The 42,618-nt window shown below is 38.3% G+C and carries 26 protein-coding genes; 18 read left to right on the top strand and 8 right to left on the bottom strand.

Going from position 1 to position 42,618, the window contains the following annotated elements:
* The first annotated feature begins 189 nt into the window (after positions 1-189).
* The 9 genes from CK510_RS01105 to CK510_RS01140 all read left to right on the top strand — a co-directional run bounded on the left by CK510_RS01105 (position 190) and on the right by CK510_RS01140 (position 10,631).
* On the top strand, positions 190-1,314 hold the full coding sequence (locus CK510_RS01105; RefSeq protein WP_095719925.1) for a phosphotransferase enzyme family protein: 1,125 nt from the start codon (positions 190-192) through the stop codon (positions 1,312-1,314).
* Between the two features lie 179 nt (positions 1,315-1,493).
* A complete protein-coding gene (locus tag CK510_RS01110) occupies positions 1,494-2,042 on the top strand; it encodes a DOMON-like domain-containing protein (protein ID WP_095719926.1) in 549 nt (182 codons plus the stop codon).
* A 303-nt stretch (positions 2,043-2,345) separates the two neighbouring features.
* A complete protein-coding gene (locus CK510_RS01115) occupies positions 2,346-4,121 on the top strand; it encodes a S8 family peptidase (protein ID WP_095719927.1) in 1,776 nt (591 codons plus the stop codon).
* 383 nt (positions 4,122-4,504) lie between these two features.
* Positions 4,505-5,947: an FAD-binding domain-containing protein gene (locus CK510_RS01120; protein WP_095719928.1), complete on the top strand. Its 1,443-nt coding sequence runs from the start codon at positions 4,505-4,507 to the stop codon at positions 5,945-5,947.
* Between the two features lie 432 nt (positions 5,948-6,379).
* Positions 6,380-8,353 carry an acetate--CoA ligase gene (acs, locus tag CK510_RS01125; protein WP_095719929.1) on the top strand — a complete coding sequence of 658 codons (1,974 nt, stop codon included), beginning with the start codon at positions 6,380-6,382 and terminating at the stop codon, positions 8,351-8,353.
* A gap of 420 nt (positions 8,354-8,773) precedes the next feature.
* Positions 8,774-9,205 (top strand): DUF2262 domain-containing protein, encoded by a 432-nt coding sequence (locus CK510_RS01130; protein WP_095719930.1) that lies wholly within the window; start codon positions 8,774-8,776, stop codon positions 9,203-9,205.
* Positions 9,206-9,256: 51 nt separating this feature from the next.
* Positions 9,257-9,385, top strand: a complete 129-nt coding sequence (locus CK510_RS33830; protein ID WP_281256971.1) for a hypothetical protein — start codon at positions 9,257-9,259, stop codon at positions 9,383-9,385.
* Positions 9,386-9,412: 27 nt separating this feature from the next.
* Positions 9,413-9,799 carry a hypothetical protein gene (locus CK510_RS01135; RefSeq protein ID WP_095719931.1) on the top strand — a complete coding sequence of 129 codons (387 nt, stop codon included), beginning with the start codon at positions 9,413-9,415 and terminating at the stop codon, positions 9,797-9,799.
* A gap of 166 nt (positions 9,800-9,965) precedes the next feature.
* A complete protein-coding gene (locus CK510_RS01140; protein WP_095719932.1) occupies positions 9,966-10,631 on the top strand; it encodes a tetratricopeptide repeat protein in 666 nt (221 codons plus the stop codon).
* 103 nt (positions 10,632-10,734) lie between these two features.
* On the opposite strand, the gene CK510_RS01145 is transcribed toward CK510_RS01140, so the two are convergent.
* Positions 10,735-11,328: a chromophore lyase CpcT/CpeT gene (locus CK510_RS01145; protein ID WP_095719933.1), complete on the bottom strand. Its 594-nt coding sequence runs from the start codon at positions 11,326-11,328 to the stop codon at positions 10,735-10,737.
* Between the two features lie 213 nt (positions 11,329-11,541).
* On the opposite strand from CK510_RS01145, the gene CK510_RS01150 reads away from it, so the two are divergent.
* On the top strand, positions 11,542-12,759 hold the full coding sequence (locus tag CK510_RS01150) for a tetratricopeptide repeat protein (RefSeq protein ID WP_373695776.1): 1,218 nt from the start codon (positions 11,542-11,544) through the stop codon (positions 12,757-12,759).
* A 92-nt stretch (positions 12,760-12,851) separates the two neighbouring features.
* On the opposite strand, the gene CK510_RS01155 is transcribed toward CK510_RS01150, so the two are convergent.
* The 6 genes from CK510_RS01155 to CK510_RS01180 form a co-directional block, all read right to left on the bottom strand.
* Complete coding sequence (locus tag CK510_RS01155) at positions 12,852-14,096, bottom strand: glycosyltransferase family 4 protein (protein WP_095719934.1); 1,245 nt, start codon at positions 14,094-14,096, stop codon at positions 12,852-12,854.
* A gap of 390 nt (positions 14,097-14,486) precedes the next feature.
* Entirely contained in the window at positions 14,487-14,957 is a 471-nt protein-coding gene (locus CK510_RS01160) for a DUF2141 domain-containing protein (RefSeq protein WP_095719935.1), read from the bottom strand.
* Between the two features lie 143 nt (positions 14,958-15,100).
* Positions 15,101-16,093 carry a glycosyltransferase family 2 protein gene (locus CK510_RS01165; RefSeq protein WP_095719936.1) on the bottom strand — a complete coding sequence of 331 codons (993 nt, stop codon included), beginning with the start codon at positions 16,091-16,093 and terminating at the stop codon, positions 15,101-15,103.
* Between the two features lie 176 nt (positions 16,094-16,269).
* Complete coding sequence (locus tag CK510_RS01170) at positions 16,270-17,283, bottom strand: NAD-dependent epimerase/dehydratase family protein (RefSeq protein ID WP_095719937.1); 1,014 nt, start codon at positions 17,281-17,283, stop codon at positions 16,270-16,272.
* A gap of 146 nt (positions 17,284-17,429) precedes the next feature.
* Positions 17,430-18,605: an ABC transporter permease DevC gene (devC, locus tag CK510_RS01175; protein ID WP_095719938.1), complete on the bottom strand. Its 1,176-nt coding sequence runs from the start codon at positions 18,603-18,605 to the stop codon at positions 17,430-17,432.
* 144 nt (positions 18,606-18,749) lie between these two features.
* Positions 18,750-19,949 (bottom strand): ABC exporter membrane fusion protein, encoded by a 1,200-nt coding sequence (locus CK510_RS01180; RefSeq protein ID WP_095719939.1) that lies wholly within the window; start codon positions 19,947-19,949, stop codon positions 18,750-18,752.
* Positions 19,950-21,274: 1,325 nt separating this feature from the next.
* On the opposite strand from CK510_RS01180, the gene CK510_RS01185 reads away from it, so the two are divergent.
* From CK510_RS01185 to CK510_RS01220, 8 genes are all read left to right on the top strand, one after another.
* Positions 21,275-22,657, top strand: coding sequence for a ParB N-terminal domain-containing protein (locus CK510_RS01185; RefSeq protein WP_095719940.1), 1,383 nt, complete (start codon positions 21,275-21,277; stop codon positions 22,655-22,657).
* A 685-nt stretch (positions 22,658-23,342) separates the two neighbouring features.
* A complete protein-coding gene (locus CK510_RS01190) occupies positions 23,343-23,621 on the top strand; it encodes a hypothetical protein (protein ID WP_095719941.1) in 279 nt (92 codons plus the stop codon).
* Between the two features lie 478 nt (positions 23,622-24,099).
* On the top strand, positions 24,100-29,808 hold the full coding sequence (locus CK510_RS01195) for a type I polyketide synthase (protein ID WP_095719942.1): 5,709 nt from the start codon (positions 24,100-24,102) through the stop codon (positions 29,806-29,808).
* A 101-nt stretch (positions 29,809-29,909) separates the two neighbouring features.
* Positions 29,910-30,413: a hypothetical protein gene (locus CK510_RS01200; RefSeq protein ID WP_095719943.1), complete on the top strand. Its 504-nt coding sequence runs from the start codon at positions 29,910-29,912 to the stop codon at positions 30,411-30,413.
* Positions 30,414-30,604: 191 nt separating this feature from the next.
* Positions 30,605-32,329 carry an SDR family NAD(P)-dependent oxidoreductase gene (locus CK510_RS01205; protein WP_095719944.1) on the top strand — a complete coding sequence of 575 codons (1,725 nt, stop codon included), beginning with the start codon at positions 30,605-30,607 and terminating at the stop codon, positions 32,327-32,329.
* 166 nt (positions 32,330-32,495) lie between these two features.
* On the top strand, positions 32,496-37,202 hold the full coding sequence (locus CK510_RS01210) for a PfaB family protein (protein ID WP_095719945.1): 4,707 nt from the start codon (positions 32,496-32,498) through the stop codon (positions 37,200-37,202).
* A 465-nt stretch (positions 37,203-37,667) separates the two neighbouring features.
* On the top strand, positions 37,668-39,332 hold the full coding sequence (locus CK510_RS01215; protein WP_095719946.1) for a PfaD family polyunsaturated fatty acid/polyketide biosynthesis protein: 1,665 nt from the start codon (positions 37,668-37,670) through the stop codon (positions 39,330-39,332).
* A gap of 129 nt (positions 39,333-39,461) precedes the next feature.
* Entirely contained in the window at positions 39,462-40,967 is a 1,506-nt protein-coding gene (locus tag CK510_RS01220) for a thioester reductase domain-containing protein (protein ID WP_373695777.1), read from the top strand.
* Between the two features lie 276 nt (positions 40,968-41,243).
* Here CK510_RS01220 and hetI read toward each other — a convergent pair whose 3' ends face one another.
* Positions 41,244-41,990, bottom strand: a complete 747-nt coding sequence (gene hetI / locus CK510_RS01225) for a 4'-phosphopantetheinyl transferase HetI (protein ID WP_095719947.1) — start codon at positions 41,988-41,990, stop codon at positions 41,244-41,246.
* Positions 41,991-42,618 lie beyond the last annotated feature (628 nt).

Raw genomic sequence — 42,618 nt, forward strand, 5'->3', positions numbered from 1 at the left:
TTCTGAATATAGCTTATTGCTCGCCAAAATGACCCCTCTGCATCAATACAAACATTTTAAGGCTTCAGTACTTTATTTATACAAACCATGTATAAAAATTAAGCTAATATATCCCCTATTATCCTCGTGAAATAACTACGAGAGTTGGGAAGCTCAAAATTAAGTCAAAATTAAGTCAAAATTACAAATATGACAAAAGAAGTTAAAACACAGCGCACAGAATATCCATTATTTATTGCCGAACAATTTGCCCTTCAAAGTAAAATTACTGAAGTGAGAGCATTTGGCAGTGGTAATATTAACGACACATTCTTGGTCGCGATAGATACCCCTAGCAAACCACATTTTGTCCTACAACGGATTAATACAAAGGTTTTTCGACAGCCTCAACTGGTGATGGAGAATATGCGTACCCTCACAGAACATGCTTGTCAAAAGCTACAAAATATGACTTTAAACCGTCGTTGGCAAGTACCTCGTGTATTATTAACCAAAGATGGCTTTGACCATTGTATTGATGCAGAGGGGTCATTTTGGCGAGCAATAAGCTATATTCAGAATTCCCAATCTTTTGATACCATCGAGAATATTCAACATGCTAGGGAAGTTGGCTATGCTTTAGGTATGTTCCACAATCTGATTGGTGACTTACCAGCCGCAAAGCTTGCCGATACACTGCCAGGATTCCATATTACACCAGCCTATCTACAACAATACCAACAAATTTTATCTTTACATACCGACACAAATATCTCTGCCGAAGTCAAGCATTGCCTACAATTTGTGAGCGATCGCACTCAATGGGCACATGTATTGGAAAATGCTCAAGCAGAGGGCAAGTTACCGTTACGTTTGATACATGGCGACCCCAAAGTAAATAATGTAATGTTCGATACTGATACCCAACAAGCAGTAAGTATCATAGACTTGGACACAGCAAAACCGGGATTAGTTCATTACGACATTGGTGATTGTTTGCGCTCTGGTTGCAATCCTGTGGGGGAAGAAATTGAAGATTGGGAGAGCGTCTATTTTGATACAGATTTGTCCCAGGGAATACTACAGGGTTATCTGGCGATCGCGAAAGATTTTTTGACTGGCAATGATTATTTATACATATATGATGCGATTCGTTTGATTACATTCGAGTTGGGATTGAGGTTTTTTAGTGATTATTTAGCAGGGAATGTTTACTTTAAAGTTAAGCATCCAGAACATAATCTTTTGAGAGCATTAGTTCAGTTTAAATTAACAGAGAGTATTGAATCTCAAGAAGGGAATATTCGTCAGGTTATTCAAGATTTGCAGAAATAAGTAAGTTGGTACAAATAAACCTAATGATGTAATAAAAAGGAAAATACTCATAAACTTTGAAATCCCATTGATTTTAACGTAAATTTGACAAAACAAAGCATTAAAAGCCTCTCCTCTTAATAAGGGAAGAGGTTGGAGAGGGGTAATATTTTATTTATTGAAACTCTGGTACAACCAAAATGGAACAGACATTTTCACTCAAACCTTTTCCTGCTACGGAAACCCAATCAGATATCAAAATTACTGGGAAAATTGCCCGAAATGAGAACCTATTACTTATCAGTTATGCACTCACAGGGAATATTTCCGAAGTCGAAATTCTAACCCCATCAGATAACCCAACGCGAAAAAATGAACTTTGGGAACATACATGTTTCGAGTTCTTTATTGGGATTAAAAACTCACCTCGCTATTGGGAATTTAATCTTTCCCCTACGAGTGATTGGAATATTTATCGTTTTGATGGATATCGTCAAGGAATGCAAGAAGAAACTGCATTTTCCACACTACCATTTAGTATTTCTCAAAGTTCAGATTGTTTAGCGATCGCATTAGATTTTGACTTGAGTAAAATTATCCCTAACGAAGAAATAGTAGATGTTGCGATCGCATCTGTGATTCAATCTAAAAATAGCCAAATAAGTTATTGGGCATTGACTCATTGCGCTGGAGAAGCTGATTTTCACCAACGTGGTAGCTTTGTTTTGGATTTTTCCCAGGATAGTTGATAAAATCCCTGCGTTTCTCTGGGTTTAAAATCCAATATTTGCCTCTTTTGGTGGATATTCTCAGATTAATCTCATCAATTATAATAATATTTGATTTATGTCACGCAGAGGCGCGGAGAAGAATATACAGGAATTACACCAACCAAAATTGTCATTGTCACCGAAACCGAGTGTAGGGAAGCAATCTCAGTATTTTGGGAGATTACGTAGCTATTACTCGTAATGACGTAATTATGTTACTTGTGCGTAAGTCCTAATCTAAAATCGTAAGATAAAATACACAAAAATATATCAAAAATACTTATGCAAACGAGCGAACAACCAAAAGAGTCTAATAATCCCCTAGCAAGATTTGAAGGATTTTTCATTCAAATGGTAATGCCAGGATTAGAGGGAAGATGTGGGGAAATAGTGACTCAATTCCTGGGTTCAGATTGGCAAATTAAACCGATTGGTGATAACTATACAGAATTTGAGATAACCCTAAACGATGATGCTTTATCCGCAAAACAGGCTTGGGATAAAAGTTATGAACTGCGATCACAACCTGGTATTATCGATGCAGAGCCATTATTTACTGTCCCCATAGCAGAAAATAATAACTGGGATGAAGAATTAAAACCTCAGTCTCTAGACTCAGAAAATCAAGCGAATCAAATATCTGAAGATGGTGAAAACCCAGATTGGAGTCTAAAGCAACTTCGAGTTTTTGAAACATGGCAACGTTTTTTCCCCGACCCCAATAAATTACCAGGTCATGGGATAATTATTGGACATCCCGACACTGGATATACACCACATCCAGAAATAGTTAATAATTTACTCACAGCACAAGGTTTCGATTTCCTCAAGAATGATAATAACCCAACCGATGAACTACAAAGGTCAGGGGGAGAAGTTATCAATAATCCAGGACATGGGACATCAACTGCTAGTGTTATCGTTAGTCCCCAATCTGCACAAGCAAATTATCCTAACGGCAAGTATGTCACAGGGGTTGCACCAGGAGCAAAAATAATTCCCCTACGAGTCACATATTCAGTCGTACTTTTGAGCATTCGCAATCTTGCCGAAGCAATCGAGTATGCAGCAAACAATGGAATACATATACTCACAATTAGCTTAGGTGCTGCTTTTCCTAACCAACGCTTGCGAACCGCGATAATTTATGCTCAAAAGCGAGGTGTAATCATTGTATCAGCATCGGGGACATCGGTTCCCTTTGTGGTTTATCCTGCGGCATATGATGAAGTAATTGCCGTTACAGGTAGCACAGTCGAGCGGGGAATTTGGATAGGGGCAACGACGGGGAAACAGGTAGATGTAGTAGCTCCAGGAGCTTCGATTTGGTATGCTAAAACTCGTAAGCAAGAGAATAGCGATGAATTTGAATACAGTATAGAAAGTGGTGCGGGGACTTCATTTTCTGCCCCATTTGTCGCAGGCGTAGCAGCTTTGTGGTTATCATATCATGGAAGAGATAATTTAATTGAACGCTACGGAGCCGAGAAAATTCCGTTTATTTTCAATCAATTATTACGGGATACTTGTGATACATTCCCGACATGGAAACCAAATAAACATGGTGCGGGGATTGTGAATGCTGAGAAGTTACTTGATGCACCTTTACCTGACAATGTCAATCAATCAATTATTGTACCAGGTATGGCATTGCAACAGTATTCACCTGTAGATAGCGGTAATATAGATACTTTTAGTCATCTATTTGAATCCCAATTACCAACAAGTGAATCGGCAAATAGTTTCCTATATCGAGACGATGAAAAATTGAATTCTAGTCTTGGTGAAATATTACAAGTCAGTGAAGCCGAATTACCCCAACGCTTGAAGGAAGTCGGTCAAGAATTAGCCTTTTACTTAACAACTAATCCAGAGCTTTATAAACAATTTGCAGCCAGTTTACAGAATCAAGAACCATCCCCAGAATTGTCATCAAAATCCTTATTAACCCAGTTCAAATCGAAAGAAGCCGAGAATCTGAATTCGATGCGTGGAATGTTATTAAAACAGGGAATTTCAGAAGTCTTGAAAAAGAAAATAGAGAACAAATTGCCTTAGGAATATGAGCAATATTATATAACCGCCAAGTCGCCAAGGGAAGAAGGAAAGAAGAAAAGAAGTTCATGAATCATTTAGGGTTACTATAGCAGTCCTAAATCATTTGTGTTGGCGTAGCCTGCGCTTAAATTATATATCAATATATTTCTTTATTCTCTCTGCGTCTACCCTGCGGGTAGGCACGAAGTGACTTCCAAAGGTAGTCACTCCGTGCCTATGGTGGTTTATCTCCTTATTTATATTTTCATGAATCAAATAGGATTGCTATATAGTATTTTGTCCAAATACTTAACTTGCTTCCAAATAAAAATAATTCACGAGAATGATGTTAAGGGGACGCGATCGCATTAAACTAGTACGGTTGCACTCTCACATTTGTTAGAATGTCCGATTTAATTTTGTTTTGGCATCGTCGCGATTTACGCACTTCCGATAATACAGGACTAATTGCAGCAAAAGAGCAAACCCGCAAAGTTGTGGGTATATTTTGCCTCGATCCAAATATTTTAGAAAGTGATGATATTGCCCCAGTGCGAGTGACGTATATGATTGGTTGCTTGCAAGCACTGCAAAAAAGCTATGTGGAAGCAGGAAGTCAGTTATTGATTTTGCATGGCAATCCCACACAAGTGATACCCCAAATGGCAGCAGCATTGACTGCAAAGGGGGTATTTTGGAATTGGGATGTGGAACCCTATTCCCAGAAACGGGATACTGTAATTGTTGATGCGTTGAAAGAAAAGGGGATTGAGTTTCTAGATCGAAATTGGGATCAAATTTTGAATGTACCCGATGAAATTCGCACAGGAACAGGCTCACAATACACCGTTTACAGTCCTTTCTGGAAAAATTGGAGTACCAAACCAAAAGCCAAACCTGTCCCTAAATTAGAGGATATATCCGGGTTAACAGCAGCAGAAATGCAAATTGCCCAGGCAAATGGTGCGATCGCATTACCCAGTGCGAAGGATTTAGGATTTATTTGGGATGGGGATTTAGTCATTGAACCGGGGGAAGTTGCAGCGTTGGAAAGGTTAGAGGAATTTGCAGCGACTGGGATTAATTCATACCAAGAAGATCGGAATTTCCCTGCTGTTGATGGCACATCAAGATTGAGTGCAGCATTGAAATTTGGGGTAATTGGCATTCGCACGGTATGGCAAGCAACCCTGGAAGCAATGGAAAATAGCCGCAGTGACGAAACAACAGCAGCAATTCGTACCTGGCAGCAAGAAATTGCATGGCGAGAATTTTACCAACATGCGATGTATAATTTTCCTGAACTTGCGGAAGGTGCATTTCGGGAAACCTTTAAAAATTTCCCTTGGGAAAGCAATGATGAATATTACCAAGCATGGTGTGAAGGTAGAACTGGATACCCCATAGTTGATGCAGCAATGCGACAAATGAACGAACTCGGTTGGATGCATAACCGTTGTCGGATGATTGTAGCGAGTTTCTTTACCAAAGACTTGCTACTCGATCCACGCTTGGGGGAAAAGTATTTTATGCAAAAATTAATTGATGGGGATTTATCAGCAAATAATGGTGGTTGGCAGTGGAGTGCATCGAGTGGAATGGATCCCAAACCAGTGCGTATTTTCAATCCTGCCAGTCAAGCGCAGAAATTCGACGCTGAGGGGGAATATATTCGGCAATGGGTTCCCGAATTACGTTCTGTGGATACAGGGGATTTATTAACGGGAAATATCACACCATTGGAGCGGGATGCTTTAGGTTATCCCCAACCGATAGTAGACCATAAAATCCAACAGAGAATATTTAAAGATAAATATCAGCAGAGGAAAGGGGTTATATCCTCGTAGAGCAATACAAAATTTTCAGATTGCGATCGCTTTCCTTGAGTTACTTGCTTCCACAACTTGAGAAATATTGCGAGATATATTGCGATCGCACTGGATATGGGGAAAACGAAAATTGGTAATAAAGTGTTGGGTTACGACGCAATCTAAATTTATCGTCTGGTTACAAATATAACTCGTGCCTCTTCATCCAACCTACGAATTTAACTACAAATTTAACTGATTTAAATCTCAATCTTTTCCTTGTTCAGTTATATAGTTTTGAATTTCCCGTGGTTGTACTTCCATACCTCGCTTGATGCACCAATTATCACGTAATTCCTAGCATTGTATTCCTCCTAACCTTGCAATTTTGACTACTCTTTACGAAAATCAAAACATTTGTTGGTAAATATCAGCTAAAAATAAAGTCAGTAACAACACGCAATTATCACTATGTCCCAACCCACGATAGAATCAATCCTCAAAGAAAAGCGTTTATTCCCCCCCAGCAGTGAATTCTCCCAAAATTCTCAAATCAAAAGCCTTGCAGATTACGAAAAGCTCTACGACAAAGCAAAGGCAAACCCCGAAGCATTTTGGGCTGAACTTGCGGAAACTGAATTACACTGGTTCCAAAAATGGGATACTATCCTCGATTGGACAAACCCTCCCTTTGCTAAGTGGTTTGTCAATGGCAAGATTAATATTTCTTACAACTGTATTGACAGACATCTGACTACATGGAGAAAAAATAAAGCGGCAATTATTTGGGAAGGGGAACCAGGAGACTCCCGTACCATCACTTACGCACAACTACACCGAGAAGTTTGTCAGTTTGCAAACGTACTCAAAAACCTGGGTGTAAAAAAAGGTGATACCGTCGGTGTCTACATGCCGATGATACCAGAAGCCGCCGTGGCGATGCTCGCCTGTGCCCGGATTGGTGCGGTACATAGTGTTGTTTTCGGTGGTTTCAGTGCCGAAGCATTACGCGATCGCTTGAATGATGGTAAGGCAAAACTAGTGATTACAGCCGATGGTGGTTGGCGAAAAGATGCGATCGTCCCCCTCAAACCCCAGGTTGATAAGGCTTTGGCTGATGGTGCTTGTCCCACGGTGGAAAATGTCTTAGTCGTTAAACGTACCGCCCAAGATGTAACAATGGAGACAGGGAGAGACCATTGGTGGCACGAATTGCAAAAAACTGCGATCGCAGATTGTCCCGCAGAACCAATGGACAGTGAAGATATGCTGTTTATTCTTTACACTTCGGGAAGCACGGGAAAACCAAAGGGTGTTGTCCATACCACTGGTGGTTATAATTTATACTCCCACATGACTACCAAGTGGATTTTTGACCTGAATGACCAAGATGTATATTGGTGTACTGCTGATGTCGGTTGGATTACGGGACATAGTTACATTGTTTATGGTCCCCTTTCTAATGGAGCAACGACGGTAATGTATGAGGGAGCGCCCCGTGCTTCCAATCCTGGTTGTTTTTGGGATGTAATTGAAAAGTATGGTGTAAATATTTTTTATACCGCACCAACTGCGATTCGTGCTTTCGTCAAAATGGGTGAACAGCATCCAAATGCCCGTAATCTTTCATCTCTACGGCTGTTGGGTACTGTTGGTGAACCCATCAACCCGGAAGCTTGGATGTGGTATCACAAGGTGATTGGTGGGGAAAAATGCCCCATTGTTGATACTTGGTGGCAGACGGAAACCGGGGGAATCATGATTACTCCCCTTCCTGGTGCTATCCCCACCAAACCCGGTTCCGCAACCCGTCCTTTCCCTGGTATCCTTGCAGATATCGTCGATTTGGATGGTAATTCTGTCCCCGATAACGAGGGGGGTTATTTAGCTGTAAGATACCCTTGGCCTGGGATGATGCGGACTGTGTACGGTGATGATGATAGATTCCGTCGTACTTATTGGGAACATATTGCCCCCAAGGATGGTAAATATACTTATTTTGCTGGGGATGGGGCAAGAAAGGATGAAGATGGCTATTTTTGGGTCATGGGTCGGGTTGATGATGTATTAAATGTATCTGGGCATCGACTGGGGACAATGGAGGTCGAATCGGCGTTAGTTTCCCATCCTGCGGTTGCTGAAGCTGCTGTAGTGGGTAAACCGGATGAGTTGAAAGGTGAGGAAATTGTTGCTTTTGTGACTTTGGAAGGTACATATACAGGTAGCGACGAACTCAGTAAGGAATTGAAGCAACATGTGGTCAAGGAAATCGGTGCGATCGCACGTCCCGGTGAGATTAAGTTTACCGATGCCCTACCGAAAACACGCTCTGGAAAGATTATGCGACGGTTGTTACGGAATCTTGCAGCCGGAGAGGAGGTATCTGGTGATACTTCAACATTGGAGGATAGAAGTGTTTTGGATAAATTGCGTGAGGGTACGTAATTTAGAAATATACTCCAGTAAACTAATTGACGCTTTCTAAATAAAGTACATTTTTCTGGGATGGGCAATATGTCCATCCTTATATATTGGGAAAATCAAATTATTTACGTTAAAGATTCTATAATTCTGCGTTCTAGATTCTATCTTCTTGTTTTGGTAAAAAGGGATTAGAGATTTTGCTTAAGATTAACGTGAGTACCCTGCGGTTCGCAAGCGATGACAGAATATTAATATTATCTATTTTCGGTAGTGAAATTGCGAGATAAATATTCCTCAAAATTTGATTGTATTCACCAAAAATATAAAAATACCAAAAATGTTTGCAAGTTAAATAAGATTGCTGTATTATCTTGGGTTAGCAATTCATGACTGGGAATTTTGCCCACGATTTTTTTGAATATACTTTACTTTTAATTTCTAATGAGCGAACAAACTATTTACGATGAAATTTTGGGTGAATTAGTCTGGAATCAGGACGATGAATGTTGGACAAGTCAAGTCCAATTTACTTTAGAGCATATAGTTAATATTACTATAGACCCAGAGGATGTAGAAACGGGTTCGATAATTTTGATGGCAAGAAAATCTTTTTCTCAGCTTCAGCAAAATGAAGATAATATACGTCATCTAATTTCTGAACAAATGCTGGGTGATTATAATGAGAATTGGAATGATGGCGAAAAAATTGATATTCAAGACTTTATCGACAGTATCAAACTTGAAGATATTGTGTTTAATGCAAATGGAAATATTCAGCTTTTTTATAATGATGGATATTTATTTGCAGGTCATGGAATAATGGTAACAATCGATGATACAGGTAGTTATCAAGAAGCTATTTTGTTTGGTTAAATTCTGATTTTCTACTGTTGATGTTAAACAGTCTCCTATATCGATCGAGGTATGAGTAGAAAATCAAATCATAAATTTTTATTTCTTCTTGGTGAGGAATTACCCTCAGTCAGAAAAGTAGTATTATTTGAAGTAGTGGTTATTGATGGTAAAAATTTCCCAAAAATACCCATCGATTGACCTAATAAATTTAACTAGATTGGCTGTATGTATAAGCTAAAATTATTACTTTTACCAGTTTCCCTGTCACTTTTTATAAGTACCCTATTTGTTAACTTTTCGTCACCAAGGGTACTAGCTGAAACTGTATCTTTTGTTGCTCGCGATGTTGAAAATTTACATCAGAAACAAACTAAGAACGGGAATTTTAACCCGCAAGGTTTTTCCCAAGACATTCAAAGATGGCAAGATTACGATCGCAAATTACAAGAACAACGCGATCGGCAATGGCAAAATAATAAACGTCAATGGCAAGATTACAACTGGAGATTACAACAACGCGATCGGCAATCGCTCGATTACAATCGTCAATGGCAACAACAGCAAAGACAATGGGATAATAATCCCCAATGGCAAGATTATTATCCCCAATAATTACCAGGCAAAATCTAGGGAAATAGATAAATTATTAACATCTACCTGAAGACAGATTGTGTGAATGGGAGCAAAATCACGACATTTTACGTCTTATATATTTTGGATTGTAAAAGCTAGTTACATTGAACTAGTTTGTAGAGACTAAATATAAACGGAAGCATTTATGAAGCTCAAAAGTCAATCGAAGTCAGTATTAGTCATGCCTTTTCGCTGCTTGACATTGGGCATTTTAGGTGTATATTTTGCCTCATCATCTGTAATAGCGAGTACAACATTATCGAAAAAATTCCCACCATCTTCGGGAATAGTTGTAGCGCAATTATCAGAACGGGAACAATCAGAAAGAGCGCAGCTAATCCAAACTGCAAATTCCCAATTAAATCAAGGAAATTTAGTTGGTGCGGAAGAAAATTTACAGAAATTTGTGAAAAAATTCCCAAAAGATGCATTCGGACACTATCAACTAGGTAATATTTTTCTACGTCAAGAAAAACCAGAAGATGCAATCAAATCATTTCAAGAAGCAACTCGTTTAAATCCCCGTTATGCACTTGCTTATAATGGAATAGGTGTTGGTTATGCAAGTCAGGAAAAATGGGATGATGCAATTATCCAATTTCGCAAAGCACTAGAGATTAATCCTGAATATGGGGATGCTTTAATGTTTTTAGGACAGGTACTTATGCAAGTCAACAAAAAGGATGAAGGTATTGCATCTTTAAACAAAGCCCTAAATATATTTAAACAGCAAAATCGTAATGAACGTGTTAAGCGTATCGAAGAAATGTTGCAGAAAATAAAACAATCTGATGACCCTAGTCTATCTTGATTCTGGATAATTTTGCCATTATTGCGGTTGTTTTGATAAATTCAAGTAGGGGCAAACGGTTGTTTGCCCTAATTTTATTTGATTTTTATTTTATAAACATCATCTAAGAAACTTTAACTTCATCAGCAAAATTATTCCATCTAACAAAATGAAAAGCACCAGCAATCGAACCCCAAGCATGTTCATTGGTTTCAAAATCTCTTCCTCGATCTAAACTGAGGAATTTTTCGCCATCAATTTCAAACTCATTATCCAAGTAAGTTCTTATACCATCACGGACAACAACACAACCTTTACCTGGTTCCACTTGACCTTTAAAGCTGTTACCGGTCCATTCAACAATCATATTACAACCCGGCATTTTTTCTAACTCCTCAGCAGTCAGAGTTTGCAAACGTTCAACATCACGGGATGCACCATAATATTTTTGCTCATCTTTGAGGGTGTAATGTTCGATAATAATATGGTTATCGCTCAAACTCAACTTCATGACACGCATTCGATAAGGTTGATTCAGGGCAAAATCATAAGCTTGTTCAAGAAATAAATTTACCCCAGATAACAATTCCTGTGGTAGTGGACGAATACATACACGGATGTGAGCAAAAAAAGGTGGATTCTCAAATGCTTGTTCTTGGTTACTAAAGTCTGCTGCCATCCAACGGGCTAAAGTGGTAATGTCTGTAGAGTGGGTCATTATATCAGGTTTCAGGATTAAAGTTTGGAATCAAAGTTTGGGAGAATTGCGATCGCTTGTCATTATGAATATTTTAAAACTTATGGGAACTTATTTCGCAGGAGAATTTTTGACTTGATGTCGTCTATCTAAAAAGTTGATGATTACCTGTCATTTGTCTTAACCTTCAGTAAAACTCTTGCCCTAAACCCCATACCCAAGATTAAATTAGATATGATTATTCGCCATTTCAGTATTATTACTACATTATCATTGTCGTTAATTTTTAGTTCTTCAGTGCTAGCACAGGGGAAAAAACAGCCGACTCCCGATAAATTTCCTCCTAATCCCTTAGAAATTAGAGTATCAGACCCTCTGTTACCGCGCAACCCCGATAAACAACCGTTGACGGAACAAGAAAAGCAACAGTTAGAAGTCGCGCTAGAGCAATTAAATACAGACGCGATCGCGAAACTTGAATCTGGTGACAAGCTAGCAGCATTTGATACTTGGAATAGGGAAATACGCCTGCGTCGATACTTAGGAACGATTGACGAAGTTCAGGCTCTAAGCAGAGTTGGGGAAATTGCTTGGCGAAACAACGAACGCCCCCAAGTGCAATTTATTACACAACGTCTCCAATCAATTCAAAAGCCGAAAAAATCCCTACCTGTGACAGATGTGGCGATATTACAAGCATTAGGGGAAGGATATCAGAAAGTGCGATCGCCTAAATTAGCAATTGAGGTTTACAATCAAATTTTAGCAACTGTAAGACAGCAGCGAAACCAAACAGAGGAAATCAATACTTTGCAAACAATTGGTACAATTCACATGAGTTGGTTCGATTATTCCCAAGCTGCTGCTACTTATGAAGAATTATTAGGTTTAGCATCAGCAAAAAACGTACGAATAGATGAGTTAGTATATCTGAAACAACTAGCTTACATCTATGACCAAAGTAAACAACATCAGCAAGCAATAAATACCCGCAGCAAAATTGCCGAAATTTACACAAAAGAAAATAATTTACTCGAATTACCTGAATTACAAATAGCTATAGGTTCCGATTACGAAATCTTGGCAAAACAAAATCCCAGCATCTTAGAAAACGCATTTCAAAACTACCAACAAGCCTATATTACCGCTTGGGAACAGCAGCAATATGCCCGTTCTGGGGAAGCACTACAAAAATTAATCGCACTTTATCGTTCCCAAGAACAAATCGACGAAGCGTTACAAACCAGCCAAATTTTACTGCAAAGTGAAGAACTAGCGGGTAATTTTTATGGTGTAATGAAAACCTACGAAAATATTGGACAAATGCATCTGCAACGCAAAGAGTATCCCCAAGCGCGATCGGCATTTGAACAAGGATTAAAGTTTGCTCAACAACTCCAATATGATGAAAGTTATTTTACCCAACAAATTCAACAAATTCCCACAAATTAATTATCCACAATTGTAAGGGTGGGGAGACCCCACCCTTACGAATGATATGATTGATAAGTCTATGGTTGGGATATTTTATTTTCTGGACTTTCCTAATTCCTAATTCCTAAAATTTCATAAAGTTTAGCTTCAAATTGTTGCATACAAGCTGACCAATCAAATTTAAGTACTAACTGACGTGCTTGTCGTGACATTTCTGCTTTCAACTCAGGGTTTTCGAGAATCGTAATAACTTTATTAGCAAAGTCAATCGGGTTATTTGCTTCTGCAATAAAACCATTAATTCCTGGATATACTTGTTCTGCTGCTGAGGGTGATTTTGCCAAAACAAGAGGTGTTCCCGATGCTAATGCTTCGTTATTTGAAGTACAAAGATTCTCAGTGACTGATGGATTTATAAAGACATCAGCACGAGCATACCATCCCAATAATTCAGTACCATAACATTCACCATAAATTGTGATATTGGACGCATATTTTTGGGTAAGTTTGCGAATTTCTTTATCGAAAGGTCCACTACCAATAATTACTAAATGAGCATCAGGAATTTTAGCTACAATATGTGGAAATGATTCAATTAGTTGATTGACATTTTTTTCTTTAGTAATCCTACCAACAAATAATAATATTTTTCGTCCGTCATCAGGAATAGGATTATAAGTTATATTTGTTGGTTGAAATTTTTGACAATCAACTCCTTGATAACGTAAATATTCACTGCGCTGAGAATTTAGTTCTTGGTAGCGAGTTAATTGTTCTTCTGATGGGAAAAAATTATAATCATATACCTTAGTAAACTCCTTAATTGTCAAAGGTAAAATCGGGCTAATTAGCTTAAATATTTGATTACCTAAATAGTATTTGATATAAGCAACTATGTCAGTATGAAATAATGAAATAGTCGGAGTACCCGTTAATTTTCTATATTCTACACCGATAGGACGACCATAACCTTGCATAAATAAAGAGTAGAATCCTCGCATTTGCGGAGCTTCTTCAACAACGACAATATCAGGCTTAAACTGTTTTAAAACCTGAGTATCGCTCCAATATTTATAACTTAAAGGTTGGGGAAGAGACTTATAAAATATTAATGGTTCTGTTGGATATGCAAAGGAAGTAAAATTAGTAAATGATTCAACCTCATTCAAACCCCGCATTGGGCGATCGCCAACTTTTTTGGGATATTTACTATTGAATTCTGGGTGAATTAAAAGAACATGATGTCCTTGTTGAAGTAGCCATAAAACCCGTTGATGAACTCCAGTTGAAACTCCTGACAAAAATGGTGCATACAAACTCGTAATAATGGCAATCCGAAGTGGCTGCTTACTCATAATTTTAATTCTATCCGTATTATTTAGAGAAGATTTACTTATTTACAACTAGGTCAAATAATTAATATTACGACTCATGAAATTAGGTGGCAAGTCTCAACTACATTATGATTAAAATATTTTATTTGTTTGGTAAAAGTATAAATGAATGATTTGTAACAAAAATACGAATAATTTACTCGAATATCTGTCATACTGACGAAGGAAGTATCTAATCAAAAATAAACATCTGTCAGACTAACAAAAGTAGGTAAAGACTTCCCGAAGGTTAGTATCTTAAAGTTTTTCACTTAATTTAAAAGTAGAGCCATAATCCGTTTTTAGCATAACAAGAGAAAAATCAGATTCTCAACTTATAAAATCGAGAATCTTTAATACAGACTATTGAATTTATGAATCGAGCGAATATTTCATATTAATGTTAATTGTGATATTTTTCCTCACTGGAAAACTCGCATCACCAAACTTTGGTGTACCAGTTGTCACAGATACTTTCGGGTTGCGAGACATACCAAAACCTTCTTTGGGAATACCCAACCAATCAGTATTAAGTTTCTCATCTCCATTCTTGTCATCAATTATACCAACAGCATAAGTGCCAGGTTTTAAACCACTGAACTGCTTCGTAACTGAATTTCCTGTAATAGGAACGCAAGCACTTTTTACCCCACTCTCATCACTATTGGGAAATCCCTTGTTACCTGAAAACACTCGCATACATATCTGTCCATTATGCGATCGCTGCACTCCATTTACCACTACTGTTAGTGTTGGATTAGACTCAGCATTCACTATTGTAGCCAAGCCAATACCCGCTATACTTGTTAAGCAAACTAGACTCCAGAAAAATTTGCGTTTCATGTTAATTAATCCTATTTTTTCAGCAGTAAACTATTTGAATTGAATATTTTGAAAAGGTTGATATATAACGTTTCCTAAGCAACTGAAATATACCTCGCCAGTTGAGAAATCGCTATATGTTAAACAAACCCACTATTTCAACATTATAAAACCGAAGGTTTACGCAACTCAACTTTAATTGATATTGACAACTTAGGTAACTTTTTCCAAAGAGATTGCGAAGCATTGAATATATCTGTAGCAAGTAAATACTCAGTACCTTTTAATCTATTGAAAATACTAACATGGCAGCAAAAACGCTCATACATGTTCATCTTTCCCATTGATGCAGAGCGTAAATATTCCCAGAATATTCTCCAATGTGGTAATAAAATTTTACCTTTATTATTGGAATCAAACCATACAGCATAACTATGAAAATCAGGTAAACTTTTTAATTCACGACGATTATTATTAGCCAATTTTAGATATTCCGGGAAGAACATGCTTAATGACTGCTGTGAATGATGACGTGCTAAGAAAAGATATTCGGGTATTTCGTAAAAACGACCAAGTAAGGAAAGCCTTAACAAGAAAATTGCATCTGCAGCTCCATAACCCCCCATTGGAGGGGCAACATTAAGTGCATTACGTCGAATGACTCCATAACATTGATAACACAAATGTTTTACCAATAATTCATCAAAACGCTGATGTATTTTGAATGAATCTGCATGGAAGTGAATATCATAATCGCCAATAACTTGATTTTTTTCATCAATGAATTTCACTAGGGAGTGACACAAAATAATACTAGGATTTTCATCAAGTATCTCAATACATTTTGTTAAAAAAGTGGGATGATGAAGGTCATCATATGATGCCCATTTAAAGTATTCACCAGAAGATAATTCAAAAACCCGATTGAAGTTACGAGCGCAACCAAGATTAGTGTCATTACGATAGTAGCTAATCCGACTATCTTTCGCTACATAACTTTTACAAATATCTGCTGTTCTATCAGTAGAAGTATTATCTGAGATAATTATCTCAAAGTCTTGAAATGTTTGTTCTAAGAGCGAATCTAGTGCAGCTTCTAGAAACTTTTCACCATTATATACAGGTAGTCCAATACTTAACTTAGGTTGGTTATTCATAGTAAGTAATGTTTTAGAGATTCCATGAATTTGAAAGTGGGATAACTAAGAAAAATGGTAGTTATGCACATAAAAAAGAAGATATTACGCTAGTAAAAAAATGTAGAATAAAGAATGAATAATTATTTATCTATAAGATTTTTAGATAAGATAAATAATTATTTTATTTGACTAAACTATTCGCAATTAGTTTGTAACCATTCCTTTGTAAGCTGCATACCTTTATCAAGGTTAATTTTAGGTTCGTAATTCAATATATTTCTAGCCTTAGCTATCGAATAAGCATAAGGACGAGACATAAAATCAACAGATTCTGGTAAGATATCTGCTTCTTTACGAAAAAGCTTTTGTCCTTGACAACGAACACGAAGAAATAGCTTCATTTCCTCTTTTGGTAATGAAGAAGGTTCTGGTAAATCTACCATTGCTGCGAGTTTAGTAAAATATTCCTTCCAAGTAGTTTCAGAACCATCTGTGATATTAAATATTTCACCATATGCTTGTTTTTCAATTGCTAAAAAGATAGCATCAACAAGATTATCGATATATACGTGGTTAATTACTCCCTTCCCATCATTAACGCAAGCGAATAAGTTTTGACGCATTAAAGAAAGAGGACGAATTATCCAAGGTATACTTTCAGGTCCATAAACATCTCCTGCACGGATGACAATTACACCAAATTCAGGTGGAGAATTAAATTTTAGGATTGCGGATTCAGCTTCAATTTTACTTTGACAGTAAGGATTATTTTCGCTTGTCAAACTTACATTTTCCGTAATGCCATTAGAATAATCAAATCCATATACAAGTACACTAGATAGATGAACAAAAGCCTTAACACCAGCCTTTTTAGCAGCAGTTGCTATATTTGTAGTTCCACCTACATTTATGTCTTGAAACTCTTTAAGTTTTCCACCTTCCTTAGCCATCTCTGCTGCATGTAAGACAATATCCATACCCTCACAAGCCTTTTTTACCACATCCGTATCTGTTACATTTCCAAATATTAATTCAACTCCTAATTTTTCAACTTGATTGTAATTTTTTATGTCCTTTTGTTTACCTTTTTCTGACGTATGTACTAAACCTTTAACCTTAATTCCTTGTGCGATCGCAAGTTCAGCAGTACGTAAGCCAACACATTCGTTAATACCAGTGATGAGAATTGTTTGATTTTGGATGTTCATGTATTTTAGTGCTTGGAAATAGTTAGTGGTAATTTTGATTAGGGCTGCAAGTAGTAGCTTTTTCAGATTTAAGCTAAATGAAGTACCCTGTAGAGACGAGACATATCACATCTCTTTATATTCAATAAAAATGCATCATACCCTAATTAGAAAATGTCAGCAGGGTCAGCAGAACGTAGTTTATTGATTGCTAAAGTTCCAGAAAGGATGCACATAACAATTGCTGAAACAAATACAAGTATTGCATTATGAGCAGTCATCATGATTGGTAATTTTGTTGTGTTCATCGCAAAGTCATATAATCCTAACGATAGTACAAAGCCTGGGAAATAACCTGAGATTGCTAAGATTAATGCTTGCTGAAATACGACAACTAGCAAGTAATTATTCTCGTAGCCAATAGCTTTTAAAGTTGCATAAGCAACAAACTGACTGGAGATATTACTGTAGAGAATTTGATAGACAATCACAATCCCTACTATTGAACCCATCGTCAGCATTATATTTAGAATAAAGCCAATTGGAGTTCTTGCAGCCCAATATTTTTTTTCATAATCACTAAACTCTTTAAAACTAAAAATAGTCACATCATTAGCAAGATTTTTGCGAATATTTTCAACTACTTTCTCTACATTTGCACCAGGTTTTAGAGAGATAACACCAATATCAACTCTATCAGGTGTTCTATTGGGAAAAATCCTTCTAAATGTTGTGTCACTGACAATTAAATTACCATCAACACCAAAGGATGGACCAATACTAAATAAACCACCAACCCGAACTCTATAACCTGTGGAATTATTGAAGGGAAAAATTTCAAGTACTTGCTCTGGTTTTCCTTGCTCAAAATTTTTGACTATATCACCGAAATAAGTGCGGGAATCTCGGTCAAATAGGATGACATCTGGTATTTTTAACTTATCGAGATTGTCCTCTACTTCGGGTAAGTTAATAACAGATTTTCCGGGTTCAAATCCAATTACATATATCGGATATTTTTCTCCTGTCTCAGGATTTTTGAATTTAGCAAATTCCAAATACATTGGACTCACAGATTCAACATCATTAAATCCTAATACTTGATATAAACTAGTGCGGGCAAAACTTTGATTTGATGTTAGAGCTTTGTACTGAGAACTAACAAGAAATAAATCGCCACGTAAACTTTGATGTACTGATGTAGCACTGGAATAAAGTGCATCTTGAAAGCCTAATTGTACAAACATTAATAGTACAATAAAAGCCATACCAGCGATAGCTACGACAAAACGTCCTTTTTGTTGAATTAGTTGCAACCATGCCAGGGGAGTCTTAAAAATCATGATTCTGTCTTCCAAAATTGGGTGTGAAGAATAATACCAATTTGGGATTTGGGATTTTAGATTGTTGATTATCTAAACCAAATTTTGTGAACCTAAAATCAAGTGGTATTGGTGATGTTTAAATATTGAAGATGGGATTTTGATTTAGATGTGAATCGCGACATCAACTTGTAGATTAGTTAAACCTGCAACTCTTTTACTATCACTGGGATTGTCTATACGAATTTTGACCTCAACTACTCTACGATCTGTATCAGCAGAAGGGTTGACGCTAAGAATACTCTGACGTTCAATTTGTAGTCCAATATCGTTGACAGTTCCGGGGATTTTGCCGCTAAATGCTGTACTAGTAATGAGCGCTTTCTGTCCAATCCGCACCTTTTCAACATCGGTTTGATACACTTCTGCGACTACGTACATCTGCGATGTAGTGCCAAGTTCAACTATTCCATTACTACCGATAACCTCTCCAGATTTAGCATGAATTTTGAGAATTTTGGAGTTAATTGGGGATTTAACATAGGTAAGTTCATGTTCTGCTTGGGATTGTGTGACTGCACTAATAGCACTTTTGACTTCCGCTTCAGCAAGTTGAACATCAACTGGACGTACTTCACTCAGACTTGCTAACTTTGCCTGTGCTTCCTGAATTTGGTCTTGTAAAGTGCTGACTGTGCGAGTTAATCCAGCTTGAGCTTCACGGATTTGTTGTTCGACTGTTTGCAACTGCAAGCGTTTAGTATCGGCAATTGATGCGGAAACAGCACCTTGTTTATATATTTGCTGGTAGCGATTATTTTCCGTGCGAGCATTATTCAACTGTGCTTGCAACCTGGCAATTGTGGCTTGTTGGGCTGCGACTTCACCTTTTACTTGAGCTTGTAATCTGGAAATAGTCGCCTTTTGAGCGCTAATATCTCCAGTTTTAGCTCCCGCTTTAATTTGAAGAAGTTTGGCTCGCGCTACACTCACTTTATCAATTGCTTGCTGAAGTGCAGCAGCAGTTCTAGCATATCCTTCTAACCAGGCAACGACTTGTCCTATACGAACAGATTCACCATCCTTGATGAGAACCTTTTCAACTCGTACACCACTCAAAGAACTCGGTGCTGATAAGCGTCGCACTTCACCTTGAGGTTCGATGCGTCCTAATGCTGTCACGGCAACTCTCGCTGGAACTGTTTTTGTTGCTTTTTCCGCTTCTTTCTGAACCGATGCTTGATATCTTGTCAGGCTGTAAATAGATAACAGTGCAGCGATTAATCCTACTGTTAAAGCAAAAATTATTCGCCAGCGATAATTAGGTTTTGGTGTATAAAACTGACTATCATTGTCTACGGTCATATTCTTATCCCAATAATGTACGCAAAGAATTAGCCCCATTGTCTGAATCTATTGCGAGAATGCGATCGCATTTATTCGACTCCCGGAGGGAGTATTCTGAAGATTCGCAGTAATTTAAGTAATTGAATACTTACTTTTGTAATGCTTCTGAAGTTTATAGGTTTGATATTGGAGCTTGAGAAGATTGCTGAGTGCAATGTCTTAAAAACATCATCTTTAAAAATATAGTCTTTAAAAATATAGTCTTTAAAACATATCCATCACCAAATTTCGTAATGACTGCAATTGTAGAGATTTGCTGCCATATTTAGTAATTTGCCTTATAAATATACACCCAATTCCCGCAATTTTATCTAATAATTTAGAGTCAATTTTTATGCAGTAAAATTTACTTAATCAGCATCAACATACTGAGGAATTTATTGTTAGAGATATAACAAAATACTATTAGATATTTATTGGATAAACTTGTCTTTAAATATGACAAACTAGTTTATTTTTGTCAAGCGGGTAGAATTAATTAAAATAATTGCTAAACCAAGACAAATAATGAGTGATTCGCAACTCTGATAGTTAACTTTATTCGCGATTACTTCAGAAAAAAGTCATATAAGCTACAGAATTTACACTGCATTTCCAAATATTTCTGATAAAAGGTAAATAGTTTAATAATGGTAGTTTAGCTGCATATACCCACCCCCTTCTCCCTACCTTGCGGGTAGAGGGAGTCAAATCATGTTCACTAGGGTGGAGTCGAAATAATATGCGGCTTCACATTAAATTGGTATTAGACAATTTTCTTTGATTTGAAACACAATTCTGATATGGGCTAACTCCCGCATCATACCTCGATGCGGTAGATTATGCTTTATCTAAGATATTTACAAATAAAAAGTGAGAAATAATATAGGGAACAAGAGACTACTAATATCAGTCTCACACCCTAATTGTTAGTCATGTACTTATTAGTGGGAAAGAAATGTAAATAGCGAACAAAAATTGTTTAGTGGTGCTTTTCTGGTTTTCCAAAATTTATTTATAGGGTGTATTGATTAAGTACATTCATAATTGCTAGCTACTTGCTGAATCACAACATCTAATTCTAGAATAAATCCACTTTCGATTTTACTATTGCTCTTCAGTTTTAGGTTAAATTTCAGTTGTAGTTTAATTTGTAGTTTATAAGTTAGCTGGAATTCTTAATAATTAAGACATGTCAATCAGAATTCTCACTTACCTGCTTAACCTTTGTCTGAATACTCATCAAATATATTGGGTATCTTGTTCTATTAGTAATTTAACTTGGCACTAGGAGGAACCCAATTATGCCTACTGTGCTAGCAGTACTTATCGATCAAATCAATATTGGTTCCAACCGTCGTCCAATTAAGGACAATAAGGTTGTCGAATTAATGCAGTCAATTCGTGCCAATGGTTTATTAAATCCAATTACAGTCGATCGCAAATTTACTTTAATTGCGGGATTGCATCGACTTACCGCTTATAGATTGTTGGGGTTCGAGCAAATCGAGTGTAAAATCGTTAATTTTGAGGATGCTGATCATGCGAGGTTAGCAGAAATCGACGAGAACTTTATTCGTAACGAACTCGAACCTCTAGAGCGATACGAACTTTGGTTAGAACGCGATCGCATTCTGGAACGGATGGGATTGCGCTTCAAGCCGGGTGACAATCAGCACACTCACAAGCTAAGTGCAATAGGTGGTGAAATTAATTCACTACCTCCAAAAACAACTTTGGACTTGGCAAAGGGTTTTGGTTACAGCGAGCGTTCTTTCCAGCAAGGGAAGCAAATAGCTAGGGATATTCATCCCGATATCAAGCAAAAAATTATTGATACCAGGCTAGGCAAAAGTCGTACTATCCAACTAAAAATAGCAAGAACTGCCAACCTTGAACGCACGCAAGCAGAAACAGCCGAGAAAGCCTTTGAAGCGGCAATGCAACAAGGTGATAAAGTAGAAGCCGAATATCAAGCTAATTTAGCAAAGGAAGCTAGGGAAAAGCAAAAAGAGCTACAGCTACTAGCTTTCCAGCGTGAAACATCACCAGACAAAGCTGCTAATGGCTATGCCAAAAAAATCACAAAACCAATACCTAAAAAAGAGCTACCCGAACCCATTAATAATGGCAAACCTGTAGCAGCAGCAAATCAAACTGGGGTTGAACATGGTGAAAAATGGATGTTAAACAAGCATCTAATTTACTGTGGGAATACGGCAGGCAAGCAATTTATTAACCTGTTACCCTCCGATGCCGCTCTTGCGATCGCAACCCTGTCATCCTTCTGGGAACACGATTATCTCGTTAATGAAGCTAGGGTTGTAGCAGTATTGCGATCGCAGGGAAATATCAATAATTTTTGCAGCAGTCATCAAATGCCATTTCAGCATGAGTTTATTTTAAATAACATCTACGTCGGTATTTTTTCCCATCACCTAATCCCTAAACCAGAAAATACCATTAATCTTGAAGGAGTCGAGGGGATTATCAGTTATTTGTTAAATATGTACAGTAACCCCAATAGCTTTGTGATAGCTCCATTTATGGGACATGGGGAAATTTTGGTTGGTTGCGATCGTTTATCACGTACATGTTTTATTGGTGACGAGAATCCAGAATTAATCAGTCGGGGTATTCAACGCTGGCAAAATTTAACTGGGAAACAGGCAAGAAAAATCATTTGATTTCCCTCATATCCCGGAAATTACCCCCCTTAATCCCCCCTTGGAAAGGGGGGAAACTAGAAATCAGAAATCCAGTTCCCTCCCCTTAATAAGGGGAGGGTTAGGGTGGGGTTCTTTTATTTTATTTGGGTTAATTTTTATAGACTTTCAAATTTAATTGGTATTAACTCTACACATTTTCTTAATTCAAAATTACAATATCAAACTACAAAACCCGGTTTCCTCAGGAAATCGGGCTTTTTAATTACTTTTCAATAAATTTTAAAAAAATATTTATAATATCAATTGCAGATACTATCTGAAAAACTACTAAAAAACGTACATGAATAACAAATTCAATTATTATCTAATACCGAGCGATCGTAACATTATATACTGTTTTATTCTACTTTACATTTACATTATTAATTATGCACCAAATTCATAAAAATCTTGAAGTTCTTATCCGAAATTTTATAGATATGTTAGTGTTTAAAGTAATTATGAAGCTCTCAATTGATAAAGCTCCTAGCGACTCAATCACGAGCGCATAATATCCAAAAGATGGGAATAATTGATGGATAATGTGGTGTTATTCGATTGATTAGTAGAAAAGACTTATGAATAGGGGTGTTTTTGTAACGAATTTGCCAGACTCAAGTTTGTCAAAACTTTAAATTATATTATCTCGGACGCTAAATTAGCTATGGCATTTATCAAGATACAAAACGTTGTTATTAACACGAGTTATGTTGCCGCAGTAAAATTGGATAGCAGGACTAGCTCTGGCGAAAAAAGCGTTTCTGTCTTAATAGCTACTCCCAAGTATCCATTATTTCAATTAGAATCAATTTCCCAAAATCTGTGCCACAACGAATGGATTGAGTTTACTGGTCAAGCAGCTAGCGCATTACAAGATTATTTTACGAGTTTCAACAATGTAATTGACCTATCACCACAGTATCAGGAATCCACCGTGGTATAGCAATATTTGCAATTATATCATTTTGTTTGGAGCTAGTTATAGATATAGTTTAGGGGAATCACAAGTAAGCGACTTCAGACACCTCAACTGATAAATCTGTAGCATTTTTTAGACTAAAATGGGATTAAAATTGCTGTTACATGGCTGAAATAATCAGAAGTGTCAGTTTTATTAGTTATTCGTTATTTGTTATTAGTTATTAGCTATTAGATATGTGTTATTAAGTATTAGTACTTATTAACCAAGGGTGGGTAATGCTCACCCTAGAAATATCTCACAACTAACTGTTAACCATTAACTATTAACACTTATTAATTGACGCAAAGGCTTCGATTACTGCAAATAAATAGCTGCTGTAAAGAACAGATAGCTCGTTTTTGGTTGGTAACAGAAATTACCGTAGCTTCATCAGAAGTTTGTGGGTCAGGGGTTTCCTTCCACAAAACTTCTCATCATCAACACTACCAAAGATTAGCCTATGTCTGCTTCTTGGATAGATACTGCTTTGTCGCAATTAGAAGACCAAATTAAGGATTGTGAACAGGCATTATTAAAGTTTATTGAGGAGAAAAAGAGGATGTCGGACAAACCTATGTCAACCAACAAGATGAACAGGAAACTGCAAGATAATCCGATTGCGATTATTGGGATGGCAAACCTCTTTCCCCAAGCAAGAAATCTGCGTGAATATTGGGAAAATATTATTAATAAAGTTGACTGTATTACTGAGATTCCAGACTCCCATTGGAATGTCGATGATTATTATGATCCTAATCCACGTACTAAAGAAGATAAAACATATTGTAAACACGGTGGGTTTATTCCTTATGTTGATTTTAACCCGATGGAATTTGGCTTACCACCAAATATTTTGGAAGTTACTGATGTGTCGCAATTGCTAAGTTTGGTGGTTGCGAAAGAAGCGATGGAAGATGCTGGGTATAGCACAACTAGCGAATTTAATCGCGAAAATGTAGGTGTAATTCTTGGTGTTGCTTCCGGAAAACAACTGGCAATGCCTTTGGCTGCAAGGTTGGAGTATCCAGTTTGGCAAAAGATTCTTAAAAGTAGTGGTTTATCCGATGAGGATACTGAGAAAATTATTGGCAAATTCAAAAGTGCCTATGTGAAGTGGGATGAAAATGCTTTCCCTGGAATGCTAGCGAATGTTGTTGCTGGACGAATTGCCAACCGTTTGAATTTTGGGGGTACTAACTGTGTAGTTGATGCTGCCTGTGCAAGTTCATTTGCGGCGTTAAAAATGGCGATTAGCGAATTAGTTGAACATCGTAGCGATATGATGCTTACGGGTGGGGTGGATACAGATAACTCCATCATGGCATATATTTCCTTTAGCAAAACTCCGGCTGTTTCTCCTGGTGATAAGGTTCAACCATTCGATGCTAAATCTGACGGGATGATGTTAGGTGAAGGCATTGGGATGGTTGTATTAAAACGTTTGCAAGATGCTGAACGGGATGGAGACAAAATCTATGCGGTGATTCGCGGGATTGGCACATCAAGCGATGGACGCTACAAGAGTATATATGCACCTCGTCAAGAAGGACAGGTGAAAGCGTTACAGCGTGCTTACGATGATGCGGGGATTAATCCGGCAACCGTTGGGTTGGTTGAAGCCCACGGAACGGGAACAATGGCTGGTGATCCAACTGAGTTTGCATCGTTGCGGGAGTTTTTTGGCGATGACAATGCCAGAAAGCAGTATATTGCTCTGGGTAGTGTAAAATCCCAAATTGGGCATACGAAGGCGGCTGCGGGTTCTGCTAGTTTGATAAAAATGGCGCTGGCATTGCATCATAAGGTTTTACCAGCGACGATTAATGTTACCGAACCAAATCCCAAACTCAACATTAAAAATTCGCCATTTTACCTGAATACGGAAACTCGTCCTTGGATTCGGGCAGAGAATGAAGCTCCACGACGCGCTGGTGTTAGTTCGTTTGGCTTTGGTGGTACTAATTTCCACGTTATTTTGGAGGAGCATGTAACCCCAACAGCTAATACTAATCCCTATCGTCTCCACAGTACACCAGCAGAAATACTTCTATTTGCTGATAATGTGACATCGTTACAAAGTCGATGCGAAGAAGTGTTAGCAAAGTTGCAATCCCACGCTGGGCAAAAAGATTATCTCGAACTAATTAAGGAATGCAAAGGTAATGAAATTCCTCTAAGTGCTGCGAGAGTGGGATTTGTGGCAGAATCTAGGGTTGAAGCTGCGAAATTGCTGCAAATGACCGTGGAGTTGTTGCGAACCAAATCTTCCTTACCAGCTTGGGAACATCCCCAAGGTATTTTCTACCGACAAAGCGGGATGGAATTGGGGGGTAAGGTTGTGGCTTTGTTCTCTGGACAAGGTTCCCAATATCTGGAAATGGGACGGGAATTGGTGATGAATTTCCCCAAAATGCAGCAAATGTTCGGTTACATGGACAGTTTGTTGCTGAAGGATAATTGCGCTCCACTTTCGGAAGTTGTTTTCCCCCATCCAGTGTTTGACGAGGTGGAGAGAAATGCTCAAATTGCGGCATTACAATGTACTGAATATGCTCAACCCGCAATTGGGATGTTGAGTGCGGGAATGTACAAAATCTTGCAGCAAGCTGGGTTCAAATCAGATTTTGTCGCTGGACATAGTTTTGGAGAATTGACAGCATTGTGGGCTGCGGGAGTCTTCAGTGATGAAGATTATAGCTTATTAGTGAAAGCACGGGGACAGGCAATGTCACCACCCCAAGACCCAGATTACGATGCCGGGGCAATGTTGGCAGTGAGAGAGGATTTGAGCAAAGTTGAAGCCGCGATCGCAAATTATCCTGGTGTTTCTGTTGCTAATTATAATTCTCAAAATCAGGTGGTTTTAGCTGGTCCTACGGCTGATATTCACCAAGCTCGCCAAGCTTTGCAGGATAAGGGTTATACTGCGATATTGCTACCTGTTTCGGCTGCATTTCACACATCCCTAATTGCCTTTGCCCAAAAGTCATTTACGATCGCACTACGTACTGTCAATTTCCAAACACCAAAAGTTCCCATTTACAGCAACGTCACAGGCAATGTTTATCCCCAGGAACCCCAAGGGATTCAACGAATCCTGGAAACCCACCTTGCCAGTTCCGTACTATTTAAGCAGGAAATCGAGAATATTTATGGTGCTGGTGGTTATTGCTTCGTAGAATTTGGTCCCCGTAAAGTTCTCACCAACCTAGTTAAAGACATTTTGGGAACCCGTCCCCATATTGCCGTAGCCTTGAATGGTAGCAGCCATAAAAATAGCGATCGCACGCTGCGGGAAGCTGTTGTACAATTGCGTGTGGCGGGATTGCCCCTCAAAAATCTCGATCCTTACCAAGTACCGCTTTCTTTACCTCCAACTGAGACAACTAAAAGCATAAATATTCGTCTCAACGGTGCTAATTACATTTCCGAAAAAACTCGAAAAGGATGGACAGAAGCACTGGAAGATGGATATAAAGTTTCCACCACAGAAGTAAATGCGATCGCCGAAGGCGGGGCTTTGCCCATCGCGGAAAATGTAGCTGAAGAAACACGACTCATTTGCAACGTTGAATCTGAAAAGCAATTAATTCAAACCTCTAGCATGTCAATCTCTGCGAATTCCTCACCCAACTCTAGTAATGGACATCACTCCAATGCACAAGTTGCAACCATTACTACCAATGGTGTTAAACCCGACTTAACATCAAATACCACATCAAATATCCCATCAACAGTGTCAGGTTCGCATCCAGAATCAAAACCAGCCACTTTTACGTCAAACCATACGAATGGCAGTAAAAATGGTAATTCTGAAGTGAAGTCTAATTTAATACCCAACACTCAGATTAACCTTCATAACTCAGAACCAGAAAAATCTGTCCCACCTGTTACTCAACCAGCAAGACAGTCACAAATGCAACCTACATCAAACAATCTGGCTTATTACCAACGGGTTTTAGAAAGCTTAGAGTACGTCCTGGCACAGTTTCAACAAAATCAAAGTGAAAATTTACAAGTTCACGGATTGTATCTAAATCATCAACAGGAATACGCACAAACCTTTTTCCAACTGATGCAGCAACAAAATAGCTTATTTGCTAACTTTGACGCTGCAAATCCCACCAAAGCAGTGGTGATGGAGAGTTTGGAACGCAGTATGATGCAATTCCATTCCCAGCAAGGTGAAACTCTGCGGGTTCACGAACAATACCTTCAGCATCAAGTTGAGTACACTAAGCAATTTTTCCAAGTCATCCAGCAAGAATATGCACAGATTATTTCTGGTGATTCTGGGAATGCTGAAGTTGAAGAATTATTAACAACTGCACCAAGTCGACAAACTTCAGATACTCAGTCAGTCGAAAAGCAGGTTGACTCTATACCTGTTATTCGCAAACCAGCTACAAATAAGGTTGTAGAAATCTTACCTATAATTCCTACACCTACGGCGATACAAGTACCGACAGAAGTTTTTAATCATAGTTCATCTTCCGTACAAGCTAAATCAATTGTTCAACCAGTAATTGAAAAAACAGTAATTGGAAAGCCTGTAATTGAACAAACTGTAATTAAAGAAACAGTAATTAAAGAACCAATAGTTACAGCAATTACAAACTCACCAACTCCAACAATCGACTTATCAGACTTAAGTGATAGACTACTAGCCATCACCAGCGAGAAAACAGGTTATCCAGTCGAAATGCTCGAACTCGACATGGACATGGAAGCTGACTTGGGAATCGACTCAATTAAACGAGTCGAAATCTTGGGAGGATTGCAAGAAATCTACCCAGAACTACCCCAACCAAACCTCGAAGAACTGGGTGAAAAGCGCACGATCGCACAAATAGTAGAATATCTGCAATCGAATAATTCAGCGACTCCCAACGGTAGTATCGCGTCAGTAGCAAATAACGCAGATATAATACCCGTAGTTACATTCGCTGCAACAACACCATTAATTGTTGAACCTTTAATTCCTGAAGTGACAGCAGCAGTTGCAACCCTAAATCAACCTTTAAACTTAGAAGTCGAAGTTCCCACAATTGCGTTAGCGAAGCTTACCGAAGGTATCGCAGACGCACAAACAACAACAGTTAATGTCGAAAACCTTGACCAAGCATTACTAGCCATCACCAGCGAAAAAACAGGTTATCCAGTCGAAATGCTCGAACTCGACATGGACATGGAAGCGGATTTGGGAATTGACTCCATCAAACGAGTCGAGATAATGGGAGCATTGCAAGAAGCATTCCCCGACTTACCCAAACCCGATAACATGGAGGAAATAGCCGAACTTCGTACCATCGGACAAATCGCTAATTACCTCCAGAACCTTGCTGGGGGTGAAAAAAAAAAGCTTGAATTTGATTCGATTGACAGACGAACCGATGTAAGCATTGTTGATGATATCGATTTGGATGTAGATTTAGATACGGGGATTCAGAGACTCCCCGCATCTCTCCAAATCCTCAACCAACCAGATTGGCTAGATTTTCAACCAGCAAGCGGTTACATAGCACTGATTACCGACGATGGTTCTGATACAACAGTAGAAGTTGCCAGTGGTTTAAGCGAACAAGGTTGGAAAGTCGTTATCTTGAACTTTCCTGCGATCGCACCAAACAAATCAACATTACCTGCGGGTATTGAAAGGGTAGTACTGACAGAACTGAGTGAAGCACATTTGCAAACACAACTGAATGCAATAACCACCAACTACGGTTCCATCGGTGCATTTATTCACGTCCATCCAACCTTCCCAGTACCCAACGACAACGGTATCTATTACAACCCAGCAGAAAAAGCCATCGTCAAACAGGTATTCTTAATCGCCAAACACCTGAAAAAATCCCTAAACGAAGCAGCATCACAAACACGTAGTTGTTTTTGTACAGTAGCTCGTCTTGATGGAGCTTTCGGACTAGCACATCAAATAGATGGACAGCAAACAAAATATAGTGCGATCGCAGCAGGTTTATTTGGGTTAAGCAAAACCATGATTTGGGAATGGTCAAACGTATTTTGCCGAGCGATCGATATTAGTCCAGCAATCGACGCAGAGACATCAGCAAAACACATCATCGCAGAATTGCATGATTCAAATCGTAACCTCACCGAAGTAGCTTATGGAACCCAAGGAAGAGTGACACTGATAGCGAAATAAAAGAACTAGCTAGCAAGAGGAACGCAGACAGAAAACAACGGAAAACATGGAGAAACAATATCTCCATGTTCCTCCATCCCAACTTCCAAAACTAATTAAATATGTCAAAAAAAAACACAATAAATTATATCGGTCGTATAATTGACTACGAAAAACAAGCACCGATTCGAGGAGCCAAAGTTTCATTAAAAACCGATGAAATTTCCCTGACTTCCCACACAGACTTAGAAGGAATTTATCTCTTTCAAATCAACCCAGACAAAGCTAAAAACGTCCAAGGTCAAATATACGTAGAAGCATCAGGATATAGACCTTATCAATATTCAATTTGGCTATCATCCGACAAAAAAGACTTAGGAGATGTTCGCTTAGGAAATTCAGGAGGAAGTAACACCAGCCTCGCAAGTAATAGTAGTAGTAGCAGTTCCAACAATAGTAGCAATAGTAATAGTAATAATAATTTAATTGCAATTATCACTATTATCATGATTGGGTTTTTCATTTTCATTTCCCAAACAATTAGAAACCCCAATGAAAGTGATGATAACAACGACAATAACAACCCCCGTAGAAACTCACCTAATTCACTATATTACGATAGATAAGAGATAAAAACCGCAGATAAACGCAGATAAACGCGGATAAATATAGATAGAAGGTATCGCTTATCCAAACACAAAATTTGATATTCTCTTCATTTATTCCTTGGCGTACTCCGCGTCTTGGCGGTTTCCTCCTCCATATTTCTAAAGCTTATCTCCTCCCAACATAAACACCATCTCCCCGAATAAAACCTATGCCAATCAAAACCCACATCAACAGCGACTCCGTATTTGTAGTTAGCGGAGGAGCCAAAGGAATCACCGCAAAATGTACAATCAAACTAGCCCAAAAATATCCCTGTAAATTCATTCTTTTAGGACGTTCCCAACTAATAGAAAGCGAACCCGAATTTGCCAAAAACTGCATTGACGAAGCAACATTAAAAAAACGCATCATGGAATACATTTTAGCAACTGGTGCAAAACCAACACCAATCAGCGTCCAAAAAATGTACAACCAAATCGCATCCAATCGCGAAATAAAACAAACATTAGCAGCAATAAACCAAGCTGGTGGAAACGCCGAATACTTAAGCATAGATATCACCAACCTAGAAACATTAAAAACAAAACTAGCAGAAACAACCAGCAAACTTGGGAAAATCACCGGAATCATACATGGAGCAGGTAATTTAGCAGATAAACTAATAGAAAAGAAAACCGAAGAAGACTTTGAAAAAGTATATACAGCCAAAGTACAAGGATTAGAAAACCTACTTCACTGCATACCCGTCAGTCAACTAAAACACCTAGTATTATTTTCCTCCGTCACCGGATTTTACGGAAACATCGGACAATCAGACTATGCGATCGCAAATGAAATTCTCAACAAATCAGCCCATTTAATCAAACAGCAGCATCCCGAATGTCACGTAGTAGCAATTAACTGGGGTGGTTGGGATAGCGGAATGGTGACACCTCAACTCAAACAGGAATTTGCCCGTCGGGGTATTGATATTATCCCAGTCGATGCGGGTACGCAGATGTTGGTCAACGAACTCAACCCAGCACACCAAAATACTACCCAAGTAGTTATCGGTAGTCCAATGTTTTTTCCACCTGCACCTTTGGGTACTGAGTTACGCACACATCGAGTACATCGTCGTCTCCAAGCTGAAGCAAACCCATTTTTAATCGACCACACCATTGCTGGTAACTTGGTATTACCTGCTACTTGTGCTGTATCTTGGATTGCAGATACTTGCGAACATTTATATCCAGGATATCGATTTTTCAGCGCTAACGATTTTAGAGTTTTGAAAGGTATCATTTTTAACGAAAATCTTGCCAGCGAACATATTCTAGAATTGCAAGAAATCTCAAAAATTGAAGGACAAGAAATTGAATTTCAAGCCAAAATTTTCAGCCATAATGCTGCCGGTAAACCAGTATTTCATTTCAGTGCAAATCCTAAATTAGTTCGAGAAATTCCCCCAGCACCCAAATACGAAAATCTCAACCTCGAAACAGATAACATAATTACATTACGAGGCAAAGAATTTTATCAACAAAATCCATCATCATTATTTCATGGTGCTGCATTCCAAGAAATAAAACGTGTAGTTAATATTAGTCCGGAAAAAATCACCACTGAATGCTTTTGGAAACCAATTAGTTCCAAACAACAAGGACAATTTCCAGTTGGTTGGATGAATCCCTATGCAACTGATATAAGTACCCATGCACTGTGGATTTGGCTGTATCATTTCCACAAACAAATTTGTCTTCCTGGACAAATGGTAAAAGAAGAAAAATTTGCCAGCATACCAGCAAATCAACTGTATTATGTTTCCTGCGAAATCCAGCAAAAAACAGCAACATCTGTTACAGCTAATCTCATAGTTCACGATATTGAAGGTAATATATTCTCACGTTTATTAGGAAATAAAGGTATTATTTTACCAAAACTATTAGAATAAATCATAATTCAGACAACTCTTAAATAGGCTGATTAATGTTGGGTTACGCAAAGCCTCCACCCAACCTACAAATTAACTACAAATTAACTCTCCTCTTCTTCGCGTCTCTGCGTCTCCGCGTGACATAAATCCATATTCATATCCCACACCTCACACAAAAAACACCGTGGAAAAAATAGCAATTATTGGATATTCATGTTTATTTCCTGATGCTAAAAACCCTGATGAATTTTGGCATAATCTCATCGCTCAAAAAGACTCTACCTCAACAATTACTGCTGAAGAAATGGGAATAGAGCCTAATATATTCTATGACCCCAAAAAAGGCAAAGCCGACAAAATTTACTCTTTAAAAGGGTCATTTATTCGCGATTTTAAATTTGATTCTAAAGGTTATAAACTGCCTGCTGAATTTCTCGATCGTCTCGATAATACTTTTAAATGGTCGTTATATGTCGCAAAGCAAGCTTTACGAGATTGTGGCTACTTAACCAATCCCGAAATTCTCGCTAAGTGTGGAGTAATTTTAGGCACTCTATCTTTCCCAACAAAATCATCAAACCAACTATTTGCGCCAATTTATCAGCAACTTCTCGCATCTACAATACGTGACTTGATCCAAAAAGAAGATTTTGATTTATCAACTCTGTCAGCAAATGGGAATATTTCTGCCCATAATGCAATGATATCAGGCTCCCCAGCCGCAATTATTGCTCAAGCACTGGCATTATCAGATATTCATTGCTCTATTGATGCAGCTTGTTCATCTCCTTTATATTCAATTCGATTAGCATCCCATTATTTGTGGACACATAAGGCAGATATAATGCTGGCAGGTGGAATTAGTGCATCTGACCCATTATTTGTACGAATGCTATTTTCTAGTATCCAAGGATACCCGGAAAACAACGATATTAGCCGTCCACTTGACAAATCATCAAGGGGATTAATGACTGCCGAAGGAGCAGGAATCTTTGTCTTAAAGCGTTACAGCGATGCAGTCAGAGATGGAGACAGAATCTACGCAGTTGTCGCTGGTAACGGACTTTCCAATGATGGAAGAGGCAAACATTTACTTAGTCCAAACTCCAAAGGACAGGTTCTCGCATTTGAACGTGCTTATGCAGAGGCAAATCTCAACCCGAAAAATATTGATTACATGGAGTGTCACGCTACGGGTACTTTACTCGGTGATACCACTGAATTTAATTCCATTGAAACCTTTTTCGGCAAACATCAAGCTTCACCCCTAGTTGGTTCAGCGAAGGCAAATGTGGGACACCTTTTGACTGCTGCGGGTTCTGTGGGGTTAATCAAGGTGCTTCTGAGCATGTCTAAGGGGGTTATCCCAGCGACAATCAACATCAAGGAACCCTTGGGAACTGGGAGCAATGTGATTTCTCCAAAAAATGTTGTTCGCAGTGCCACCAACTGGGCAAGTAAAGCACCCGTAAAACGTGCTGCTGTGAGTGCATTTGGATTTGGTGGTACCAATGCACATATAATTTTAGAACAAGGGATGACAACACACCCAACCTATGCTGAGGAAGCACTGATACCAACAAAAATTGCGATCGTGGGAATGGATGCTTTTTTTGGAAATTGTAATGGGTTGGATGCTTTTGAACGCAGTATTTACGACGGAACGCAGCATTTTGTCCCTTTACCAGCAGAACGTTGGTATGGTGTGGAAAAGCAAGCAGATTTACTCAAGCAGTATGGAATCGAAGCGGGAAATTTGCCCCAGGGAGCATATCTTCAAAATTTTGATGTCGATACGTTAGCTTACAAAATTCCACCGAATGAATTAGCAAAGTTGAATCCGCAGCAATTGCTCTTATTGAAAGTTGCCGATCGCGCTTTAGAAGATGCGGGTATTAAAGAAGGTAGTAATGTCGCGGTATTAATTGCTACGGAAACAGAGTTTTCGGTTCACCATTTGCAGCAGCGTTGGAATTTGGATTGGCAGGTAAAAGAAGGCTTGATTGCGGGGGAAATTTCCCTACCTGCCGAGAAAGTAGCTCAACTGGAAACAGTTGTTAAAGATGGGATTCACAACCCTGTGGAGACTAGCGAATATGTCAGCTACATTGGCAATATTATGGCAAGTCGGATTTCCGCTCTATGGGATTTATCAGGACCAACTTTCACTGTAGCAGCAGGTGAGAACTCAACATTTAGGGTATTAGAAATTGCTCAGAATCTCTTGACTACTGGGGAAGTTGATGCAGTTTTAGTTGGTGCTGTGGATTTAGCGGCAGGTTTGGAAAATATCTTGTTGCGGAATCAATTAGCACCGATAAATACAGGTACAAAAACCCTAAGTTTCGACCAAAAAGCCAATGGTTGGAATGTGGGAGAAGGTGCTGGTGCGGTAGTATTGAAACGTCATGATGTTGCGATCGCAAATCAAGAACGTATTTATGCGGTGGTTGATGGGATTAGTTTTAGTCAGCAATATGCTACTGAAAATAATTTCGATAAATTAGATAAATCCCTCGTTACTCCCAATCCATCCCAAGTACATCAAGTTTGCACTTCAGCATTTAAAACTGCAAATATTCCAGCCAGCGAAGTGGAATACGTAGAAGTGTATGGTAGTGGTGTCACTCAAGAAGATGATGCGGAAATTGCCGGATTATTACAAGCATATTCTGTCGGCAAGAATGGATTGAGTTGTGCAATTGGCAGCGTAAAATCAAACATCGGTCATACTTACACTGCATCAGGAATTGCCAGCTTAATCAAAACAGCATTATGTCTGTATCACCGATATATCCCCGGTACACCAAAGTGGAATGGGGTAAAAAATCCAGAACTATGGCAAGGTAGTCCATTTTACGTAGCTTCCGAATCACGACCGTGGTTTTTGGGTAAAGATGCGAAAAAACGTGTCGCAGCAATCAACGGTATGGATATCAATGGTACTTATGCTCACCTAATCTTGTCGGAAGATGCAGAACAGGTAGAGCGTCAGAGTAAGTATTTGCACCAAACTCCATTTTATCTATTCCCAGTGGGGGGTAGTAACTTAGCAGATTTGCTTACCCAACTCGAAAATCTGCAAAATCTGATTACCCAGGATTCCCAACTAGCTAAACTTGCTAGTCAGACTTTTACAATATTCCAAACCAAAGAAAAATCAGCATATACCCTCGCAATAGTTGGACGGAATCAAACCGAACTCACAAAAGAAATCGATAATGCAGTCAAAGGAATTACCAAAGCTTTTACCACAGGGGAAGACTGGTTAACACCATTAGGTAGTTATTTCACCCCTAAACCTTTGGGTAAAGATGGTCAAGTCGCATACATCTACCCTGCTGCCGTCAACTCATATATTGGTATTGGACGTAACCTTTTCCGCTTATTCCCACAGGTTCATGAAGATACAGCACTAAAAAATTTGTACAGCATTGTTGCAGATGTTTCCCGTCTGGTATTTCCCCGCAGTCTCAACAAACTTTCCAACCGTCAACTAGAAAACCTCGAAAAGCAGCTCCTTGAAGACTCACGAGCTATTTTTGAAACCGACATGGGTTTTGCTCGGTTAATCACAACTATTATTCGTGATGATTTCCAAGTCAAACCTAAGTATGTATTCGGTTACAGCTTAGGAGAAACAAGCATGATGTTATCAACAGGTGTTTGGAGCGACTTTAGTCAAAGTGTTAGCGCTTTGCATACCTCCCCCCTATTTGTAGACAGGGTATCCGGAGTCAAAAATGCCGTGCGGGAATATTGGGGAATGCCAACGGAACACCATACAGGAGATGATAGCTTCTGGAGTACCTACCTATTAATGGCAGAACCCGACAAAGTACGGGAAGCTTTGAAAAACGAACATCGCGTTTACCTCACCCAAATTAATACACCCGAAGAAGTCGTTATTGCCGGAGATACTCAAGGGTGCGATCGCGTGATTCAATCCCTTGGCTGTAATGCCTTTCGCGCTCCCTTCAACCACGCCATCCATAACGAGGCAATGCGTTCTGAATACGGAGAAATTGTCAGAATTAATACATCGCCAGCCGTAAAATTACCTGATATAAAATTCTATTCCTCCGCAGAATATCAACCAATCGATTTAGAGTGCGATCGTATTGCCCATAGTATTGGCAAATGTCTGTCTGAACCTCTCGATTTTCCCCGTCTCATCAACCAAGTTTACAACGATGGAGCCAGAATTTTTCTGGAAACAGGTTCTGGTAATATTTGTTCCCGTTGGATTGACAAAACTTTAGAGACAAAACCCCACATTACTATACCCTTAAATCGTCGGGGAGTTGATGACCATACCTCTATTGTCAGAGCATTAGCAAAACTACTCAGTCATCAAGTTCCCCTGAATTTAGCACCGCTTTACTCAACAGAAGAAGTCAGCATTAAACCTAGTAAAGTGAATATGAAAACTGTGACAGTTGGTGGGGATTCAATAATAGGAAAAATACTTACACCCGAAAATAGACAAATCTTCCAAAATCTATCTGTCGAAGCACCGAAAGTAAGTATTAAAGTTGAGACAAGTACTTTTATTCAGCAAGAAAAAATAATTAAAAAGCAAGAGAAATTACCCATGAAAAAGGTCACGAATAACAGTTTTAGTTCCAGCAAACATATAGAATTTGAAGAGTTATCTGGAGTCGTCAAACCAGAACCTTTTTCGCCGCTACCCGTAGCAACACAGAATTCTGAAACCAAAACTTATCGTTCTCATATTAGTCAATTACACTTGGAAAAGTTAACTGCTAATAATTATAAGGTTACTCAGAACCACGCAAGCTTCTTAAATAATCGCCAAGAATATAGCAAGCAAATCAGTGATATTATTCAATTGCAATTAGCTTGTGCTGAACATTTATTATGTGAATAGGTAATAGGCAATAAATGAAATGAGTAACCGCCAAGACACAAAGTACGCCAAGAAGAGAATAAAGAGAATTTATCTTTATTGTTTAGGATTGCTATAGGTAATTGTTGATAAATAATTAGGGTGGATATTTACCAAGATTAAGTTATAAGTCGATGCTCTAAGAGGATATTTAGAGAATAATTATTAAGCACCAAAAACCTTATTATTCATTCAGTCCTCTTTAGAGGAGTTGAGCTATTAGACAGGGAATTAATTCCCTGGCTGGCTGGCTTTGACTCTGGCTAATTAGCCGATTTGTGATATGAATTATGCTTCATATTTTATTTATAAACATCCTCTAAGCATTCCCAATTCCCAATTCCCAATTCCCAACTTCTAACTCCTAACTTCTAACTCCTAACTCCTAACTCCTAACTCCTAACTAATTATCTCTCTGCGTTTTGAATATATTCGAGGAATAAATCAGTGAGAACTGTTGGTACAGTGATAAATCCACAAACAAATGGTCTTAATTTTCCAACCTTTTCCTTTTACCAAAATCAAATATGGAAAGGTTCGCTAGATTGCATATCTTTTGACATTAATAGTATCAAAGAAAAATTATTAACTTTAAATAAACCTTGTTATATAGTTAGAGTTGATGGCAACATTGGTGCTACTAATGATGGCTACATTTGTCCTACAGAAAATTCTATAACTGGACAAGTTGAGTTATTAGCAACAGTTGCACCTCTTTCCACAAGAAACTTAGGCGACCCAAATTTCCTAACAGATTATGGTGTAAAATATGCTTATTCAACTGGTGCAATGGCGGGTGGAATTGCATCGGAAGAAATGGTAATTGCATTGGGAAAAGCAAAAATTCTAGCCTCATTTGGTGCAGGTGGTTTGACTCCTGATAGACTCGAAGCTGCTATTAATTGTATTCAATCTGCATTACCTCTTGAACCTTATGCATTCAATTTAATCCATAGTCCTAACGAACCAGCAATGGAACGTCGTGCTGTTGATTTGTATCTCAAATATGGGGTACGAGTCGTTGAAGCATCGGCATTTTTAGATTTAACCCCCAATATTGTTTATTATCGTGTTGCTGGATTAGGGTTAAATTCGAGTAATGAAATCGAAATTAAAAACAAAGTAATTGCTAAAGTGTCCCGTCGAGAAGTCGCAAGCAAATTTCTCCAACCAGCACCACAACGTTTGCTTAAACAACTTGTCGAACAAGGTTTAATTACTGAGCTTCAAGCATCATTGGCTGAGAAAGTTCCGATGGCTGATGATATTACCGTAGAAGCAGATTCTGGGGGACATACTGATAATAGACCTCTTGTATCTTTGCTGCCTTCAATGTTAGCTTTACGGGACGAAATTCAGGCACAATATAACTATAAAAAACCAATTCGTATCGGTGTTGCAGGTGGAATTGCAGAACCGCGATCGGCATTAGCTGGGTTTATGATGGGTGCAGCATATATTGTTACAGGTTCAATTAATCAATCCTGTATAGAATCGGGAAGTTGTGAACATACAAAACAGCTACTTGCACAGGCAGAAATGGCTGATGTAATGATGGCTCCTGCGGCAGATATGTTTGAAATGGGAGTCAAATTGCAGGTTCTCAAACGCGGCACAATGTTCCCGATGCGGGCACAAAAGCTATATGAATTGTATCGAACATATGACTCAATAGAAGCGATTCCCTTAGCAGAACGGGAAAAGCTAGAAAAGCAGGTTTTTCGCAAGTCTATTGCTGAAGTTTGGGAAGGAACAGCTACATATTTATCGCAACGCAATCCAGAAAAATTAGCTAAGGCGATTAATAATCCTAAGCTGAAAATGGCTTCGATTTTTAAATGGTATTTAGGGTTATCCTCACGATGGTCAAACTCTGGGGAAAAAGGACGGGAAGTTGATTATCAAATCTGGTGTGGTCCAGCAATGGGTGGTTTTAATGACTGGGTAAGAAGTTCATATTTAGCTGAACCAAAAAATCGTCAGGTTGTTGATGTTGCTAATCAGATTATGAATGGTGCAGGCTATTTATACCGGGTTCAAAGTTTAAAAATTCAAGGTTTACAACTGCATGATTTTTACTCCCAGTATTATCCGGAAAAATCGACTTTATAAAGCCTAATAATTACCCAGCTATTGAATTGGGATACTCCGCAGAGATTTACGAAAGTATTTTTGATTCAGTATTTTCAGTTATTTTACTCGAAATAATTGCTTGTTAACTTACATTTTAGAGATAGGTAAATGATAGTTCCAAAAAAAATAGAATCCGCAGCAGACATTCAAGAGTGGATGGTGACGAAATTAGCTGAGTTACTATCAGTTGAACCTGAGACTATTGATGTTGAACAACCTTTAGAAAGTTATGGTTTGGATTCGTCACGAGCAATGGTTTTGGTGACACAGTTGGAGAAAATATTGGATGTAGAAGTTTCTCCTGTGTTGTTATGGCACTATCCAACTATTGAAGCTTTATCACAAAGGTTGGCTGAAGATTGCGAAGAAAATACTTATGACACTCCAAATACAAGTGTTACTAGTAAATTTAGTCCTGTCGTGAATTTACAAGATGAGGCTGTTCTTGACCCTAGAATTTACCCTGCTTCTTCTTCTTTTGCCTTTACTTCTACACCAGATAATGTATTTTTGACAGGTGCTACTGGGTTTTTGGGTGCATTTCTTGCTTATGAGTTGTTGCAGCAAACAAATGCAGATATTTACTGTTTAGTACGTGCTGCTAATATTCACGCTGGGAAGAGTAAGATTAAGAGCAACTTAGAAAAATATGGTATCTGGGAAGATAGTTTTGAACCCAGAATTATGCCTATTTTAGGTGATTTATCACAGCCACTTTTAGGGATTAGTCAAGAAGCTTTTGAAATGTTGGCTGCAAATATGGATGCTGTCTATCACAGTGCGGCAACATTGAATTATGTTTACCCTTATTCGGCACTTAAAGCTCCGAATGTTTTGGGTACTCAGGAGCTTTTACGGTTAGCAAGTTCGATTAAAGTTAAACCTCTGCATTATGTCTCTAGTGTAGCTGTATTTGAGTCTCCTATTTATGCAGGTCAGGTTGTTAAGGAAGATGATGATTTTAAACATTGGGAAGGTATTTTCCTAGGTTATTCCCAGACTAAATGGGTAGCTGAAAGATTGGTAAAAATTGCCAAGGAAAGAGGGCTTCCTATTACTATTCATCGTCCTCCGTTGATTTCTGGTCATAGTGAAACTGGTATTGGTAATATTGATGATTTCATTAATTTAATGATTAAGGGTTGTCTACAAATGGGAAGTTTCCCTGATGTAGATTACATGATGGATATGTCTCCTGTGGATTATGTTAGTAAATCGATTGTTCATCTTTCGCTACAAAAAGAGTCTCTGGGTAAGGCTTTTAATTTACAACATCCCCAACCTGTTCCTTTACAAGACTTAGTAAATTGGGTAAGAAAATTTGGTTTTTCTGTTGAGCTTATTCCCTATGAAGAGTGGCAAAATCAGTTAGTTAATATTAGCTCTTCTGACAATCCTCTGTACACACTACGACCATTTTTACTTGAGCGCTGGTCAAAAGAACAACTCACAATTCCTGATTTATATTTGAAGGCAAAACGACCTTTTATTAGCTGTGAGGCGACAATTAAGGCGTTAGCTGGTAGCAATATTGTATGTCCTCCAATTGACTCAAATTTGTTTATGATATATTCTGCTTTCTTGATTGAATCTGGGTTTATTCAGATGGGTTAGCTGAAAGGGTAAATATCAGGGCAAATAAAAGGGTAAATATTAGGGCAAATAAAAGGGCAAACAACCGTTTGCCCCTACCAATATAAATTTATGCTGTTTATATCCCTGACTTCTTGAAGAGGTTGGGGATATTGGTTTTAGGGTTAGTGCTAAATATAAATAAGATGATGAATAAAGGGTGTAAATTCTACACCCTTTATTTTTGGGATTGATGCACATTAAAATTTAGGTTGGGAAAAGGTATTATAAATGATACTATATGACCTTTTCCCCTAATTAAAATTCCCAGAGCTTAAGTTTTCCTCGGTTTCCAGATACTGCGATCGCAGCAATCGAATTACGTGCTGGGGAAAGCTCTAGCAAGTTCCAATCTGGGGCATTTTTGATTTTGGTTGGTTCGTTGGAACTAAAAAGAACTTCGATTTGTTGAAGTTGGGAAATACCCGCACCAGTCGCTTTGAGATATGCTTCTTTGCAAGTCCAGTAACGGAAAAATACTTCTTGCTTTTGGTTCGGAGGTAGGGATTTCATTGCCGCATATTCGTTTACCGAGAAAAATTGCTGCGCTAATGTCAACACATCCGTAATTGGACGAATATACTCCAAATCTATGCCAATTGGACGGTTGAGACATACCGCACATAATGCCATACTTTGACAGTGGGATAGGTTAAACCACAGGTTACTAGAACTAAATTTCTCGGCTAAAACTGGTTTACCAAAAGCTTCATAGGAAAATTCTAATTCCTGCGGTGCTACATCTAAGTACTTGCCCAATATTGTCCGTAGTATACCGCGACCGATAATAAAACGCTGCCGATGCTGTTGGAAATATAAGCGATCGGCTCTAGCAAGTTCGTCATCGGAAAGCAATTTGATGAACTGCTTTAATTGAGATTCCGGTCTATCTAATTCTAGCCGCCAAACATGAATTTCATCTTGTAGCAGCTTTAATTCGGCTGGCACAGCTAGCCATTGGGAATTGCTATCTGTCACTAAGTTACGCAGTTTTGAATTTTGCATCTTTATTTTAGATTATTGACTCCCGTAGTAATTGTTAATTGTTGGTTATTGGTTTTCCAGCACTATGCTTCTACCTGTAAGGACTACAGTTTATGTTTAAAAGCATTGCCAAATGTCTCTGTCGGATTTGCCGAAAAAGTTTCACCACTAACCGTCTTTTAATAACTGATGGCTATCTATCAACTATCAGATGCTAATTCTTACCCATTAATAACCACTACTCACTCACCACTCAAAGAAAGATAACTTGCCTCTATTAGCAATTTTCGCCATAGCAATATATGGTATTTATCTAGGAAGCTGTTGTATTTTATAGAAACAATAAAGATACATAATCTGTATATTTATCTGTATATTTACAGTTACATAAATATAAAAATTATGATTTGCAAACCCTTATTAATAAAGGTAAAATTATGAAATATTACCCCTATTAATATCATATAATATCGAATTTGCAAGTCTTTCACTTCCTTGTGTCCTCATGGAACTACGGCAACTACAACCATCAAGTTATTATTAACCTCGCAGAGAGAAGGAAATAGTTAGCCAATAGCAATACCACTTTATAATTACCTATTTTAACTGGTTTTTGTGAAAAATAAACGTATAAATCACCGATAAATAT

Source organism: Brunnivagina elsteri CCALA 953 (genome assembly GCF_002289455.1).
Lineage (GTDB): Bacteria > Cyanobacteriota > Cyanobacteriia > Cyanobacteriales > Nostocaceae > Brunnivagina > Brunnivagina elsteri.

What these genes read in the sequence shown, in the direction of transcription:
- CK510_RS01105 (WP_095719925.1), top strand. Translation starts at nt 190, where the DNA reads ATGACAAAAGAAGTTAAAACACAGCGCACAGAATATCCATTATTTATT.
- CK510_RS01110 (WP_095719926.1), top strand. Translation starts at nt 1,494, where the DNA reads ATGGAACAGACATTTTCACTCAAACCTTTTCCTGCTACGGAAACCCAA.
- CK510_RS01115 (WP_095719927.1), top strand. Translation starts at nt 2,346, where the DNA reads ATGCAAACGAGCGAACAACCAAAAGAGTCTAATAATCCCCTAGCAAGA.
- CK510_RS01120 (WP_095719928.1), top strand. Translation starts at nt 4,505, where the DNA reads ATGTCCGATTTAATTTTGTTTTGGCATCGTCGCGATTTACGCACTTCC.
- acs (WP_095719929.1), top strand. Translation starts at nt 6,380, where the DNA reads ATGTCCCAACCCACGATAGAATCAATCCTCAAAGAAAAGCGTTTATTC.
- CK510_RS01130 (WP_095719930.1), top strand. Translation starts at nt 8,774, where the DNA reads ATGAGCGAACAAACTATTTACGATGAAATTTTGGGTGAATTAGTCTGG.
- CK510_RS33830 (WP_281256971.1), top strand. Translation starts at nt 9,257, where the DNA reads ATGAGTAGAAAATCAAATCATAAATTTTTATTTCTTCTTGGTGAGGAA.
- CK510_RS01135 (WP_095719931.1), top strand. Translation starts at nt 9,413, where the DNA reads ATGTATAAGCTAAAATTATTACTTTTACCAGTTTCCCTGTCACTTTTT.
- CK510_RS01140 (WP_095719932.1), top strand. Translation starts at nt 9,966, where the DNA reads ATGAAGCTCAAAAGTCAATCGAAGTCAGTATTAGTCATGCCTTTTCGC.
- CK510_RS01145 (WP_095719933.1), bottom strand. Translation starts at nt 11,328, where the DNA reads ATGACCCACTCTACAGACATTACCACTTTAGCCCGTTGGATGGCAGCA.
- CK510_RS01150 (WP_373695776.1), top strand. Translation starts at nt 11,542, where the DNA reads ATGATTATTCGCCATTTCAGTATTATTACTACATTATCATTGTCGTTA.
- CK510_RS01155 (WP_095719934.1), bottom strand. Translation starts at nt 14,096, where the DNA reads ATGAGTAAGCAGCCACTTCGGATTGCCATTATTACGAGTTTGTATGCA.
- CK510_RS01160 (WP_095719935.1), bottom strand. Translation starts at nt 14,957, where the DNA reads ATGAAACGCAAATTTTTCTGGAGTCTAGTTTGCTTAACAAGTATAGCG.
- CK510_RS01165 (WP_095719936.1), bottom strand. Translation starts at nt 16,093, where the DNA reads ATGAATAACCAACCTAAGTTAAGTATTGGACTACCTGTATATAATGGT.
- CK510_RS01170 (WP_095719937.1), bottom strand. Translation starts at nt 17,283, where the DNA reads ATGAACATCCAAAATCAAACAATTCTCATCACTGGTATTAACGAATGT.
- devC (WP_095719938.1), bottom strand. Translation starts at nt 18,605, where the DNA reads ATGATTTTTAAGACTCCCCTGGCATGGTTGCAACTAATTCAACAAAAA.
- CK510_RS01180 (WP_095719939.1), bottom strand. Translation starts at nt 19,949, where the DNA reads ATGACCGTAGACAATGATAGTCAGTTTTATACACCAAAACCTAATTAT.
- CK510_RS01185 (WP_095719940.1), top strand. Translation starts at nt 21,275, where the DNA reads ATGCCTACTGTGCTAGCAGTACTTATCGATCAAATCAATATTGGTTCC.
- CK510_RS01190 (WP_095719941.1), top strand. Translation starts at nt 23,343, where the DNA reads ATGGCATTTATCAAGATACAAAACGTTGTTATTAACACGAGTTATGTT.
- CK510_RS01195 (WP_095719942.1), top strand. Translation starts at nt 24,100, where the DNA reads ATGTCTGCTTCTTGGATAGATACTGCTTTGTCGCAATTAGAAGACCAA.
- CK510_RS01200 (WP_095719943.1), top strand. Translation starts at nt 29,910, where the DNA reads ATGTCAAAAAAAAACACAATAAATTATATCGGTCGTATAATTGACTAC.
- CK510_RS01205 (WP_095719944.1), top strand. Translation starts at nt 30,605, where the DNA reads ATGCCAATCAAAACCCACATCAACAGCGACTCCGTATTTGTAGTTAGC.
- CK510_RS01220 (WP_373695777.1), top strand. Translation starts at nt 39,462, where the DNA reads ATGATAGTTCCAAAAAAAATAGAATCCGCAGCAGACATTCAAGAGTGG.
- hetI (WP_095719947.1), bottom strand. Translation starts at nt 41,990, where the DNA reads ATGCAAAATTCAAAACTGCGTAACTTAGTGACAGATAGCAATTCCCAA.